At 48.5% G+C, this 57,671-nt stretch carries 27 protein-coding genes and 1 pseudogene; 11 read left to right on the top strand and 17 right to left on the bottom strand.

Features of this window, described 5'->3' with window-relative positions; genetic code table 11:
- The first annotated feature begins 550 nt into the window (after positions 1-550).
- The 7 genes from QUA47_RS07355 to QUA47_RS07325 all read left to right on the top strand — a co-directional run bounded on the left by QUA47_RS07355 (position 551) and on the right by QUA47_RS07325 (position 7,077).
- Entirely contained in the window at positions 551-862 is a 312-nt protein-coding gene (locus tag QUA47_RS07355; protein WP_006635059.1) for a carbon dioxide-concentrating mechanism protein CcmK, read from the top strand.
- 96 nt (positions 863-958) lie between these two features.
- On the top strand, positions 959-1,300 hold the full coding sequence (locus QUA47_RS07350; RefSeq protein ID WP_006635058.1) for a carbon dioxide-concentrating mechanism protein CcmK: 342 nt from the start codon (positions 959-961) through the stop codon (positions 1,298-1,300).
- Between the two features lie 263 nt (positions 1,301-1,563).
- Positions 1,564-1,869 carry a EutN/CcmL family microcompartment protein gene (locus QUA47_RS07345; RefSeq protein WP_006635057.1) on the top strand — a complete coding sequence of 102 codons (306 nt, stop codon included), beginning with the start codon at positions 1,564-1,566 and terminating at the stop codon, positions 1,867-1,869.
- 118 nt (positions 1,870-1,987) lie between these two features.
- Positions 1,988-3,640, top strand: a complete 1,653-nt coding sequence (locus tag QUA47_RS07340) for a ribulose bisphosphate carboxylase small subunit (RefSeq protein ID WP_333430250.1) — start codon at positions 1,988-1,990, stop codon at positions 3,638-3,640.
- A 289-nt stretch (positions 3,641-3,929) separates the two neighbouring features.
- Positions 3,930-4,607, top strand: coding sequence for a carbon dioxide concentrating mechanism protein (locus QUA47_RS07335; RefSeq protein ID WP_333430249.1), 678 nt, complete (start codon positions 3,930-3,932; stop codon positions 4,605-4,607).
- 205 nt (positions 4,608-4,812) lie between these two features.
- A complete protein-coding gene (locus QUA47_RS07330) occupies positions 4,813-5,586 on the top strand; it encodes a BMC domain-containing protein (protein WP_190658091.1) in 774 nt (257 codons plus the stop codon).
- 450 nt (positions 5,587-6,036) lie between these two features.
- The gene (locus tag QUA47_RS07325) at positions 6,037-7,077 is read left to right on the top strand and encodes a tetratricopeptide repeat protein (RefSeq protein WP_333281827.1); all 1,041 of its coding nucleotides are present in this window, start codon (positions 6,037-6,039) and stop codon (positions 7,075-7,077) included.
- 85 nt (positions 7,078-7,162) lie between these two features.
- Here the strand turns inward: QUA47_RS07325 and QUA47_RS07320 are convergent.
- The 12 genes and pseudogenes from QUA47_RS07320 to QUA47_RS07265 all read right to left on the bottom strand — a co-directional run.
- Positions 7,163-7,540 (bottom strand): annotated as a pseudogene (locus tag QUA47_RS07320) (IS701 family transposase); the annotation flags it as partial.
- 193 nt (positions 7,541-7,733) lie between these two features.
- Entirely contained in the window at positions 7,734-8,915 is a 1,182-nt protein-coding gene (locus tag QUA47_RS07315; RefSeq protein WP_333430248.1) for an aldo/keto reductase, read from the bottom strand.
- A gap of 58 nt (positions 8,916-8,973) precedes the next feature.
- Entirely contained in the window at positions 8,974-13,347 is a 4,374-nt protein-coding gene (locus QUA47_RS07310) for an amino acid adenylation domain-containing protein (RefSeq protein ID WP_333430247.1), read from the bottom strand.
- A gap of 68 nt (positions 13,348-13,415) precedes the next feature.
- Complete coding sequence (locus tag QUA47_RS07305) at positions 13,416-19,172, bottom strand: amino acid adenylation domain-containing protein (RefSeq protein WP_333430246.1); 5,757 nt, start codon at positions 19,170-19,172, stop codon at positions 13,416-13,418.
- Entirely contained in the window at positions 19,169-22,408 is a 3,240-nt protein-coding gene (locus QUA47_RS07300) for an amino acid adenylation domain-containing protein (protein ID WP_333430245.1), read from the bottom strand. The genes QUA47_RS07305 and QUA47_RS07300 overlap by 4 nt, the downstream gene beginning before the upstream one ends.
- A gap of 22 nt (positions 22,409-22,430) precedes the next feature.
- Entirely contained in the window at positions 22,431-23,480 is a 1,050-nt protein-coding gene (locus QUA47_RS07295; RefSeq protein ID WP_333430244.1) for a TauD/TfdA family dioxygenase, read from the bottom strand.
- Positions 23,481-23,540: 60 nt separating this feature from the next.
- Complete coding sequence (locus QUA47_RS07290) at positions 23,541-25,088, bottom strand: condensation domain-containing protein (RefSeq protein ID WP_333430243.1); 1,548 nt, start codon at positions 25,086-25,088, stop codon at positions 23,541-23,543.
- The gene (gene panP, locus QUA47_RS07285; RefSeq protein WP_333430242.1) at positions 25,078-26,766 is read right to left on the bottom strand and encodes a pyridoxal-dependent aspartate 1-decarboxylase PanP; all 1,689 of its coding nucleotides are present in this window, start codon (positions 26,764-26,766) and stop codon (positions 25,078-25,080) included. The genes QUA47_RS07290 and panP overlap by 11 nt, the downstream gene beginning before the upstream one ends.
- Positions 26,767-26,863: 97 nt before the next feature.
- A complete protein-coding gene (locus QUA47_RS07280; RefSeq protein WP_333430241.1) occupies positions 26,864-30,139 on the bottom strand; it encodes an amino acid adenylation domain-containing protein in 3,276 nt (1,091 codons plus the stop codon).
- 1 nt (position 30,140) lies between these two features.
- Positions 30,141-34,883 carry an amino acid adenylation domain-containing protein gene (locus tag QUA47_RS07275; protein WP_333430240.1) on the bottom strand — a complete coding sequence of 1,581 codons (4,743 nt, stop codon included), beginning with the start codon at positions 34,881-34,883 and terminating at the stop codon, positions 30,141-30,143.
- A gap of 34 nt (positions 34,884-34,917) precedes the next feature.
- Positions 34,918-43,488, bottom strand: a complete 8,571-nt coding sequence (locus QUA47_RS07270; protein WP_333430239.1) for an amino acid adenylation domain-containing protein — start codon at positions 43,486-43,488, stop codon at positions 34,918-34,920.
- A gap of 494 nt (positions 43,489-43,982) precedes the next feature.
- Positions 43,983-44,234, bottom strand: a complete 252-nt coding sequence (locus tag QUA47_RS07265; protein ID WP_333430238.1) for a hypothetical protein — start codon at positions 44,232-44,234, stop codon at positions 43,983-43,985.
- Positions 44,235-44,284: 50 nt separating this feature from the next.
- On the opposite strand from QUA47_RS07265, the gene QUA47_RS07260 reads away from it, so the two are divergent.
- From QUA47_RS07260 to QUA47_RS30940, 4 genes are all read left to right on the top strand, one after another.
- Positions 44,285-47,116 carry a TonB-dependent receptor domain-containing protein gene (locus QUA47_RS07260; RefSeq protein ID WP_333430237.1) on the top strand — a complete coding sequence of 944 codons (2,832 nt, stop codon included), beginning with the start codon at positions 44,285-44,287 and terminating at the stop codon, positions 47,114-47,116.
- A gap of 300 nt (positions 47,117-47,416) precedes the next feature.
- Positions 47,417-48,562: a PepSY-associated TM helix domain-containing protein gene (locus tag QUA47_RS07255; protein ID WP_333430236.1), complete on the top strand. Its 1,146-nt coding sequence runs from the start codon at positions 47,417-47,419 to the stop codon at positions 48,560-48,562.
- Between the two features lie 90 nt (positions 48,563-48,652).
- A complete protein-coding gene (locus tag QUA47_RS07250) occupies positions 48,653-49,915 on the top strand; it encodes an MFS transporter (protein WP_333430235.1) in 1,263 nt (420 codons plus the stop codon).
- A gap of 89 nt (positions 49,916-50,004) precedes the next feature.
- The gene (locus QUA47_RS30940; RefSeq protein ID WP_445302491.1) at positions 50,005-50,127 is read left to right on the top strand and encodes a MerR family DNA-binding transcriptional regulator; all 123 of its coding nucleotides are present in this window, start codon (positions 50,005-50,007) and stop codon (positions 50,125-50,127) included.
- A gap of 293 nt (positions 50,128-50,420) precedes the next feature.
- Here QUA47_RS30940 and QUA47_RS07245 read toward each other — a convergent pair whose 3' ends face one another.
- From QUA47_RS07245 to QUA47_RS07225, 5 genes are all read right to left on the bottom strand, one after another.
- Positions 50,421-50,654, bottom strand: a complete 234-nt coding sequence (locus tag QUA47_RS07245) for a transposase family protein (protein ID WP_333430278.1) — start codon at positions 50,652-50,654, stop codon at positions 50,421-50,423.
- 830 nt (positions 50,655-51,484) lie between these two features.
- Positions 51,485-52,645 carry a PepSY-associated TM helix domain-containing protein gene (locus QUA47_RS07240; protein ID WP_333430234.1) on the bottom strand — a complete coding sequence of 387 codons (1,161 nt, stop codon included), beginning with the start codon at positions 52,643-52,645 and terminating at the stop codon, positions 51,485-51,487.
- Between the two features lie 7 nt (positions 52,646-52,652).
- Positions 52,653-54,941 (bottom strand): acylase, encoded by a 2,289-nt coding sequence (locus QUA47_RS07235; RefSeq protein ID WP_333430233.1) that lies wholly within the window; start codon positions 54,939-54,941, stop codon positions 52,653-52,655.
- A gap of 2 nt (positions 54,942-54,943) precedes the next feature.
- Positions 54,944-55,840 carry a TauD/TfdA family dioxygenase gene (locus QUA47_RS07230; protein WP_333430232.1) on the bottom strand — a complete coding sequence of 299 codons (897 nt, stop codon included), beginning with the start codon at positions 55,838-55,840 and terminating at the stop codon, positions 54,944-54,946.
- Positions 55,841-56,006: 166 nt separating this feature from the next.
- The coding region (locus QUA47_RS07225) for a TonB-dependent receptor domain-containing protein (protein ID WP_333430231.1) at positions 56,007-57,671 on the bottom strand (1,665 nt) is incomplete at its 5' end.

Below are 57,671 nucleotides of genomic sequence, written 5' to 3'. Positions count from 1 at the left end.
CTAAAACTTTGACTAAACCCGATCGTATAGTTGTGGCAAAATAATTTGCACTCCAGATTAACTATACATTAAAGCATCAAAACTGATAATTCTCTCAAGACAAAATTACTAGCTGAGCAGACGAGGCACTCAAAGAAAAAAATGCCTGCAGATCGGCCAAGACTGCTTTTTTGCCGATTTCCCCGCGATCCCCCTTTGGGAATCCCCAAGTTTCCCGGCAGTGTTCCGCTCCGGCTTCACATACCGAACTCTACTTTATATGAGTATTATTACTTACTTTAATCCTCCTCGCCGTCGGCATCCACCCCTCTCTATATTAAGATTATTAAATAAATATTAAAATATTTTAAGTAACATAAAAAATTTTAATTTTTGTTATTAAACATTATGATGTTAGTTTATATTGTCAAGGTGGACAGCTTCCCCTATTCTTATAGGATAGGAAGCTTTACACTGCATTACTAAAAAATGTGGGCCTCCCCGTCCAAATTTTTAGATTTCTCAAAGATTTGTAACGGTAATTTCGCTCATCCTCAAAGGAGATTCAAAAATGTCAATTGCCGTGGGAATGATTGAGACAAAAGGTTTTCCCGCTGTTGTGGAAGCTGCCGATGCTATGGTCAAAGCTGCCCGCGTTACCCTCGTGGGCTATGAAAAAATCGGCAGCGCCCGCGTCACAGTAATTGTGCGCGGCAACGTGTCGGAAGTCCAAGCCTCAGTCGCCGCAGGAGTGGAATCCGTCAAGCGCGTGAACGGCGGAGAAGTCGTCTCTACCCACATTATCGCTCGCCCCCACGAAAACCTAGAATACGTTCTGCCGATTCGATATACAGAAGCAGTAGAACAGTTCCGAGGCTACTAAGTTCTTAGCGCACAAAAAATTCCTTAAACGAAAATTTGTGCGATTGTCAAAAATTAACAGTTTAGTTCCCCCAATATTCAATCAGGAGTAAAACCAATGGCAATTGCAGTTGGCATGATCGAAACCTTAGGCTTTCCCGCAGTGGTAGAAGCCGCTGACGCGATGGTCAAAGCAGCCCGCGTCACCTTGGTAGGCTACGAAAAAATCGGTAGCGCTCGGGTTACGGTAATTGTAAGAGGAGATGTCTCGGAAGTGCAAGCTTCTGTCGCAGCCGGAGTAGAGTCAGTGAAGCGCGTTAACGGCGGACAAGTGATGTCCACCCACATTATCGCCCGCCCTCACGAAAACTTAGAGTACGTGTTGCCCATTCGCTACACCGAAGCTGTAGAACAGTTCCGCGAAGGCGTGAGCGGCATTCGCCCCCTCAACAGATCTTAAGACAGGCGATCGGCTGTTAGGGGCGTTTGGTAATTAAAAATTAAAAATTAAAAATCGCGCTGTTTTTGATTTAGCATTTTTAATTTTTAATTGAGGTGGGTATGGGATATTGGTTATTAGTCATGAGTCAGGAGTCATTAGTCATTAGTTACTAGACGAAGCTCTAAAAAGCGGACAGCGGACTGAGGAAAGAGCTAATTAAAAAAAGACAAGTGACACTGTAAAAATGACAGTTACCAATTACCTATTACCTATTACCTAAAATGCAAATGGCCAAAGTTCTCGGCACAGTTGTCAGTACCCAAAAAGAGCCGACGCTGAGAGGATCGAAATTTCTACTGCTGCAATTCATCGATGAGGAAGGTTCGCCAGTTCCCGGCTATGAGGTAGCCGCTGACTGTGTGGGTGCTGGTATCGATGAATGGGTTTTAGTAACCCGAGGCAGCGCAGCCCGGATTGCACCCGGAAGCGAAAACCGTCCGATCGATGCTCTGGTAGTAGGCATTATAGATACTGTCAATGTAGAAAATCGCCTCATTTACAGTAAAAAAGACGACCCATACGGCTAGTTGCAACCGTTAGCAGTTAGCAGTTAGTGGAAAAATAACTAACAACTAACAACTAACAACTAACAACTAACAACTAACAACTAACAAAAAGATTTTTCAGTTTAGGAGAACTTAATTTATGGCAGTCCGCAACGTTGCGGCTCCCCCGACGCCTTGGTCGAAAAACTTGGCTGAGCCCAAAATTCACGATACCGCCTTCGTACATTCCTTTTCTAACATTATTGGGGATGTGCATATCGGTTCTAATGTGATGATTGCCCCGGGGACATCTATCCGCGCCGATGAAGGCACTCCTTTTTATATCGGACAAGGAAGCAACATTCAAGACGGAGTAGTGATTCACGGCCTAGAACAAGGCCGAGTCACAGGAGACGACGGCAAGTCCTATTCTGTGTGGGTGGGGAAAAATACTTCCCTCACCCACATGAGTTTAATTCACGGCCCTGCCTACGTGGGCGAGGATAGCTTTATCGGCTTTCGCTCTACGGTGTTCAATGCCAGAGTGGGCAAAGGCTGCATTGTCATGATGCACGTACTAATTAAAGATGTGGAGATTCCCGCCGGTAAGTACGTGCCTTCGGGAGCCATCATCACTAATCAGAAGCAAGCCGATCGCTTGCCTGACGTTCAAGATTCTGACGTTCAATTTGCGACCCATGTCATCGGCATCAATGACGCTCTGAGAACGGGTTATCGCTGCGCTGAGAACATCGCCTGTCTAGCACCAATTCGCAACGAGAAAAGTACAGACCCAAATATGACTCAAACCAAATATTCTACCAATGCCGGCACCCAATTGAGTCCAACTCTTGCCGATAGCATCCGCAATTTACTAGCCCAAGGATACAGCGTGGGAGCTGAACACGCCGACGCGCGCCGCTTCCGTACTGGTTCTTGGCGCACTTGCGGCCCGATTTCCTCAACCCGCGACTCTGAAGTAATCGCGGCTTTGTCAGCTTGCATGGCTGAACACCAAGGAGAATACGTCCGCTTGATCGGGATTGACACCAAAGCCAAGCGCCGCGTACTAGAAGAAATCGTCCAAAGACCGGGAGACAATGGCTCTAACGGTTCTAACGGTGCAAAAACTTACCAATCTAACGGTAAAGTTGCACAAGCCGGACACCACAATGCCGGTTCCGTGTCAAGCGGGAAATTGAGTGCCGAAACAATAGCTCAGGTTCGCAGCTTGCTAGCTCAAGGCTACAAAGTGGGTACGGAACACGCCGACGCGCGCCGCTTCCGCACAGGTTCTTGGCAAAGCGGGGCTTCGCTGCAAGTGAGAAACGAATCTGAGGCGATCGCCGCTTTGGAAGCTGTGATGAACGAGTACCCGGGCGAATACGTGCGCTTGATCGGGATTGACCCGAAAGCTAAGCGACGCATAGTTGAAGAAATTATTCAGCGTCCCGACGGCCCGGTTGGTCAATCGGCTCAGCCGGCCGCAACATCTAAGTCGGCAGCAACATCGGGATACAAAGCAGCTTCGACTGGTGCCGCGAGCAGCGGAAGTTTGACCGGCAAGACGATCGACCAAATCCGCAACCTGCTTTCCCAAGGCTACAAAATTGGCACGGAACACGCCGACGCGCGCCGTTTCCGCACCGGTTCTTGGAGCAGTTGCGCGCCGATCGCATCCAACCGCGAATCCGAAGTGATTTCTGCCCTCGAAAGCTGTCTCAAAGAACACAGCGGCGAGTACGTCCGCTTGCTTGGCATCGACTCCAAGGCGAAGCGCCGGGTACTCGAAGAAATTATCCAACGACCTTAATTTGCCTGGTAATTAGCCTGTTTCTCCCGTTAAGCCCTCGCACAGGGGCCAACGGGAGAAACCCCAGCGGATTGAAGTTGGATTTGAGATAGTTAAAAAGCTCGATTGAGAAATGTTGGTCAAAATTTAGAATCTTCTGAAAGTTTCTATAAAACGTTAAAGCATCAAGCTTCTCAGTATTAGTAAATTATCGTTTCTTAGATTGACATGGTTAAATTTATCAGTCGAGAAAACCCATAATTTAAAGTCCTTTTATCGAAAAAAATAGCTCCTTTCATGGTGAAGTCGAATGTATTTATCGCCACTGCAATTAAGTAGCAACTCTCAGATTTTGATGAGTGGCGATGTAGTTGTGAATGAGGGTGCGGCGATCGCCCCTGGAGCAATCCTGCAAGCAGCTCCGGGCAGCCGGATCTCGATCGCCGCCGGTGCCTGTATCGGTATGGGAGTTATCCTTCACGCCCGTGAAGGTACTCTGGAAATCGCGGCGGGCGCTATTCTAGGTGCAGGAGTTCTGGTGGTAGGTGCGGGAACGATCGGGGAAAATGCCTGTATTGGCGCCGGGACGACCCTAATCAATCCTTGTATCGACAAAATGCAAATTATGGCAGCAGGTTCTCTAATCGGAGATACCAGCCGCCAAGCCGCCGCAGAAGCAACCGCAACAGCGCCAACAGCAGCGCCAACATCACCAGAAACCCCCGAAGCCCCTACGCCACCAGTCGATCGACCGATCGAGCCGATCGAGCCGCCACAACCCGCCCAAACACCGCCTCAAACTGCGCCGGAGACTGCCCCCGAGCCGCCGGAATCCACCGCCGCAGATCCGCCCCAACCAGGGGAGACGCCAACTATTCTGTACGGCCAAGCTCACATCAATCGACTGCTGGGGACGCTGTTTCCACACCGGCAAGCTTTTAATCGATCGGAGGAAAACGGCCAAACTCTATCGGGCGGTTCCGGGTAGCCGTCATTTCGGCAAAAGGCAGCTATGCTGAAGGCAGAAAGATCAAATATAAATAGGTAATCTCATATTATTGGTAGCTCAGCAATTTGTCAGGCCTTGCAGCAGCAATCAGTGTATTGTAGCTCGTGCAGTCTGTCTTCTCATCTGAGAAACTATAAACTATCAACAAATTTTTATTTTGGGAAGTTTCTAAGGGTAATAGAAGATGGACGGACAAACAGATCGTAACAGTCACGAAGAGCGATCGCAGCGCCAGGAATACTTCAAAGACACTGCTTTGGGTTTGGTATCCACCAAGAGTTTTCCGGCAATTGTGGGGACTGCTGACATGATGCTGAAGTCGGCAGGGGTGATTTTAGTAGGATACGAAAAAATTGGTTCCGGTCACTGTACGGCGATCGTCCGGGGCAGAATTTCGGATGTGCGTTTGGCTGTGGAAGCTGGAGCTCAAACTGCCGAACAGTTCGGGCAGTTTGTTTCTAAGTTGGTGATTGCTAGACCTTTGGCTAATTTGGAAGTGGTTTTGCCGATCGGCTTTCGCCTGACTCAACTGTCGGAAAAAGGCAGTTATTCTCGGCTTAGCAATCAGGCGATCGGTTTGCTCGAAACCCGGGGATTTCCGGCAATGGTCGGCGCTTGCGACGCTATGCTCAAATCCGCAGACGTACACTTGGCAGCTTACGAGAAAATAGGCGCCGGTTTGTGCACGGCAATTATTCGCGGTGCAGTTGCAGATGTAGCAGTAGCCGTAGAAGCCGGGATGTACGAAGCTGAGCGAATTGGCGAGTTGAACGCGGTGATGGTAATTCCGAGGCCTTTGGAAGATTTGGAACAAACTTTACCGCTGGCGAGTTGCTGGATCGAGCAGCGTCAACCTGTGATGATGCCCGTGTCGGTTAAGGAAAAGGAACAAGAATTGATCGAACTTCCAGATTTGGAGAAATTGACTGTTTATGTGGAAGAGGAAATCAATCGGTAATTGGTAATTAGGCAACAAAAGTTTGTAGAGACGTACTACCGCAAATACTGATACGAAGTTTGTCAAAAAAATATAGAGTTTACTCGGTAGGACTGCTGGCAACAATTTATACTGAGTAGCGGTCTCAAACTTAATTTGCCGATCGAGCCGATCGCCGCCGCATCAAGAGACACAGAACACCAAGTAAAACTAGACTTTTGAGATCAAGTCGATCGTCGGGTAAACAATCGAACTGACTAAGTAAATCCAGCCGAGGTGCAGATCCTTTCAACAGGATTTAACTACTGTTAAAATAAACCAAAAAGCCTGTTTAGGGTAGATTGCCGGGAATCATTTAAGAGTTACTCTGACCGCAGGTGGCTGCTCTTTCAACAGATTAACGGCTGTCGAACTCAAAACTGACTGCACAGGAATCAACCCCCAGCATCAAGCCATCCTGAAAGTTGACCTATGAACCTCAAACAATTTTACAAGCGCGGTTTGCACAGCGCCAAGAAAGGAAACTATGAAGCGGCACTTGAGGACTTCGATCAGATACTGCAAGTCAATCCCGCCGATGCCAAAGCCTATAACAATCGCGGCTTGGTTTACTATTACATGAAAGACTACCAAAAAGCGATCGCAGACCTCAGCCAAGCCCTAGATATCAATCCTAATTTCTTCGAGGCTTACTTGAATCGAGGCAATGCTTGGCGTCATCTCGGAGAACACGAAAAAGCAATTGATGATCTAAACTGCGCTTTAGCAAATAAGCCTAACAGCCACGCTATCTACAACAACCGGGGACTTGTACTTGCTAATTTAGGAAATTACGAAGAAGCAATAGAAGACTACAATCGAGCTCTATCTCTCAATTCCCACAATTATAAAACCTATTACAACCGGGGGCGCGCTTACTACCTTTTGGGAGAAAAAGAGGCAGCAACGGAAAACTTTAACGAAACGCTGCGGTTGAACCCTAAATATATCAAAGCATACATAAATCGAGGTCTCTGTTACCACCAATTAGGAGACAATACGCAGGCGATCGCCGATTACAACACTGCACTCGGCATCGATCCACAAAATGTTTATGCCTATTATAACAGAGGTTGTGTTCGCTATAAATTAAAACAAATGCAGCTTGCAATTGAAGACTTTGACAAAGCAGTAAAACTCGATCCGAACTATGTTAAAGCTTATCTCAACCGGGGTTTAGCGCTGTATAAACTTGGAGATGTTACCGCAGCAAATAGAGATTTTTACCATGTAATGTGCATTAATGCTGAAGCTTATTTATACTACCAGGCCCAGCGGTGCACGCCTGATATTAATTCATACTTCAAGGAAGCGCCACAGGTAGAACTTAATAATGGTGCCGAATACTACAACACAACCTTAAATACGATGTCAACTTCCTTAAGTTCCGCAGCATTAAACGCGGTCTGGAATCAAGAAGATTTGGAGAACCGAGACTCGATTATCTGTGAAAGTGAATTTATCAATAATTGAATTAGTCAGTAGTCAGGGTTCTTCCGTACTTAATGGGCTAAAATGTTACAATAATATCCAATTATAGCACACTAAGTACGGAAGAACCATAAACATTAACTGAAACTATTCCATTATCTACTTTTCCTACACTTCCCAGATATTGTGTAGCTACATAGTCAGTTTTCCCCCCTTTTTTTTATTTATCTCCTGTTTCATTAATTACTAGGGTAATTTTCTTGCCCTTTAATTATTTGAGAATTTTTATTAATCTTTTGGGCTTCATTTCAATTACCGACCCAGGTGATTTGGTAATAAAATGATGCAACCAATGTGCAGATTTTATTGCTACTACTTTACCTATTGAGGGTAAGGGTTTTCTTTCGAGGGGTGCAATTATTCCTAAATGTAAATAGTTACAACTTTCATAATTTCTTACTTCTTTAAATATGTCTTTATACTGTGCACAAGAGTCCTCTATCACTCTCCTTGTTGATTATGCCTCTCTCGCCAAATGTTTGAGAACTTGTAACCCTACATCCATTGCTCTGCCTCATTTGTAGCGTTTTTATCTTTTCACACTTTTATTTTAATACTCGGAGAGTGACAGAAGAGGGGTAAGGTTGGGTAACGCCATTCAAGATTTTAAGTTCAGCCGTTCTCCGGCCAGGAGAACTTCAATTTCCGTTTAACACTTGAACAATTGAATCAGTAAGTTCCTGAAAGCTTGCTCTCCCAAGCTGCGGGACAGCAGCGAGGGCTAAGTTCTCTTCTATATGTTTTGGCGCTTTCATCCCTACAAGGGCACTCAAGAGGCCAGGGGCGCTCCGGGTATATTGGAGCGCCCGCTGGCAGTCTGTCCGCAAGCGATCGCCAAAGGCAGAAGCAATCTTTTCTGGGATCTGACCGATAACCTGCGCTTCACAGATCGACCTACTGGCGATCGCGGAAATGCCTAAGCGATCTGCAGCTTCCAATACTGAGACTTGTTCTCCTTTGATTGTTTGAGTTGGGGTTAGCACCGCTTCCGGCATCCCCATATTCAAAGGAAGCTGGATAAACCGAAACCGATCTTCTCTGTTCCCAGCTACTTCCCGAGCAATGGACTTCGCGCGCGCCAGATCGATGTGGTTCCTTTCAGTGGGAGGTACGCGGAAAGCATTCCAAGTTGCCAGACCGTAATTGGCAATTTTCCCAGCTAAAACTGCCTTTTCAAATACCTCAAAAACCTCTCGCAACCGATGGTAAAAAGTATCGGGTTCCACTTGAGAAAGTAGCTTTTCTGGATTGTGAAGATAGTAGACATCGATTGTCTCAATGCCGAGGTTGGCGAGGCTCCAATTAAGCTGATCTTGAATGTATTCTGGGTGGATGCAGTAACGCTCCTGGGCCAAATCTGCCATGCTGACAGTAGAGTTGTTTGGCTCGACGTACTGCTGATAAAACCACTCTACATGGTTGGGAGTTGGATGCGGAACAACGCCGCCTTTCGTACAGATAATTAGTTCATCCCTGGAGGCTTCTCCCGATTCCAGGAGACGGCGGATAGCCTTTCCGACACTCCGCTCTCCGTACTGGTAGCGGTAGTTGATTGCTGAGTCAATTACGTTGGTACCCCGCCGAACCGATTCAACTACAGCGGACGCCACAAGAGTGTCAGTATACTCATCTGGTTCGCCAAGGTAAGTGCCAATTCCAATCGAGCTGGCAACAAGCGAACCAGTTTCTCGGAAGTGATCGGCTGCACAATTTTTGTTGTGCCGTTCCCTGTAACGCCGCGTTCCTTCTGCGGTAGCTCTGCCTGCGATCGCATTACTATTTTCTAAGCTAACACTCATTAAGTTTAAGCCCTCCTTCATTGAAAATCCTCCTAAAATAGAGCGAAGTAGAAGCGCGATCGCTCGCGCCTCTACATTTTTAGACCAGATGTTTGGGAGCCTCGATTAACTGGCGATCGACGAGATAAGAAAAATAAGTCCGAAACAAACTCGCATCCGCTTGGGGGCAGATAATGTCCGTTCCAGAAAGTCCCTTCAAGGCATTCTGGCAATCGAATTGCAGCGTCGCAGATTTAGGCATTTCTGCTTCCGAAACTTTTTCCGAGAAAAGACCGACAAGCGGATACAGCGCATTGTCTGGAGAATATCCAGCGCGATTGATTATTTCTGCTTGCCAAGTCTCAGAAGAAACTCGTTTGATTGGATAACCCATTGAGCCAATCCAGCCAAGCAATTCACTCATCTGAAAGGACTGAGTGTTGACTAAATGAAAAGTCTTTCCGAGCAATTCTTTTTGGCTCGAAAGATGAACAATCGCTCGGCTCACATAGTCAACAGGCGCTACATTCATCAGCTTATCGTCATCGGGCGCACATCCAAGTTGCACGCAACCAGCGATTAACCTGTACAGTAAGTCACTGGGATTGCAAGCCCCTGTTTGGCTGTCCCCAGAAATGCGACCTGGCCTGTAAATGCTAACAGGAATCCCGCGATCGCGCGCGACCTCTACTAACTTTTCTGCCACCCACTTCGTCTGAGTGTAAGCGCCTTTTAGACCCTCTCCCGGAGTGAGTTCATCCTCCTCTCGCACCACCTTAATCCCTGATTCTCCCATTGCCGAGAAAACGGAAATCGTAGAAATTAAATGGACTGGTTTTAGCTTACTTTGACTCGCCAATCTCAGAACTTCCTGCGTCCCCAAAACGTTAGCGGGTTTGAGAACCGAGTAGGGATAAGTAAACTTGACAAACGCGCCATTGTGGTAAATGACATCAATTTTACTGGCTAAAACTCGGAACTGCTCCTCGGAAAGCCCCAAAAGCGGTTGAGACAAATCTCCAGCAATTGGGATAATGCGATCGCTGCTGCTTTCATCCCAAATTAAATAGGATTCGAGACTGCTTTGAATCCGCTTTTTAGCTGATTCTGCATCAGCAGAACGGACTAGGCAATAAATTTCTGCTTGAGTTTGTTGCAAGAGATCCCGGAGTAAAAAGGCTCCCAAAAAGCCCGTCGCCCCTGTTAAGAGAATGCAAGCTGGTTCAGTTTTTGGCTCGCTCAATGGAGTTGCAGGGCGAATTGCCGGATCTAAAACAACTTCAGCGTTAATATCGAAACTTGCAGTGCGATCGCCCGCAGAATCCGCCCCATGCTTCACCTCAATATTCTTTGCTAAAGCAGCGATGGTAGGCGCTTCAAAGAAACGGCGCAAGGGCAGTTCCTTTTGGAAAGCATCTCTTACCTTTGCTAGCAACTGAGTAATCAGTAATGAATGTCCCCCCAAATCAAAGAAATTGTCATAAATCCCCACTTTTTCCAGCCCTAGCAGCTCAGCCCAAATCTCAGCAAGCATTTTCTCAATGGGAGTGCTAGGAGCGACAAAAGTATCTGCTAAATCGGCTCTCGCCGCCTCCGGCGCTGGCAGCGCCCGCCGGTCTATTTTTCCATTAGCCGTGAGGGGCAATGCTTTCAGTACGACAAAAGCAGAAGGAACCATGTAGTCGGGCAGTTTTTCTTTTACAAATGACCGCAGCTCGTTAATAGCGATCGCTGATTCCCTCGCGGGTACAACATAGGCTACTAAGCGCTGATTCCCCGGTTCATTTTCCAGTAGCAAAACTACTGCTTCGCGCACAGCGGAATGTTGAGATAGCGCTGCTTCTATTTCCCCCAATTCAATGCGGAACCCTCGCAGTTTAACTTGGCTGTCGATGCGCCCTAAAAACTCAATATTTCCGTCCGGCAAATACCGAGCCAAATCTCCTGTTTTATAAAGGCGATTTGAAGGTATAGCTAAGGAATCAGAAGGAAGAATGCCTTCGGCATTTTTCAAAGGGTTGATGATGAATCTTTCTGCTGTTAATTGGGGTTGGTTTAGATAGCCGCGAGCTAAAGAAGCACCGCCGATGTATAACTCGCCGGACACGCCAATGGCAACTGGCTGCAAGTGCGAATCAAGTAAATAAATCTGCGCGTTATTGATAGGGCGACCGAGAGGAACTGTCTCCGAAATGCAATTTTCTCGCTTTTCAATGGGATAAGCCAGCACGCCTACGGTTGCTTCTGTTGGCCCGTAATGGTTGAAGACTGAACAGTCTGGGGCGTATTTCTGAATAGTTTCGAGCAAATTCCAACTTAAGGCCTCGCCACCAAGGATTAATCGCTTTTTCGGCAAAACCTGCGCCGGATTAGAAGCAGTTAATAAAGCTTTTAGATGGGAGGGAACGATTTTGAGACAGTCAATGGAATGCTGCTGAAAATAAGCAGCGATCGCCTCTGGATCGGTGGTGCGTTCCTGGGAAATGATGTGAAGGCTTCCTCCGGTACATAAAGCTGGAAAAATTACTGTATTTCCTAAGTCTGCTGCTAAGGTAGAAACGGTTGCGAAACTGGCACCTGATGGCAGGTTTAGCCGTTCCTGAATGCTGTAGAGGTAATTGACGAGCGATCGGTGTTCAATTGCCACTCCCTTTGGCGTGCCAGTGGAACCGGAAGTGTAAATGACATAAGCTAAATTTTCACCAGAGAGAGGGGGAGAGGGAGAGGGGGAGACAGAGGGAATTTCTGCGTCTAAGCAAACGATTTTTGCCTGAGTTGTGGGCAAGTTTTCGATTAGCTGTTGTTGCGTTAATAGCACTGCCACTCCGGCATCCTGCAACATCAAGGCGAGGCGCTCTTTTGGCATAGCCGGATCGAGTGGCAAGTACGCGCCGCCTGCTTTGAGGATGCCTAGAATTCCAGCGATCGCCTCTAAAGAGCGATCGACGCAAATGCCGACAATCACCTCTGGTTTTATGCCTAATTGTTGCAAGTAATGGGCGATTTTGTTAGCGCGGGCGTTGAGTTCGCTGTAGGTAATTTGCTGATTTTCACAAACAGCAGCTATACGGTTGGGCGATCGCTCTGCTTGTTCTTCAAATAGCTGGTGAACGCACTTATCGAGCTGGTAATCTGCTTTTGTGCTGTTGAATTCTACTAATAATTGATGTCGGGCGCGAGCGCTCAGCATTTCGAGCTGGCCGATTGCGGTTTGTGGGTTGCTGGCTACACTTTGCACCACCGCGTAAAATTGCTCTGCCAAGCACCGGATACTGTTGTCTGCAAGGAAGATAGGATCGTAGTGAAACTCAGCGGCGAGCGAGTCATTTTGGCGGTGGCAAGAGAGTTTAACTTTGAAGCGATCGCAGCACGCATACTGCTTGTAAATCGAAAAACCTACGCCACTAGCCGAACGCTTTTCGAGCTGTTCCTCATACTCGAAACCAAATGGAAAGCCCGAAGAGTTGCCTAGATATTCGGGGGAGAAATATTCTTGATACTTGTATGCTTCGCGTTCTTCCTGCTGAATTTGCTGCAAGCTTTCCGCGAAGGAAAAGTTTTCTGTTAGTTGGCTCGACAGCGGTAAAAATTTGGCAAACAGCCCAAGCGCTGGCTCTAGTTCTTCATATTTTCGACCGTCGAATGCCACGCCAACAGTGATCTGTGATTGGCCAATCAGCCGCCAGAGCAAAATTTTCCAGCAAGCGAGCAAGAATGTAGAAAGTGAGGTGTTGTACTGGCGGGCGATCGCTTCCACTTTTTCCAGCAAAGCTAACTCTAATTTGACCTCAAAAGCTTGGGGAGTAAATTGAGCTGGCGCGTTAATTAATCTATTTTCAAACGGCAACCTTAAACTCGCTAGCGCTGAATAATTATGCCCAGTCCAGTATTCTTTGCCCTCGACCGCTTCCTCATCTTGGAGCAATTCATTTTGCCATTCTGAAAATTGAATGTATTGCACAACTTCATCGGTAATTTCTTCGCCGTGAAGGCAGGCGGCATAGCACTGGCTGATTTCTTGAACCAGATTTTTTAGTGTGCGACTATCGGCGCACAGTGCGGGCAAACTAACCAGTAAAATATGCCTCTCAGATGAAAGTGTAATTAAAGACAAGTGCCAAACAGGATTGCGATCGAAGTTGAATAAAGCGCTCTTTTCTTGCTGAAAAATATCTTCTAGTTTTGCTTCTTGCTCCTGGGGAGTCGCTTCACTTAAGTTAACCCAGTTCCACGAAACAGAGCTATGTTCGGAGATAACTTGTATAGGAACTTTTAGCCCTGCCTTTCGCTGAAAGCTTGTGCGGATAATTTCGTGACGATCGCTAACTTTTTCTAAAGCTTTCTTTAGGCGATCGGTTTGAAGACTTCCCTCGATCAAAATAGCGGATTGAACGCGATAAGCAGGGCTGTCTTGGTGCAACAGCCACAGATATTTTTGTTGGGGTGAAATCCGAAATCCATTAATTGTTTGCATTGTTCCTATTTATCAAATCGCTACTTTATTCTCGTTCCCCGGTTCTGCCTAGAAGAGATGAGAGGGAATTAAATTCCTGATTCAGAAATCATTTCGCCCATCGCTACAACAATTTTTCGCGAACCGATAAATGGATTGCGACTGTGAGCGGCAAGCATATTATCTAGCATTAAGATGTCTCCTGCTTGCCAGGGAAAACTAACAGCAGCTTCCCTGTACACTGCCTGAATTTCTTCCATTACCGAGTCTTCAATAGGAGTGCCGTCACCGTAATAGACATTGCGGGGGAGGTTCTCTTCTCCAAAAACAGAGAGCAAGGAAGCGCGGGTTGCCGCATCTAAGCAGGAAATGTGGTGCAAGGGAAGTTGGTTAAAAAATACCATCTCTTGAGTTTTTGGGTGCTTGGCAATTGCGGGGCGAATTTTGCGAGTTCTCAAATTATTTCCTGCTGTCCACTCAAATTCCATCCCAGCTTGGCGGCAGTATTCCTCAACCACCGATTTGTCTTCAGTTTGGAAAAAATCTTTCCAGCTTACATCTAGTCCGTCTGTGTAGTTACGAACGTACATAATTTGCTTTTGGGCAAATTTTTCTCTGAGTTTCGGGTCTAGCAACTGGTAAATTTTACGGCAGTCAACAATCGGCGTTTCTCCGCCTTGTTGCGCTGGCTGAACGCAGAAAAACCAGATTTTCATCGGCCAGCGGTGCAGGTGCGAACTCTCGCTGTGAAATAAGATAGCTTTATCTGCTGGGTAAGGAGTTGAACCGTAAACTTTTCCGCTAACTCCTTCGCGTGGCAAATCGCCGTACTCCCCAAATAATTCCGAACAAATTGAGTGAGCAAACTGCTCGAATGCGGAAACCACAGGGCCGATGAATCCTCGAAAAAGAATCCCTCCATGCTGTAGCAATTTTGCCTCTATAAATTCGCGGTTATTTTTCGCCCAGTCTGCGAGATCGACATCGGCTACTGCGGGTTTTGCCACTAAAGGAAAGAGTTCGTCGGGGTGCAGGTACTCGGTTTTTATCAATTCGCCTTGCGGCAAAGCCACTACTTTCGGCTTGACGCTTTTGAACTTACTAAAATTGCTTTTTTCACGCTTTACTTCTTGCATGGCTTGTTTCTGCTTCTGGGCTTCTGTGAGAATTTCTAAAGTGTTCAAACGACTGTCAGGCTGCGCCGCAATGCTGCCGAGGAGGGTTTCAAAGCGATTTGACATTTGAGCGATCGTCTCTCTGTCAAATAGGTCGGAATTATACTTCCAACTGCCGACAATTCCTGTGTCTGTTTCCGACACAAATAGCGCCAAATCAAATTTAGCCGTACCGCTATCAATTGCAACCGGGATTAAAGTTAAACCCGCCATTTCTAAAGCCGGCATAGGCGCATTTTGCATGACGAACAAAACTTGAAAGAGGGGTGTCTGACTCAGGGTGCGATCGGGACGCAGTTCTTCTACCAGTTTGTCGAAGGGCAAATCTTGGTGAGTGTAAGCTTTTAATGTCACCTCGCGCACGCGATCGAGCAGTTGGCGAAATGTAGGATTGCCACGCATATCGGTTCGCAAGACGAGGATATTGACAAAGAAACCAATTAAAGCTTCAGTCTCAACTTGTGTGCGGTTTGCCAGGTCAGTACCGACGACAATATCTTCTTGATTTGTGTAGCGATAAAGCAGCGTTTGAAGTGCTGCCAACAAGGTCATAAATAAGGTGACATTTTGTTGCCGACTAAGTGCGTTTAGCGCTTCTGAAACTTGCCCAGAAAGCTGGAATTCTTGAATCTCAGCTCGATCGCTAGAAACAGCAGAACGCGGTTGTTTTGCTGGCAATTGCAGCGGGGGCAAAATTTGACCCAACTGCTGCTTCCAGTCAGCGAGTTTTGCTTCGAGAACTTCGCCTTGCAGCCAATTTGTTTGCCAAACAGCATAGTCTGCGTACTGTACAGAAAGTTCGGGTAGGGGAGAAGGTTTGCCGCTGCCGAAAGCTTCATAAAGCGCCGCCACTTCCCGCACGAGTACCCCCATCGACCAGCCATCAGCTACGATGTGGTGTACTGTCAGTAACAGCAGGTATTCTGTGTCGTCAAGATGTAACAATGTGACGCGCAGTAACGGCCATTTTGTTAGGTCAAAAGGCTGTCGCGCTTCTTCAGCGGCGAGTCGCATTGCCTCGGCTTCTCGTTCAGCTTGCGATAACTCTCTTAAGTTTACGATCGGCAATGTGAAATTAAAAGATGAAATAATAACCTGAGCGGGTCGTCCTTCCACCGAATTAAAAGTTGTCCGCAATGCTTCGTGTCGCTTGATAATCTCCTGAAAAGTTTGCTCTAGAACCGCTACATTGAGCGCCCCCTTCAAGCGTACGGCTGCTGGGATATTATAGGCAGGATTTCCCGGCTGCAATTGGTCGAGAAACCACAGTCGTTGTTGTGCAAAAGAAAGGGGCAATTCTCCCTGCCTTGACGCCCGCTTGATGGGGGGTGCTTTCAGTTTTTGCTCGGCGCGATATTGCAAGAGGCTTTCGGTGACTGTTGCGACGGTAGGCGATTCAAAAAGAGAGCGCAAGGGTACTTCAACTTGAAAAGCTTGTCGCAGGCGAGAAATCGCCTGAGTAGCCAGCAATGAATGACCTCCCAATTCAAAGAAGTTATCGTGAATTCCAACTCGCTCTAAACCGAGAACTTCCGCCCAAATTTCTGCTATTAATTGCTCGTCGGGAGTTCGAGGCTCGACAAAATTGCTCTCGAATTCTGCTGTGTTTGTGTCAGGTGCTCTTAGCGATCGCCGATCGATTTTTCCGTTAGGCGTTAAAGGCATTGCTTCCAGCAGCACAAACGCTGACGGCATCATGTACTGCGGCAGTTTTTGTTTGACAAAGACGCGCAAGTGATTAATAAATTCTGAATCCGTAGGAGTAGTGTCCCCGTGTCCGGCCCGGAGTTCTGAGTTAGCAACGATATAAGCTACTAAACGCTTGTCGCCCGGATTGTCCTCTCGAACCAGTGCGATCGCTTCTCGCACGGCTGGGTATTGGCTGAGTACCGCTTCAATTTCGCCTAATTCGATGCGAAATCCGCGAACTTTGACCTGGTGGTCGCTGCGCCCCATAAATTCAATGTTTCCATCTGGGAGATAGCGAGCCAAGTCCCCGGTTTTATAGAGGCGTTCTGAAAGAATCAACGATGAAGGATGAAGGATGAATGAAGCATGAATTCCGTCCTTTGCAAAGGGGTTAGGAATAAACTTTTCTGCGGTCAGTTCCGGTCGGTTTAGGTAGCCTCTAGATAAGCCGGCACCGCCGATGTGCAGTTCGCCAAATACGCCAACGGGAACCGGCATTAAATAGCTGTCTAATATGAAAATTTGAGTGTTAGCAATCGGGCGACCGATGGAAACTGATTCATCTTTGCCATCAACCTGATAGAGAGTAGACCAGATAGTGGTTTCTGTAGGGCCGTATAAATTCCACACAGCAGCGCCGCGCAAAAGCAACTGATTGGCGAGCTGTCGCGGTAAAGCTTCTCCCCCGCACAGTATTTTTAATTGATTGTTTCCCTGCCATCCTGCTGCTAAAAGCATTTTCCAACTGGCTGGAGTAGCTTGCATGACTGTCGCGCCAGAATTTGTTAATGTTTCTAAAAGCTTTTCCCCGTTAGATGCCACTTCTCGGCTGGCTACAACAACGCGAGAACCTGTTGTAATAGGCAGGAACAGTTCCAGCGCTGCAATGTCAAAAGATAAGGATGTTACTGCTAGCCAAACATCTCGGTCTGCGATCGCCAGTTGTTGGCGCATAGAACTCAAGAAGTTAACGGCAGAGGCGTGGGAAATTTGCACTCCTTTGGGTTTACCTGTTGAGCCTGAAGTATAGATGACATAGGCTAAATTGGAGGAATTTTGTAAACCCACGACTGGCTCGTCGCAGCTCGATATGCCTTCCCAATCTGCATCCAGAAATACGAGGGAGGCGCTAGTTTTTGGCAGGGTTTCTAATAGCTTTTTCTGAGTGAGTAACACGGAAATTTTTGCGTCTTCCAGCATGAAGGCAAGGCGATCTGGTGGATACGCTGGATCGAGGGGAACATAAGCGCCACCGGCTTTGAGAATGCCGAGAAGCCCTACCATCATTTCTAGGGAGCGCTCGACATAAATTCCCACCAAAACTTCTCGGTTGACACCGATTTTTTGCAAGTTACTTGCGAGGTTATTTGCTTTTTTGTTCAGTTCCCGGTAAGTCAGATATTCATTTTTAAAGACGACAGCGATCGCATCCGGCGTCCGCTCTGCCTGCGCTTCAAATAATTCGTGTACGCACTGATTTTTAGGAATTTCCGATTGAGTATTGTTCCACTCAAACAGCAGTTGCTGCTGTTCAGGTTTCGTCAAAATTGGCAAACTTGAAAGGCGCTGTTCGGGATTAGCAGCTATACTTTCTAGTAAGGTTAGAAAATGTCCGGCTATCCGTCGTGCAGTGCTAGCGTCAAACAAATCTTCGCTATACTCAAGCGTTGCATTAATACCCTCTAATCCTTCCTCCAGGTCAAGCGCTAAATCAAATCTCGCCGTTTTCTGTTCTATTTCCAAACTGCTCAACGTCACTCCTGGCAATTTTATCTGCGGCGTCCGGACATTTCGCAGAGAAAACAATACCTGAAATAGCGGATTATGGCTTAAATCTCGTTCGTGGTGGATGATTTCTACCAGTTTCTCGAAGGGCAAATCCTGGTGGTTATACGCGCCGAGAGCTACTTCTCGCACGCGACCCAGTAACTCTTTAAAAGTCGGGTTGCTCGACAGATTGGTGCGGAAAACTAAGGTGTTAGCAAATAAGCCAATTAATTCCTCGATTTCGCGTCGGTTGCGGTTAGCAATGGGGGAGCCGACTAAAATATCTTCTTGCCCGGTGTAGCGATAGAGCAACGTTTTAAACGCTGCCAGTAGGGTCATAAATAAAGTAGCTTTTTCCCGCTGGCTTAATTGGGCGATTTCCTCTGCGATTGCCTTGGGAATGGTGAATTTATGCACCGCACCTCGGAAGGTTTGTACTGCCGAGCGGGGGCGATCGGTTGGCAAATTTAGTACAGGGAGATTGCCTCCAAGCTGTTTTTTCCAGTAAGCAAGCTGCGTCTCTAAAACTTCTCCCTGCAACCACTGGCGCTGCCAACTTGCAAAGTCTGCGTACTGTACCGACAGTTCGGGAAGGGGAGAAGGTTTGCCAGTGCAAAAGGCTTGATAAAACGTGGCCAGTTCCTGGATGAATATTCCCATTGACCAGGCATCGGAAATGATGTGGTGCGTACTCAATAGCAGCACCCAGTTTGAATCGCTCAAGTGCAGCAATTTGGCACGCAATAAGGGTGCTTGTGACAAATCGAAAGCAAGCTTTGCTTCTGCGGCGATTAACCGTTCAACTTCGCGAGATCGTTCAGTTTCAGGAAGCGATCGCAAATCTATTTCTAAAATTTTCAATTCCAGATTTGAAGCGATCGCCTGAACGGGTTGCCCGTTTATTGTCTTAAAAGCCGTTCGCAAAACTTCATGACGCTTGACAAGTTCGTTGAGACTGCGATCGAGGGCTCTCGCGTCGAGTGTTCCCGTCAAACGCACGCCGGCGAGGATGTGATAGGTAAAGTTGCCTGGAGTTAGTTGCTCAAAAAACCACAACCGCTGTTGAGCAAACGACAGAGGAAAAGTGTTAGACTCTCGACTTTGAGGCAGGATTTTTGCTAGCGAAACGTTTTCTTTTTTATGGTTTAGTCGCTGCAACAGCAACTCGCGCTTTTCAGGAGAAAGAGCCGCGATGCGTTCGATTAAATCACTCATTTGCTGACTCCTTGCTGGGCGAGAATTTCCTGAATTTGTGCTTCTGACAGTTGTTCGAGGTCTGCTAACACCTGAGCGAGCATTTCATTGTCTGTTTGTTCGGCTTGCTTTTGCGCGATCGCTACTGCAAAATCGGCGACAGTGGCCGACTCAAATAAACGGTGCAAAGGCAACTCGACCTGAAATGCTTGGCGCACTCGGGAAATTACTTGAGTTGCTAATAAGGAATGCCCACCTAATTCAAAAAAGTTGTCGTAAATGCCGACTTTTTCAAGTTGGAGAACTTCAGCCCAGATAGCGGCTAAAACTTCCTCGATATTGGTGCGAGGCGCGACAAAGTTTCCTGTCAACTCCAGTCGCATTTCGTCAGGTGCGGGCAGCGCTCGTCGGTCTACTTTTCCGTTAGAAGTTAAAGGCAAACTTTTGAGTATCACAAAAGCAGAAGGCACCATGTACTCCGGCAATTTTGACGTTAAGAAATTGCGAATTTCCTTGTGGGTAGGTGCTTGTTTCTGCTCGGAAACCAAATAAGCCACGAGGCGCTTTTGTGCCATTTCGTCTTCCCGCGCCACAACTACAGCCTGCACGATATCTGGATGTTGCCCCAGCACCGCCTCAATTTCTCCCAATTCAATGCGGAAACCGCGAATTTTTACTTGGCCGTCAATTCGCCCGATAAATTCGATGTTTCCGTCTGCCAAATAGCGAGCCAAGTCGCCGGTTTTGTACAGTCGCGTCTTTGCTTGCGTGTCAAATGGATTGCGAATAAACTTTTCTGCGGTTAATTCAGGGCGGTTAAGATATCCGCGTCCCAAATTATCACCGCCGATGTACAGTTCACCAGGTACGCCTATCGGCACTGGTTGCAAGTAAGAATCCAGGATATAAATCTGAGTGTTGGCAATCGGAAGACCGAGTGGAACTTTGTCAAAATCGCACCCAATTTTATCAAATTCCACTTGATAAGTCAGGACGCCTACAGTTGTTTCTGTTGGCCCGTAATGATTGAATACTGAGCAACGGGGAGCAAGATTGCGAAGTGTTTTAATTAAGCTCCAGTTGGCAGATTCACCTCCTAAAATAAGCCGTTTTCCAGGCAAAATTGACTTTGGTTGAGAGGAATTTAAAAGGGCGGCTAGGTGAGAGGGAACTATTTTGAGGCAGTCGATGGGATTGCGGCAGAAATATTCACCCAGTGCCTCTGGATCGGTGGCGCGTTCTTGGGAGATAATATGCAGGCAACCGCCGAAACGAAGGGCGGGGAAAATCACTGTGTTTCCTAAGTCGGCGGCGAAGGTTGAAACAGTGGCGAAACTGGCACCTGATGGCAGGTTTAATTTTTCCTGAATAGCGTACAGGTAATTGAGCAGTTGCCGATGTTCGATCGCTACTCCCTTGGGCGTGCCAGTGGAACCGGAAGTATAGATGACGTAAGCTAAATTGTCAGAAGAGGCGCGAGGCGTGTAAGAGGCAGAAGTAGTGGGAATGTCTGTATCGATGCAAACAATATTTGCCTGAGTTTTCGGCAAGCTTTCAGCGAGTCGCTGTTGCGTTATCAGCACCTGCACTCTGGCATCTTCTAGCATGAGTGCCTTGCGATCTGCTGGGGTTGCCGGGTCTATTGGTAAATAGGCACCACCGGCTTTGAGTACGCCCAGCATTCCTACGATTGTTTCTAAAGAGCGATCGACGCAAATTCCAACAATTGTTTCGGGCAAAACTCCCAAGTTTTGCAGGTGATGGGCGAGTTGATTGGCGCGATCGTTGAGTTCTCGGTAGGTGATTTGTTCACTTTCAAAGACAACGGCAATGCTGTCTGGATTGCGTTCTGCTTGTTCTTCAAAAAGCTGGTGAACGCATTTATTTTTCGGATAATCTTTTTGAGTTTGGTTAAAGTCAAGGAGAAGTTGCAGGCGATCGCGATCGCTCAGTATGTCTACCTGACTGATAGCGACTTCTGGATTTTTGACTACGCTTTCTAAAAGCGCCTGAAAGTGTTCTGACAAACGCTTTATATCTGCCGCAGTAAATAAAGCGGAATCGTAGTGAAATTCAGCGCTTATGGAATTGCACAGGCGAAGGCAGGAGAGCTTGAGTTTGAATGGCTCTAGGCAGGCATCTTGCCGAACAAGGGAAAATGAAACGCCTGAATTACCATAGTTCTTAGGCTCTGCTTGGAACTCAAAGCAAACGGGCCAAAAGCTGCTGCTTTTTTCGTTTCCTAGGATTTGTTCCCAGCTAAAATATTCTTGCCAGTTGTACATCTCGTTGAGATTAACCTCAACTTGCTGCCTCGCTTGTGAGAAATTTAACTCGTCTTGCACTGGGCACTGTAGGGGTAAGTATTTGCCCAGCAGCCCCAGAGAGTGTTCTAATTCTTCATATTTTCTGCCGTCAATCGCTACGCCGATTATCGGGTTGGGTTCTCTAGTAAGCCGCCCAATGAGAATTTGCCAGCAAGTCAGCAGAAATGTAGAAATATCGCTCTGGTGTTTTTGCGCGATCGCTTCCAAGCTGTTTAACAAATCACCCCGAATTTCCACCCTTTCTACTAGCGGCTTAAATTCCGTTTCGGAATTCTTCTTTTCCCAAGGAAGCGTTAATAAATCCCAAGATTCAATGTTCAGCTTTCGCCAGTATTCTTGGCCGATTGCCGTTTCTTCTGATTCGAGTAACTCATTTTGCCACTCAGCAATATCGGCATATTGCATTGACTCATCAGAGAACTCTTCCCCGCACGCGCAGGCTGAGTAGGAAAGACTGAGTTCTCGGGTGAAATTTTTCAGGGTGGCACTATCTGCAATTAAGGCAGAGAAGTTCGCCAGCAATAGGTGCTTGTTTTGCGCCAGAGTGGCTAAAGAGATGTGCCAAAGTGGGCCGCGCTCAAAATCAAAAGGAAGCAGGTTTAGTTGCTGAAAAAGCGCTGCGATTTTAGCTTCTTGTTCTTCTGGAGACAAACCGCTCAGATTGTATTCCGAGATAGGAACTTCACCACTGCTGGCGATCGCTTGCAGGGGTAGTGTCATCCCAGAAAAGCAGTGAAAGCTAGTCCGCAGGATTTCGTGCCGATTCACGACATTTTGCAGCGCACTTTTAAGCATCTCTTTGTCGAGATTTCCGGTAATTAAAATTGCACCTCGAACGCGATAAGTCTGTTGGCTTTTATTTTGCTGTAACCCCCACAAATGCCGTTGCTGTGGAGAGATTATAAACCCTTCGATTGTTTCGTTTTGCATTTCTAAAGTTCCTTTAATAAGCCTAAATATCTGGACAGGTAAACGCTTCTGCCATACCGACAACAACCCGACGCGAACCCGAAAATGGCGTGCGTCCGTGCGCGGCTAGCATATTATCTAACAGCAAGACATCTCCTTCTTCCCAAGGGAAAACAATCGTTTCTTGCTGGTAGCAGCGACGAATTTCGTCTAATATAAAATCTTCAATGGGCGAGCCATCGCCGTAATAAGCATTGCGGGGTAAATCTTCCTGTTTAAAAGAAGTTAAAAGCTCTTTGCGAACGGCGGGTTCGAGATTGGAAATGTGGAAGAGGTGAGCTTGATTAAACCACACCATTTCCTGAGTTTTTGGGTGCTGGGCGACGGCTTGACATATTTGCCGAGTTCTCAAGCGATCGCCACTTTTCCATTCTAACTCAATTCCCGCTTTTTTGCAATACTCTTCTACCTCTATTTTGCTATCAGTATTGAAGACATTTTGCCAGGGCAAATCTACGCCACCGCCGTAATTTCGCACATACATAACCTTTTTTTCAGCAAACTTTTCTCTAATCTTTGAATCCAGGCTTTCAAACACTTTGCGGCTGTTAGCAATCGGAGTTTCTCCTCCCTCTTCTGCTTTCTTGACGCAGAAAAAAGCGATTTTCAGCGGCCAATTGCGAGAATAAGCCATTTCATTGTGCAGGGGGATGAATTGCTCGGCAGGATACTCGGTGGAAGTGTAGATATTTCCGCTCACCAAGCTACGCGGAGTCGAGCGAAAAGAATATTCCAACAAGTCGCCAGCAATAGTTTGAATAAACTGCTCGAAACCATTCACCCCGCCGACTTCAAAGCCTCGAAAAAGTATTCCTCCGTGCTTCCATAACTGCGTTTCAATTGATGAGCGATTGTTTTGTGCCCAACCTGCGAGATTTAATTTTTCTACTGTTGGCTGAAGAACTAGAGGTAGAAGGTTGTCGGGCTGGAGGTAGGCGGTTTTGACTAATTCCTCTGAGGACAGGGTGACGGCTTTGCGCCTAACTGATCCTAACTTTTGGGAATTGAGATTCTTTGTTTCTGTATTTGTCATAACTTTTGCTTTGGTGAAATTCTTGCGATTTTTCCCGAAAAAACCTGAGAGATTGAGCCATCATTTTAAACTTTTCATAACTTTGCGTTTAGCCATTTTTAATTTTTGAATTCCCGAAAGATGAATTTGTTTTTCCTGCTCGATTTGGTGCTGCCTTTCTGCTTCGGCAAGAATTTCTGCCAAGTCGTCGATTTTGATATCTGGCTGGATGACTACCTGGTTGAGGAGGATTTGAAAACCTCTCACCATTCGGGCAACAGTCGCAGCCTCAAATAAGTCCGTTTTGTACTCAAATAAGCCTTGGATTCCTTCTGAAATCTCCCAGAGAGTGAGGCTTAAGTCGTGTCTCGACATACCGACATCGGATTCCAGAATGCTCAAGGTCAAACCAGCTAACTCCAGGGGTGGCATGGGTGCATTCTGGAGAACAAACCACACTTGAAACAGCGGGTTATAGCTGAGATTTCGCTCCGGCTGCAATTCCTCCACGAGCTTTTCAAAAGGGACATCGGGGTGAGCGTAAGCTGCTAAAGATACCTCGCGTGTTCGACCGAGTAGTTCGCGGAAAGTTGGATTACCTGCCGTGTCAATTCGCAGCACTAAAGTATTGACAAAAAATCCAATCAGTTCCTCTAATTCAATGCGGTTGCGATTGGCAATTGGAGAGCCAATAGCGAGGTGATCCTGCTTTATTTGGCAGGATAGCAAGGATTGAAATGCTGCCAACAACGTCATAAATAGGGTGACATCTTGTTGCTGGGCGAGCGTTTTCAGCCTTTCAGTTAAAGAAGCAGAAATCACAAAAGATTGCTGCGATCCTCGGAAAGTTTGCACGGGAGAGCGCTGCTTATCTGTTGACAGCACAGCTAAACCGCCTCCCAATTGCTGTTTCCAATAAGCGAGCTGTTTTTCTAATTTCTCTCCCTGGAAATGCTGCCGCTGCCAACTGGCGAAGTCGGCATACTGCACGGAAAGTTCAGGCAGCGGGGAGGGTTTGTCCGTCGAAAAAGCTTCATAAAGTGCGGCCACTTCTCGCACCAATACCCCCATAGACCAACCATCAGAAATAATGTGGTGTATCGTCAGCAGCAACACATATTCTGCCGAACCAAGTTGCAGCAGAGTGCTCCGCAGTAAGGGATCTCGCGTTAAGTTAAAGGGGCGTTGGGCTTCTTCCAGAGTACGCTGCTCAATTTCAGCTTGCTGCTCAGTTTCTGGTAAATGTTGCAAGTTTACCACCGACAAAGCGAAATCCAAGGAAGGAGAAATCAGTTGAACAGGTTCCCCGTCTACTTCTGCAAAAGCAGTCCGTAAAACTTCGTGACGCCGGACAATTTCATTGAGTGTTTGTTGCAGTGCCGACAAATTCAATTGCCCTTGCAAACGCACAGCAGCAGGAAGGTTGTAGGCAGGGTTTTCGGGAGACAATCGATCGAGAAACCACAGCCGTTGCTGGGCAAAAGAAAGGGGAGCAGAATTTTGCTGCGATCGCCTGGGAATGCGCTTAGATTGCTCAGCCTGTACTGCCTCTTTGCCCAATGCTTTGAGGAGGAGCGCTCGCTTCTGGGGCGAGAGGTTTTTGAGTCGTTCTGAACGATTAGTAGACATGATGATTCACCTCCTCGCAGTGGTCGCTGTTTGTGATAGTTAAGGAAAGCTTTGCTGCTATTTTTAGCTGGTCGTTTAAAACAATGTTGATATCTGCTTCAGTGGTGAGGGGGTTGGCAAGGACGACTCGAAAAGCAACAATGGGAATGGTTTTGCCATAACAGGTGTTTTGCAGGGTTGTTCGCGATACGAAGGTGTGACCGGCTCGCCGCTGGGCCTCCTGAAGGCGCTCGTTAAATTGATTGATGAAGTGGTTGTCTGCTTCGGCTAGTTGTTTTTTGGCTGCTTTTTCCCTGAATGTTTCTGGAATGTAGCGGTATAAAAGAATATTAATTTCTGGTTCTAGCAGCAATTCAAAGGCTGGATTTTCCCGAATTAAATTGGCCAAGTGCTGCGTTTTATCGATGCCTCCATCTATCAAAAACTCATAGCCTTGATGGCCGATGATATTCAACGCGGCTTGCAAGTACAAACTCGCACCTGGTCGAGAGCCTTCGAGAGAGCGCTTGCCTAGATCGATGGAGTCTTTTCGCACCGTGTAGGGTGCGTGTTTTTCAATAACTTTGGCGGTTTGGGGATTGCGGAATAAAACCAGACCGATTCCCATTGGCAAATACATTTGTTTGTGTCCATCTATGGTGACGGAATCTGCTAGTTCAATGCCTGCGAATTTGTGCCGGTGACGTTCGGAAAAAAGCACGGGGCCGCCCCAAGCGGCATCGACGTGAAAGTGAGCGTTTGCTTCTTGGGCGATCGCGGCTATTTCTGGCAGCGGATCGATACTTCCCGAATCGGTGCTGCCTCCAATACCGATAATTGCCAGAATGTGCAGATTGCGATCGCGACATTCGGCCACAGTTTGGCGCAGCGCTGCCAAATCCATGCGGTGATTGGAATCGGTGGGGATTTTTAGGAGATTGCGATCGCCAATGCCTAATAAACCGGCAGCCTTTTCAAAAGAATAGTGCATCAAATTGGAGCCGATTATCACCATTCCCTTGTAGCCGTAAAACTCTAAAGCTGCGTACAAGCCTTCTTTTTCAATGCCACTAAAGTTATTTTTTGGCCCTAAAGAAGCGTTGCGAGCGCACCACAAAGCTGTGATATTAGCTAGGGTGCCGCCCGTTGTCATGATACCGAGCGTGCTGTCACTTTTTTGAATGTGCTGGTTATAAAAATCCTCAGAAAAATCGTAAATTAATCGGTGGATCATTGCCAAAGTCTGGCGCTCGCAGGGGCTTAAAACTTTGGCAGTTTCCATCTTGACTAAATTTTGATTCATCGCGGTTAACAGCTTCGCGATCGGGCGCACAAAATAGGGAAGTGCGCTCGTCATGTGACCGATATATCGGGGGGAAGATGTGTGAATGGAATGGGCAACGAGGGTTTGGGTCAAATCATCGATATAATTCCCAACATCTGTAGGAAGGGCGGGAATTTTGTTTTCCCTAAACTCCTGAATAATTAACTCTAAGTCAATATCTGTACTAGCGGTTTTTGCGTACAAAAAGTCTTGAACTAGGGCAGAAATTCGCTCCTCCATTGCTTCTTCTGCCAAAAAGGACTTTTCTGAAGCACTGAATAGCTCCATTAACTTTTCTTCAAGTGGGGTAACAGAAGCTTTTAATGACTGCATTACATCTTGAGAATCTTTGGCTTTTACTGTTAGTTTATTCATCCCGCATCAATCCTGTTAAATGGGCTTTTTTGTCTCCTATTCCCACCGAAGCCTTAAGGAGAAAAGGGCTGTTTGTGCTTTTTTGCCAACCCGATATTTACTCAGTCAGCATCACAGTTTGTGCTGACTGTCCCTCACTATTTTCTAAGAGATCGAGCAATTCATCTATCTGGTTAGAATCGGCGTTTGCCAGAATTTCTTCCTCGATTAGTTCAGCTAAATTCTCAATGGTGGGAGCGGCAAAAAAATCGCACATCGCTAACTCTACCCCAAAGCACGATCGCACTCGCGATATTAACTGTGTTGCCATCAGAGAGTGACCGCCGAGGTCAAAAAAGTTTTGGTTAGTTCCTACTTTTTCTAGCCCTAAAAGAGCCGCCCAAATCTCAGCAATTTCTTTCTCTGTGGGCGTTTGTGGCTCAGTGAATGCTGTTTCATCAGAAACGTAATCGCACCTTTGAGATAAGGCGAGGCGGTCAATTTTTCCGTTGGGCGTTAGTGGCAGCGCATCTAATAGCACAAAAGCTGAAGGCACCATGTAATCGGGCAGTTTGTGCTTCAAGAATGAACGCAGTTCGGAAATAAGTTCTGGGTGCTGATTTATGAACCCTGAGTTAGAAACTAGGTAAGCGACTAGGCCTTGACTGCCCGGTGCTTTTTCCTGAAGCAAAACAGCAGCGGTGGACACAGAAGAATGTTGAGAAAGTGCTGCCTCTATTTCTCCTAGTTCGATGCGGAAACCGCGAATTTTTACTTGGCAATCGCCACGACCCAGAAATTCTATATTACCATCCGGCAGGTAACAACCGAGATCGCCTGTTTTGAACAAAACTTTTTGATGAGAATTACCGAGAAAATCTAATTTTTCTTGCCCAAACGGGTTAGAAATGAATTTTTCCGAGGTTAAGTCGGGGCGGTTTAAGTAGCCCTGTGCCAATCCATCGCCGCCGACGTAAATCTCGCCGGGAATTCCTATCGAAACGGGTTGCAAAGTGCGATCGAGCAGATAAATTTGCGTGTTGGCGATCGGGCGACCGATTGGAACTTTCTCGACACAGTGAGTGGCATCGTACCACGTCACGTCCGCAGCTACTTCAGAAGAGCCATAAAGATTGATTAATACCCGCTGGGGCATCTGCTCTCGAAATTGCTGGCAAAGTTCCATCGGCAGAGTTTCTCCGCTGCAAATCCAATATTTTAATTGAGGCAAACGCCTGTCTAAATCAGGGAAGGAATCTAAGACAGCGCGCAACAAAGAAGGAACCAGCACCAGTCTGGTTACATTTTGCTTTGATAAGGTTTCAAGGAATTGGTTAATATCTTTGACGGCTCGATCGGGAATTATCACAGTGGGCAACCCATGCAGCAAAGGAGCAAAGATTTCCCAAACCGAATCGACAAAATTTAAGGACGTTTTTTGACAGCAAATATCCTCTTCGATAAAAGGGTAGGGGTTCCAAAAACAGCGATTGACTGTGCCTCGGTGGGTGCCGAGTACGCCTTTGGGAGTGCCTGTCGAGCCGGAAGTGTAGAGGACGTAAGCGAGGCGATCGGCTTCCACTTTAACAGCGGGGTTGCGATCGCTCTGGCGGGAAATTTCCTGCCATTCGGCGTCGATACAGACGACTTTTGCGCTGTGTTCGGGGAGGGTTTCTAGGAGGTTTTTTTGAGTCAAAAGCACCGGAACTTTTGCGTCGGCCAGCATGAAGGATCGGCGTTCTTGGGGATAAGCAGGATCGACAGGAACGTAAGCGGCACCGACTTTTAAAATGCCCAAAATGGCTACCAGCATTTCCAGCGATCGCTCTAAGCAAATTCCCACCAAAACTTCGGGTTTTACACCTAGAGATTGCAGGTAATGCGCGATTTGGTTGGCTTTGGCATTCAATTCGCGGTAAGTCAATTGTTCATTTTCGCAAATTGCAGCCACTGCATCTGGGGTTCGCTCTGTTTGCGCTGCAAATAATTCGTGAATTGAGGAATTTTTGGGGTAATCCGCTTGGGTGTCGTTCCACTGGACAAGTAATTGCTGGCGTTCGGCGGCGCTCAATAAAGGCAATTCTGACAGTTTCCGCTCAGGATTTGCAGTCATTCCCTCTAGTAAAGTTTGCAGGTGTCCGAGCATCCGCGCGATCGCACTGTCCTCAAAGCGGTTGCTATTGTAACCAATTTTGAGCGCCAACTCCTCACCCGGCACCACCGTCAGCGTTAGAGCATAGTTCGTCTTTTCAAAAGAAAGAACGCTTTCTATTTCCAGGTTTTGAACCCGCTTCTGCAAAGAAGCCTCTAAGGGATAGTTCTCAAAAACTACCAGCGTGTCAAACAAAGGCAGCCTGCGCGGCACTTCGCTCCACCGCTGCACCTCTACCAAGGGGCTGTATTCGTACTGCCGCGCCTCTATTTGTCTGTCCTGCAACTGCTTGAGCCAAGACAGCAGCGAGTCTTTTGGGCGAATCTTGACGCGCGCGGGCAGGGTGTTGACGAACAGCCCCACCATCGATTCTACTCCCGCCAAGTCTGGTGGACGACCGGAGACAACCGTTCCAAAAATGATGTCTTCCTCGCCGCTGTAGCGGCTCAGAAGCAGCCCCCAGGCTCCTTGCACTAGAGTGTTCAGCGTCAATTGCTGCTGCCGAGCTAACGATCGCAGCGCTGCTGTTGTCGCTACAGGCAGCAGGATTTGCTGTTCCCGATCGCTTTCTTCTCCCGCTGCGGACCCAAAATCCCGCTCAATTGGCAGCGGCGTGGGTGCGGTAAAGCCTTCGAGGCGCTGCCGCCAAAACGACTCAGCCTCAGACAAATTCTGCTGCTGTATCCAAACAATGTAGTCGCGATAGGGGCGCGGGCGCGGCAAGGATAATTGCTCGCCGTTAAGGAAGGCTTGGTAAAAATCAAAGACTTCTGTGAGGATCGTGGGGTTAGACCAGCCATCTAGCAGCAGGTGGTGGTGGCTCCAGATGAAATAATAAGTATCTTTTGCCAGTTTGATGAGAGTCATCCGCATCAACGGCGGTTGCCGCATATCGAAACCCCGATCGCGATCGCTTTTGAGAAAGGTTTCTAGCTGCTGTTGCTGTGCTGCGGGCGCGAGATCTTGCCAGTCGCACTCCTCCCAAGGCAGTTGGACTTGCCGGGACACGACTTGAACGGGTTCTTTGAGGCCTTCCCAGACGAAGGAAGTACGCAAGATGGGATGTCGATCCGTCACCTGCTGCCACGCCTGCTTGAATGCCTGCGGGTTCGCCAGTTTGCGAAGCGTGCAAGTTAATTGCTCGAAATAAACTCCGGAGTTGGGAGAGTAGAGCGTGTGAAAGAGCATCCCCTGCTGCATGGGCGAGAGGGGGTAAAAATCTTCAACGTTGCTTTTGCCCATTTCAAACTTTTCCAATTGCTGAAAGAATGTCTTCTAGGTCGTTTTGCGTCCACTGGCTCCACTTGAATTCTGCAAAGTCAGAGGGAGTGCAGCCGACTGCTTCGGGTTCCTGGGAAGCCTGGGCGATCGCTCGCAGGGCTTCGGCAAATTTTTGCGCTAAATTCTCCACCGTAGAACGGCGGTGGATTTCCTCGCTGTAAGTCCAATCCATTCGCAACTGCCCGCCCGCAACAAATCCGTTAATTTCTATCAAATAGCTGCGGTTTCCTTCGGGGCTAAAAGGCTGCCCGACGGATTCCCCAGACAGGGCAAATAAAGATGATTCAGGGAGAACTTGGTCGAACTGTCCGAAGTAATTGAAACTCACCTCGGCTGCAGGGAGCGAGCGCAATTTCTGGGAAATTTCGCCGCCAGCGAGATATCGCAGCAACCCGTAACCCATACCGCGATTCGGGATGGCGCGCAACTGTTCTTTGACAGCCTTTAAGCCATCTGCGGGAGTGGAAGCCTCGCCGATCGACAGCAGTACCGGAAACACGGAGGTAAACCAACCCACAGTCCGCGAAACGTCTGCATCTGGGAAGATATCTTCCCGCCCGTGCCCGTCTAAATCAACCAGCAGCGATGGCTCTCGGGTCCACTGGGCAAACGCCCACGCCAGTGCTGCCAGCAGTACGTCGTTAATTTGGGTTCGGTAGACTTTGGGAACTTCGTGCAGCAAGACGTTAGTGTCTTCAGCAGCGATCGCCACCGACACGATGCGCGACTGCGCTACCGCATTGCTTCCCCCAGCGAAATCTACTGGCAGGGGAGAGATCGGCTTTTGCAGGTGTGCCAGCCAGTAATCGAATTCTTGGTGCAACGCTTCTGACTGAGCGTATTCAACCAGCCGCTGTGCCCACTGTTTGAAAGATGTCGTCTTCGGAGGCAGCGAGATTGCAAGACCCCTGCTCAACTGCTCGCAGGCATTATGCAAGTCTTCCAGCAAAATTCGCCACGATACGCCATCGACAGCTAAGTGGTGGATAACTATTAGCAGGCGCGAAGGTTGCTGCGCCCCCAGATCGAACAGAACAGCGCGCGCTAGCGGCCCTTCTGACAGGTTTAAGCTTGCCTGTACTTCATTGGTCTTAGACTCACTAGCACACTTTGGCTCACTTGTCAATAAATTAGATAAATCTAATTTTTCAAACGGCACGGATCCCCCCGGTTCGGCATTGAACTGCTGCCAGCCAGATGCCCCGGGCGCAAAGCGCAGGCGCAGGGCGTCGTGGTGCGTCAGAAGTTGCGCGAACGCTCGCTCCAGCAGCACTGCTTCGAGGGGTTGCCGCACTTCTAACATCACGGCTTGATTCCAGTGATGGCCAAAGGCAAAATTTTCTTCAAAGAACCACTGCTGCACGGGAGTCAGCGGCACCGCGCCCGTCACCGGTTTTTGCTCGGCTCGCACAGCCTCGACAGTGCCAGCAGCGGCTGCCAGAAACGCGATCGTCTGGTGCTGGAATAGCAGTTTGGGAGTCAGTTGAATCCCCGCTCGATTGGCTTTGGCGACAATCTGAATGCTGAGAATCGAATCTCCGCCCAACTCGAAAAAGTTGTCGTGTATGCCCACTCGCTCGATTCCGAGAACCTCCATCCAAATACTGGCTAGCTGCTGCTCGATGCTGCTGCAAGGAGCCGCGAAAGTCTCTTCCAATTCGGATCGCGTCAAGTCTGGCGCTGGGAGCGCAGCCCGATCGAGCTTGCCGTTAGGCGTTAAAGGCAGTTTCTCCAGCAAAACGAAGGCAGACGGCACCATATACTCTGGCAAGCGTTCTTGCAGGAACTGGCGCAGCTCGCTAGAAGACAGTGAAGAATTTTGCTCTCGGGCATCGGGGACGACGTAAGCAACCAGACGCTTGCGAGCGTTCGTCTCGGACCACACCAAAACCGCACTTTCCCGCACGGCCGGATGCTGGGAGAGTGCCGCCTCAATCTCTGCCAGCTCAATGCGGAACCCGCGAATTTTCACCTGATTGTCGGCGCGACCAATTAGCTCGATATTGCCGTCTGCCAAGTAGCGAGCTAAATCCCCAGTTTTGTAAAGGCGATTTGAAGGCAGGAAAGAAGAAATTTCTTCGCAGAAGGGGTTGGCAATGAATTTCTCAGCGGTTAATTCGGGGCGGTTGAGATAGCCCCGCGCCAAGCCTGCACCGCCGACGTGCAGTTCTCCGGGAACGCCGATCGGCACGGGCCCCAAGGCAGCGTCTAAGATGTAAAGCTGGGTGTTGGGAAAGGGCCGTCCGATGGGCACTAACTGCTCGCCCGCTAAATTTCCCGTCGCGCTTTCAAAATAGCAACTGTCGATGGTGGCTTCAGTGATGCCAAACGAGTTAATCAAGCGAGTTTCAGGGCCGCAAAATTGCCGGAATTTTTCATATTCCGAGGCATACCAACTGTCTGAGCCGCAGACGACGATTTTCATAAAGTCGAGCCGCTGTCCGCTCTCTTCTAGGTACTGGATCAGGTTCCTCAAGACGGCGGGAACGAATTCGGCAAAGTCGATCTTTTGCTGCCGCATCAGTTCGTAGAGTTCCTGCGGCGCGAGCAGCAAATCGCGATCGCACAGCACCAGTTTGCCGCCAGAACACAGCGATCGCATCAAGTCGCCACTAAAAACGTCGAAGGAGAAGCTGGCCATCTGGAGGTGAGATGTTACCCCAGAGCGAAGCTCATAAGCGGTTTCCCAGCCTAAATAGGCATTTACCAGACTGCTGCGATTGACTGCCACCCCTTTAGAGCGTCCAGTAGAACCCGAGGTGTAGGTAACGTAAGCGAGGTTTTCAGGCGTGGCTGTGTTAGAGGGGTTTTCTTCGCTCTCCAGGGCAACTTGCTCCCAGTCTGCGTCCAAACAAACGACTTTGCAGGAGTGCGGGGGGAGCTTGTTTAACAGGTGTTGTTGCGTCAGCAGCAGTGGTGCCCCGGCGTCTTCGAGCATATAAGCCAAGCGCTTCGGCGGGTAAGCGGGGTCTAGGGGCAGGTAGGCTGCGCCTGCTTTGAGGACGCCCAGAAAAGCCGCGATCGCCTCTAGGGAGCGATCGGCGCAAACGCCCACCAGCACCTCTGGAGTTGCCCCCAGTTTTTGCAAGTAATGCGCGATTTGGTTTGCCTTGGCGTTGAGCTGTCGGTAGGTTAGCTGCTGGTTGTCAAAGACTGCCGCCGGGGCGTCGGGGGTTTGCTCCACCTGTTTTTCAAACAGATCCTGCGGGCACTGGTTGGGCAAATAACCCGTTTTGGTGTTATTCCACTCCAGCAATTGCTGCTTTTCGGCAGCAGTCAGCAGGGGCAAGCTGGAGAGGTGCTGCTCTGGATTAGCGGCGATACCTTCCAACAAGGTTTGCAGGTGTCCGAGCATCCGGGTAATGGTGGCGCGATCGAACAAATCCGTGCTGTATTGCACTGAGGCTTGCAGCCTTTCCCCCACTTCTTCTAAATCCAAGCTCAAATCACACTGCGTCGTATTCGTTTCGACCTCGAGCATACTTAAAGTCAATCCGGACAGCTCCAAGGGCGGCATGGGGTTGTTCCGCAACTGGAACATAACCTGAAATACCGGGTTATAACTCAGACTGCGCTCGGGTTGCAGTTCCTCAACCAGTTTCTCAAATGGCAAGTCTTGGTGCGCGTAGGCTCCCAAAGTCACCTCGCGCAAGCGTTGAAGCAATTCTCGAAAAGTAGGATCGCCGGAAACGTCAGTCCGCAACACCAACGTATTGACGAATACGCCAATGAGCCCTTCAATTTCCGCGCGGTTGCGGTTGGCGATCGGGGAGCCGACTAGCAAGTCTGTCCGCCCTGTATAGCGGTAAAGCAGCGCTTTAAATGCCGCCAGCAGCGTCATAAACAGGGTAACGTCCTCCCGCTGGCTGAGGTTTTTGAGGGCGGCTGTCAGCTCCTGAGACAGCAATAGCGACTGGGTTGCGCCTTCGGAGGTCTGAATAGGAGGTCGGGGTCGATCGGCTGGCAGTTCCAGCAAGGGAGGCGCTCCCTCCAACTGTTGCTTCCAGTACGCAAGCTGAGTTTGCAGCACTTCGCCGCAGAGCCAGTTGCGCTGCCAGATCGCAAAGTCGGCATACTGTACGGGAAGCTCTGGAAGCTGCGGTTGGTTTCCGGCGGATAAGGCTTCGTAAATTGCCGCCAGTTCCCGCGCCAGCACTCCTATGGACCAGCCATCTGAAACGATGTGGTGCATCGTCAGCAGCAGGACGTATTCTTCTTCGCTAAGCTGTAGCAAAGATGTTCGCAGCAAGGGGCCTCGCTCCAAGTCAAAGGGCTGTTGCGCTTCCTTTGCAGATAGCTGGTTTACGGCTGCCTCTCGATCGCTCTGGGGCAGTTCTCGCAGGTCTATTACTGGCAGTTGCAGGCGAGTTCCAGGAGGAGCAATGACTTGAATTGGTTGTCCCTGAACCTCAGTAAAAGTCGATCGCAAAGCTTCGTGCCGGTTGACGATTTCGTTGAAAGTTTGCTCCAACACGGCGACATTTAATTTGCCTTTGAGCCGGATAGCGCCTGGGAGATTGTAGAAAGATTTTCCCGCCTCGAACTGGTCGAAAAACCACAGCCGTTGCTGGGCGAAAGACAAGGGGATCGAGTCGCCTTCTTTCCTTCTAGGAATTCTGCGATCGCTTGAGGATTCTACCCCCTTTTCTCGTAGCATCACTTCCAGCAATGCGCGTTTTTTTGCAGATAGTTTCAAATAGCTCATTTGACCCTGATTAATTTTGACTAGACTGCTGGACTTAATAAGTAGAGGGAGAGGCGATCGCCAATTCCCGATCGGGGAGAGAAGTTTTCTCGGCTAGCATTCGCTCTACTTCTTCATCGGAAAGTTCCGCAAGACTCAGCAGCAATTGAGCGGTATTTTCAACGTTCTCTCGCTGCGCGGGATTTTCCACCAGGGCAGCGGCTTGCTCGGATGCGGTAGGCGACTCGAAGAAGGAGCGCAGGGGGATATCTACCCCGAAGGTGTCGCGCACGGCTGAGATGATTTGCGTTGCTAGTAGGGAGTGCCCTCCTAAATCGATAAAAAAGTTGTCGTGAATGCCGATTTTTTCCACTCCGAGTATTTCAGCCCAGATGCCTGCGAGAACTTTTTCAACCGGGGTGTTAGGCGCGACAAAGGTTTTCGGAAGGAAGGCGGCATCCGGTGCGGGAAGAGCTTTGCGGTCTACTTTTCCATTGGCAGATAGCGGCAGCGCCTCCAGCATGACAAATGCAGACGGCAGCATATATTCGGGCAGCTTTTGGCTCAGAAATTGGCGCAATTCGCAAGTTTCTGGCGCTGCATTTTGTTGGGGAACCACATAGGCTATTAACCGTTTCTGACTGCGATCTTCCCCGAATGCCGTTACTACACACGATCGCACTGCCGGGTGCTGGTTCAAAGCCGCTTCAATTTCTCCCGCCTCGATGCGGTATCCCCGAATTTTGATGCGGAAGTCTTCTCGCCCTAAAAATTCGATGTTGCCGTCAGGGAGGAAGCGCCCTAAATCTCCGGTTCGGTACAAGCGTTCGCCGGTGACGGGGTGAGTGAGGAAGCTGGCGCGAGTTTTTTCTTCATTCCGCCAGTATCCTTTTGTCAGTCCCACTCCGGCACAGCACATCTCGCCGGCAACCCAGACGGGACAGTCTTCTAGCCTTTGATTCAAAATGTAATAGCGTGTATTGGCGATCGGCGATCCGTAGGGAATGCTGTTCCAAGAAGAATCAACAGTTTCTACCGGATACCAAATATTCCAAAGGGTAGTTTCGGTTGGCCCGCCGACGCTGACAACGCGACATTCTTTGACGATCGCCCTTAACCTCTGGGGCAGCGTTATCGGTATCCAGTCTCCGCCGAGAAACGCCCAGCGCAAGCACTCCGGCAACACTTCAGAACGTCCGCCAGCGTAATCGAGCAGCATTTCCATCATCGGCGGAACCGAGTTCCAAATGGTGACGCGCTCTTTTACCATCAATTGAGCCCAGTGAGCGGGGTCTAGCCGTTGTGCGGCATCGGGAATGACGATCGCTCCTCCGGCTGCTAGGATGCCGAAGATATCGTAAACCGACATATCGTGGTGCAGTGCGGTGACTGCGATCGCGCGATCGCACTCGGTCACATTAAACACTTGGTTGGTCTGCGCGATCGCATTGACTGCACCTCGGTGCGCGATCGCCACGCCTTTCGGCAAGCCAGTTGAGCCGGAAGTATAAATCACATACGCTAAATCTTCCGGTTCCTGCACTGACTCCAAAGCTTCGCTGCTTTCGGCTGCCAATTCGTCGGTATCGAGACAAATTCGCCGCACATTTTCCGGCCATTCCAATCGCTGATTTAACTGAGATTGCGTCAAAACAATCTCAACTTCACCATTTTCCAGCAAATACCACAGCCGCTCTTTTGGTAGCGCCGCATCTACGGGCAAATAAGCTGCCCCGGATGCGAGAATGCCCAGCACAGCGACGATTTGCTCCCATCCTTTTTCCATGACGACGGCAACCAACTGGTTAGGGCGAGCTCCCAGCTTCCGCAATCGGTGAGCGACTTGATTCGATCGCAGATATAGTTCCTCGTAGGTGAGGGTGCGATCGCGCGCGATCGCGGCTGCTTGCTGCGATCGCTTGGCTACTTGCTGAGCAAACAACTCGTGCAGCAGTGCGTCGGGAATGGGTGCTTCGATGCCGTTAGCGACGGGTTGCTGCTGCAACTGCGCCTCTTCTTGCCAAGCTGACTCCGAGCTTGCGAGGCGCTGCAACAGGTGGCAGTAGGCGTCAAACATATCGTCGATTAGCCCTTGGGGGAAGAGTTCTTCCACCGCATCCCAGTTCAAGAATAGAGTGCCGCCAGCTTCGCTGTACTGATTGTCTATCCAAACTTGGGGAGTTTGACCGACGACGTAAACAACCTCTCCGATTTCTGCGATCGCGCCCAGTATGGAAGAATCGCTTTGTCCGGCGTTATTCTGCGGATTAGTCGTGAATACCACGGGCATCGGTGCCGCCGATGTCATCCGGTGCAGTTGCGTCAATTCTCGCAAAACGCGCACGCCGCTGACGTACTGGTACTCTAAATCGTGCCAAAGCTGCTGAGTCAGGCGTTTCGCCCGAACTTCAAAACTTTCTCGGCGCGAGTTGTCTACCTCCAGCAAAGTAAACGAGGCAAACTCGCCGATAATGTCGTTGACTTGCGGGTGCAGTACAAGGCGATTGAAGCGCGGCACGTTGAGGGTAAACCGAGGGCTTTTGCTCCACAGGCCCAGAACTTCGGCATAAGCAGCCAGCAAAACGCCTGTGGGAGAAAGCGCCGATCGCGCGGCTCTGGCTTTAAGTTTTTTCCAGGTTTCCGGCTCTAACTGAGCGCTCCAGCGCTTGAAGCGAGGCTGTGTCAGGGAACTCGGATGCTTGGCTAAGGGGAGTTCGGGCGCTGGTGGCAGAGTGGCGAGGCGATTTTTCCAATACTCTAAAGATTGCTGGAAAAATGAGGAATCTTGGAGCGCGATCGCCGCTAAAACGTAGTCGCGGAATGACAGTTGCAAAGGCGCGATCGCTGCGTTGGGATTGCGGTAAAACGTCACCAAATCTCGGAAGAGAATTTGATAGCTCCAACCGTCAATGCACAAGGCGTCAATGCTGACGTGCAAGCGGATGCGGCGATCGCTAAGAAGCGAGGCGCGAATCTCGAAAAGTGGCCAGCGATCGAGCGGCAACACTTGGTGAGACAGGGATTCGCGAATTGCTTCGAGTTGGGAATTCACCGCCTCTGGGCTTTGTCCGCGCAAATCTAATACTGGAATTGCATAAGCTGGCACTGTTTCTAAAATTTGCTGTTGCCCGTCTGGATGGACGATCGCGCGCAGCATATCGTGGCGTTCCACCACTCGCTGCCACGCGAGGCTAAACCGCTCTAAATCTATATCGTCGCCTTCAATTTCTACATAGCCGTGAATGGCGACATTCCCCATTTCAAAAAAGGTATTTCTCCCGATCCAGTACGCCTGCTGCATTTCATTGAGCGGAAAAGGTTCGCAGCGATTTTGAGGATCGGGGACGATTGCAGGCAGTTGCACAAGGGCGCGGGGTTCGATCGCCTGCTGCGCTTTAGCGATGGCGATCGCTTCTGCCAAACTTTCCACCGTCGGAGACTGAAACAAACTGCGTAGCGGCAACTCTACCTGAAACGCTTCTCGAACTTTAGCAATGAGTTGCGTTGCCAGCAGGGAATGTCCTCCCAACTCGAAGAAATTGTCGTCAATTCCTATTTGTTTGACGCCGAGAACCTTACTCCAAATTTCAGCGAGTAACTGTTCTTCCGGAGTGCGCGGTGCAAAAGCTGCGTTTAATGGGAAGTTTTCTGTATCGGGCGCTCTAAGTGCTTTGCGGTCTACTTTTCCATTCGGCGTCAGCGGCAGCGCCTCTAGCAGCACAAAAGCCGAAGGCAGCATATATTCCGGCAGCTTCTCCTTCAGGAAAGAGCGCAATTCACTTGTGGCGATCGCGCCCTCTTGGCTGAACGCTGCATAAGCCACTAAACATTTATTTCCTAGTTCATCTTCTCGAACCACAACCACAGCTTCTCGAACGTTCGGATGCTGGCTTAATGCCGCCTCAATCTCGCCGATTTCGATGCGGAAGCCCCGCACCTTTATTTGATTGTCCCAGCGACCCAGAAATTCAATATTGCCGTCTGGTAAATAGCAAGCGCGATCGCCCGTTTTGTAAAGCCGCGCATCTGGCTCGCCGCTAAATGGATTAGAAATAAAGGCTCGTGCAGTTAATTCAGGTCGGTTAAAATACCCCCGCGCTAACCCGTCGCCAGCAATATACAATTCTCCAGGTACGCCAATCGGCACTGGCTGCAATTGCGAATCCAGAATATAAACTTGCGTGTTACTAATAGGGCGCCCGATGGCAACCGACTTGACAATTTGACTGGCATCGGTTATCGAATAGCAGCAGGTGAATGTTGTATTTTCCGTGGGGCCATAGCCATTAATAAGCCTGCACCCTTTGGCTTCTCTCAACAGTTTCAAGACGTGGGAAACTGATAAAATATCGCCCCCTGCTAGCAGTTGTTGCACCTGCTTTAAATCCTCTAGCTGTTCGTCTACCATCTGGTGAAATAATCCAGCAGTCAGCCACAGCGTTGTTATTTGGTTTTGCCGAATTGCCCGTCCCAATTCTTGCAAAGAGGGGGTATGGGCAGGCATGACAACTAATCGCGCCCCGTTCAAAAGGCTGCCCCAAATCTCAAAAGTTGCAGCATCAAAGGAAATGGGAGCGAGTTGCAGGAAGACTTCTTCCGCGCTCAAATTGGCATAATTACTTCCTTTGACTAACCGCACGACTGCGCGCTGCGTGACGCTTGCACCTTTGGGCTTTCCAGTCGATCCGGAGGTGTACATTATATAAGCCAGATTGCTAGAAGTCACTAACGGCGCTGGGTTTTCTTCACCGTGCTGCGCGATAATTTCCCAATCTGAATCTAAGCAAATAAGATGCGCCTGATGTGCGGGAAGAGACTCGGCTAAATGTGCTTGAGTCAGCAGCACGGGCACTTGAGTTTCTTCTAACATGAAGCTCAAACGCTCTTTGGGATAAGTCGGATCGATCGGTACATAAGCGCCGCCCGCTTTGAGAATGCCGAGCAAACCGACAATCGCGTCTAGCGATCGCTCCGTACAAATTCCCACCAAAACTTCTGGTTTTACACCGAGTTGTTGCAGGTAGTGCGCGACTTTATTCGCTCGTTTATTCAGTTCGCCGTAGGTGAGCTGTTGGTTTTCAAACACCACCGCAACGGCATCCGGCGTTTGCTCTACCTGCGCTTCAAATAACTGGTGAATGGTGAAATTTTTCGGATAATCGACTTGCGTATTATTCCACTCGATTAGGAGTTGATGCCGTTCGCGATCGCTCAACAATGGCAACTCTGAAATGCGCGTGTCGGCATTGGCGATAATTCCTTCCAGCAAAATTTGAAAATGCCCGTGCATCCGCGCGATCGTGCTGGGTTGGAACAGGTTCGTGCTGTACTCCCACGTCGCCGTCAACCCCCGCTCGGTTTCTTCCAGAAATAGCGTCAAGTCAAAGTTAGCGGTTTCGGTGTCAATTTCATTAAAATTTAAAGTCAGCCCTGGCAATTCTAAAGTCTGCGTCAAGCCGTTTTGCAAGGCAAACGCCACTTGAAACAGTGGCGAGTAGCTCAAATCTCGCTCTGGCTGCAACTCCTCGACCAGCTTCTCAATCGGTACATCTTGATGGGCGTAAGCGCCTAATGCCACTTCTCGCACGCTCCTTAGCAACTCTCGAAAAGTCGGATTTCCATTTAAGTCAGACCGCAGCACTAAAGTATTGACAAAAAATCCAATTAATGCTTCTATTTCGCTGCGATTGCGGTTGGCGATGGGAGAGCCAACTAAAATATCTGTCTGCCCCGTGTAGCGATAAAGCAGCGTCTTGAAGGCTGCCAGCAACGTCATAAATAGGGTGGCTTTTTCTTGCTGACCCAATTGGGCCAGGGCCAAGCTCAAATCTTTGGGCAACTCCCAAGTTTGTCTCGCACCCTGGAACGTTTGAACGGCGGGGCGAGGAAAGTCTGTGGGTAAATTTAGAATCGGCAAGCTGCCGCTTAACTGCTGCTTCCAGTAACCCAGTTGCGTCTCTAATATTTCTCCTTGCAACTGCTGGCGCTGCCATGCGGCAAAGTCGGCGTATTGAATTGGCAGCGGGGAAAGCAAGGGTAAACGATCGCTAGAAAAAGCTTGATAAAATTCTGCCAATTCCCGGAGAAATACGCCCAGGGACCAACCATCAAAAACGATATGATGCACGGTTAGAAGTAAGACGTGCTCTGTTTCGTCGAGGCGCAGCAGTTTGGCGCGCAGCAGAGAGCTTTGCCCCAAGTCAAAGGGATCTCGCGCTTCTTGGGCCGACAGCCTGTGCACCTCGGCCTCGCGATCGTCTGGGGAGCGATCGCTCAAATCTATCAGCGGCAGCGTCCAATCGCCCGCAGCAACGACAACTTGTATCGGTTGCCCTTCCACAGCGACAAACGCAGTTGTCAAAACCTCGTGCCGATCGATAATTTTCTCAATACTTTGCCTGAGTGCTTCTGCATTAAGTTGTCCTGTGATCCGAACTGCACCGCAGAGGTTATAAAAGGGGTTTCCTGGTTCCAATTGGTCAAAGAACCATAAGCGCTCTTGAGCAAAAGACAGGGGGAGGTTTTGTAGGCGAGAAACTGGCTGAATAGACGCAATTTTCGGGGCTTCTGCCAATTTTTCTAAAATTTTTGCAGCCAGTTGAGCAAGGCTTAATTCCAGGAATAAGTCTTCTATTGATAAAGCTATTTTTAGATCGGTTTCGATCTGATTTTTTAATTCAAATACCGCCAATGAATCCAAACCCAAGTTACTAAAACCCTGTGCCGATTGGATTTGAGAAATGCTGACTTTCAGCACCCTCGCTACCTGCTGTCGCAAATAGGTTTCTAACTGTGCCTGCTGTTCGGCTAACTCGGCTGTCAGCAGATTTTCTCGCGTGAGGCGATTCTCTATTTCAACAAAATCAGATATCTCTAAAACGCTACTGGCGACCACTTCCAAATTGTCAGCTAGAAAGTCAGCATAGGCGGCGCGACGTTGAATTTTACCACTGGTCGTTTTCGGAATGCTTCCCGGCTTAATCAGCACTACTCCATAAACTTGCACTTCATATTCTTGAGCAATGCTGGAGCGGATGGCGCTGATAATTTCCTCGGCATTCTCCGGCGCTTTGCGAGATTGTAATTCTTGCACGATAACGAGCTGTTCTTCGCCTGCAACTTCCACCGAGAATGCCGCGATCGCCCCTTGCCGCAAACTGGGATGGCTGCGCTCTGCAGTTCTTTCTATATCTTGGGGGTAAAGATTGCGACCTCGGATGATAATCAAATCTTTGAGTCGGCCTGTAATAAACAGTTCTCCGTCGCGTAAAAAGCCTAAATCTCCTGTTCGCAAAAATGGCCCTTCGCTGGTATCTGAAACATATGCTTGAAAGGTTTTTTCTGTCTCTTCTGGGCGATTCCAATAGCCTCGCGCAACTGTTTCGCCAGCTACCCAAATTTCTCCGACTTCCTGCGGCTGGCATTGCGTCAGAGATTCGGGATTGACGATCGCAACTTTAGTGCCAAATTCAGGGAAACCGCAGCCGACTAAAGTTCTCGCGCCCCGATCGCCTTCGACAACTTCTACAATGTGATTATTTTCCAGCGCCCCAGCGTCAACAGGTAAGAAAGTCGGTGTTGCGCCGCTGCGAACCGTGGCAATTTTTAGCGTGGTTTCTGCCATTCCGTAAGCAGGACAAAAGGCATCCGCGTGAAAACCGCAGGGCTCAAAAGCTTTGGTAAATCTCTCTAGGGTTTCTTTGTGGATGGGTTCTGCGCCGTTATAGGCCACGCGCCAACTACTCAAGTCGAGCATTTTTTGGCCATCGCCCAAGATTTTGCTTATTTTGCTAGCACACAAGTCGTAAGCAAAATTTGGCCCGCCGCTGTGGGTAGCTTTGTAGCGCGAAATCGCTTCCAACCAGTACATCGGGTTCTGAATAAACGCCGCTGGTGGCATGAAGTAAGAGGGAATTCCCAGATACAAAGGTTTGAGCAATCCGTCAATTAACCCCATGTCGTGAAAGGGGGGAAGCCACGTTACGGCAACGCTTTCGGAATCGTGGTCAAAGCCTCGGTGAATGTATTCGATGTTGTACAAAACGTTGGCGTGGCTCACCATTACGCCTTTGGGGGTGGAGGTTGAGCCGGAAGTGTACTGAAGATAAGCCACTTCGTCGGGATGGATGGGTGGCTGCTGCCACTTTTCGCCGTCATCGGAAAGCATCTCTGCACTCAGCCAGTGCAGCCCTTTGAGTTCCGGCGCTTGATCGCATAGCTGCTCTAAATTTTCCAAGTGTCGCGCGGGAGCGATCGCAACTTTTGCTCCTGCGTCTTTGGCGATCGCACTAATTTTCGCTAAATTCCGTTTCAGCTTCGGCGGATAGAGGGGAACTGCGATCACTTTGGCGTACAAACATCCAAAAAAGGCGGCGAGATAGTCCAATCCGGGTGGGAAAAGCAGTAAGGCTCGTTCGCCAGTGAGTCCCAATGTCTGAAGTCGCACGGCGTGCGATCGGGCGATCGCGTCTAACTCTCGATAAGTCAAACTGGCGGTTTCAGTTTTTCCGTCTAACAGAAAAGTATATTTCTGCTCTGGTTGGTGTAATGCTCTGTTTTTTAGAAGTTCTACTAAATTGGTACAACTTTCGGTGAGTTGGTTTCCCTTAATGCTTGCGTCACTCATCGATTCTTTTTACCTATAAATCTTGTTTGCAGTACGCCAACCAGTTCCGCCAAATTCTTTCCACATAGACTTTCTGTGAACAGTTGTCGGGCGTTACGAGTCTCCCATTAGCGCGTTTTAGTCTTAATTCGGGTATTAGCGCTTGTTTTGAGGTTTTGTTGTCGATCGCGCTGTTCGGCAATGGCTCCGGGGCGATTTCAGTCCGAGCCAGCTTCGATATCAGCTTCAGGGGCTTTACGGCTATCGACTTTAAGCATAGTAGGCTAGATGATATTTATTGTCAAGAGTCGTTTAGCAAATTTGTTGACTCCTATGGTTTCTTATATGACAATCTTTTCTAACTCTTGCCATAGCATTTTAGGTGATCGTTTGTCTAGCCCTGACAATAAACCATAATAGGCAAGTGGTACCTAGAGAGAGGGGTGATACCCCCTATTTTAAAATGCAATTAGTTTTCATTAGTTAACTCTTGACAGATGCAAGTCCTGTGTTATCTAATTAAGGCACTTTCTCATTAAGCGTCCAGCGACTACTTCCTTTAACCGAGGAAAATGCCCACCGTGGGCGATCGTCCAGAGCGCCACCGGACAGAGGCGTTCGCCCTCACGCGCTTCCTGCCAGACAAAGGCTGCTAGCGACGGGAGAATCGGATCGAACTGCGCCCGACAACTGGGCCGGATCTTCCGCAGGTCAGTTTCACTCCTGCCCACAAGAGCAGCAACGCTGCCACAAATCATGTTGTGCAAACAACGCAAACCACATATCCGAAGTTCTATCAATTGTTGATTCAAGACTAATGAACAGATCGCAGAAATTTTTAAGTAGCCTTGGGCTGGCAGGAGTCGTGTCGGCGTTAGTCGCTCAGTCGGCGTGCGCTTCCAACATCGCGCAGGTGACGGGCGTTCGCCTCAACCCCACGCCAGAAGGTATTGAAATCATCCTAGACACTGAAGATGGAAGACCCCTGCAAGTCTTCACCACCACCTTTGGCGAAACTTTACAAGTTGATGCCATCACCGCTCAACTGCGACTACCGGGGGGAAATGAGTTTCGTCAAGACAAACCGACTGCGGGAATTGCTTCTGTCACCGTTACTCCTTTAGATAACAACAGCATCCGAATCAGAGTCATTGGCGAGAGGGGCCAACCAGTGGCACGGGTGATTCCTAACGCTGCGGGTCTGATTCTCAGCTTACAACCCACCTCGCAGATGACTGCTCGCCCGCCTGCACCGGCTCCTACAACACAGCGACCGGGGACACCCGGAGAACCCTTGCCACCGACAGGGCAGCAGGTAGAGATACCCGCAGAACCTTTGCCACCTACAGCGCAGCCACCAGGAACGCCCGGAGAACCCTTACCGCCTACAGCGCAGCCGCCAGGAACGCCCGGAGAACCCTTACCGCCTACAGCGCAGCCGCCAGGAACACCCGGAGAACCCTTGCCGCCGACAGCGCAGCCACCAGGAACGCCCGGAGAGCCCTTACCGCCTACAGCACAGCCACCAGGAACACCGACACAGCCACCGGGAACGCCACAAGTGGGGAGAGACCCGATTGAAATTGTCGTCACTGCAACACGAACCTCAGAAAGAGTGACAAACGTGCCGCGCTCTATAACGGTGATAGACTCAGAAGAACTTCAGCGGGACACAGGGGCATCGAGAAATATCGGGGAAGCTCTGGCAAATCAGGTTCCCGGTTTCGCGCCGCCGACTCAAACTACGAGCACTTATGGTCAAACTTTGCGGGGTCGCAACGTTTCCGTTCTGATTGACGGCGTGCCGCAAACGACCAATCTTCAATCTTTTGTCAGGGATTTTAGAAACATCGATCCCAGTGCGATCGAACGCATTGAAGTAGTGCGGGGGTCTACCGCAATCTACGGCGCTCAGGCTACAGGTGGCGTGGTTAATATTATTACTCGTCGGCCAACGGAGGAAAGGCTAACTGCTGTAACTGAAGTGGGCGTCAGTAGCGCTTTAACAAACACAAGAGATGCTTTAGGTTTTAACGCTCAGCAGACAATTTCTGGCCGAAGTGGCAATTTCGATATGACGGGCACTGTGTCGCTCGCCAGAAGTGGAGCTTTTTACGATGCCAAAGGCGATCGCATTCCCTTTTTTGAACTCGGCGGAGATAGCAGCACCCTCTTCAACGTGATGGGCAAAGTCGGGGTAGATTTGGACACCGAACAGCGGCTGCAACTAACTGTCAATCACTATCGGGAAACTCAAGATCCCAATGTAATTCCAGACTTGAGTGTTGACGACCAGGAAGGACGGCAAAAAGCCCGCGCCATCCGAACCGGAAATTTGGATATCGCCGGGGAAACACCGGGAAATAGGAATACACAGCTCAACTTAAGTTACACCAACCAAAACCTTTTTGGCAGTAGCCTTCAAAGTCAAATTTACTATCGAACGCATTCCAATGTAGGTGTTCCTTCAGATTACCGCACGTCCGATTTCTTTGGGCCGTTTGTCGGCGTTACTCGTTCGCGCACCAACACCGAACAAATAGGAGGAAGGCTTGCGATCAACACTCCTTTATCGCGTGCCGAAAATCTTCGATTAACTTGGGGATCTGACTATGTTACTGAAGATAGCAGACAGCGTTTCGACCTGTACGACCCGGAGAGATTTGACGCAAGTGGCGGCCGGGTTTACCGGAAAATCTCCGAGCGTCCTTTCGTCCCTCCTTACACTTTCAACAGCCTTGGCCTTTTCGGTCAATTGGAATGGAATATTGACGATATAGTCATTCTAAGTGGTGGGATACGTCACGAACGCCTCGGGTTAAACGTCAATGATTATACCACTTTTAATGAGCGCCAGATCGAAGGAGGCGATCGCAAATTTAACGCCACCCTATTTAATACAGGGGCTGTCTATAAAATTACTGACAACTTCAACATATTTGGCAACTTTTCTCAAGGTTTCTCAGTTCCAGATTTCGGCCGCATCCTCCGCCAACCCCCCGACGATTTTGTCGGAATTGAATCTTCGTTAGAAGTAACTCAACCGCAAAAAGTCAACAGCTACGAAATTGGCATTCGAGGAGGGTGGCAATCCGTGCAAATGTCGCTTGCCGCTTTTTACAATACCTCCGATCTAGGAGTCCGTTTTACACCAGTTGGCAACACAGGCCGCCTGGAACTACAGCGCTCCCCAGAACGCATTTATGGCTTAGAAGGAACTGTGGATTGGCAACCTGGACAAGCATGGTCGCTCGGCGGGACTGCTACTTATATTCAAGGCGAATATGAGGACGAAAACAGTTACCTCGCCCTCGATAGCAGCCGAATTCCACCGCTCAAGCTAACAGCTTATGTTCAAAACGAAACTTTGCCGGGATGGAACAATCGGTTACAGTTATTATATTCTGGAAATCGCGATCGGGCATTCAAAGACGGATCGGATGGTGGACGGATTAGCAGCTATCTCACACTGGATTACATCAGCGCGGTTAAAATTGGCTCTGGGCTGCTAGAAGTCAAAGTCGAGAATTTATTGAATAATCAATATTTTCCCGTGATCTCGCAATACTCCGCTGGATTTGAATCGGACAGCTCTAATTATGCAGGGAGAGGTTTGACTCTCAGTGTTAATTACCGCCTTAACTGGTAATTACAGCAGATTGCAGGTTTATGAGGTAGATTCAATATCCCCGTAGGGACACTCCAAGAACCCATTGGTGTCAATTTAAGCTGTTAGTCCGCTAGTCCTCGCGCCCACCCGCTAGTCCGCCAGGGGTTGACACCCCTGTCTAATAGCTAAAGTCCTCTTGCATACGACTAATGAGTTGAAAAGTGTTTTTCTCAGTCCTCATAGCGAGGACTTTAGCTTTGAGACAGGGAATTCATTCCCTGTCGGACTATCGGTTTTACCTTAATGAGAACAGTTAACGGCTTTGAGAAAAATTTCGAGATGAAGTTCCGCAAACTCGCATTCAAACTGCACTTGTATTTGGGGTTGGTGGTAGGAATATTTCTAGCAGTAATTGCTTTGACAGGCAGCTTGCTGATTTTCGGGCCTGAAATCGAGCAGTTCTTCAATCCCCAACTCCTGCAAGTAATTCCTCAAGCCGAACGGATACCGCTGGAAAATGTCCTGCAGATTGTCGAAAAAGCTTATCCCCAAAATCAAGCTCTTAGTATCTTGCTGCCACGATCAGCGAAGGATGTTTGCCAAGTTTCCATGCTTTCAAAGAGTGAGGAAATAGTTAGCGTTTATGTCAATCCTTACAGTGGAAAAATTACGGGTGGGCGTCTTTGGAAAGAAACTTTTACAGGTTTTATTTTTACGTTACACGCGGAATTAGCGGGAGGAGAATTCGGTCATCTTGTGGTCGGTATTTGCGGTCTAGTAATGCTAGGACTAACTTTCACGGGCTTGGTTCTGTGGACGGGTTGGCGCAATTTGGCTCGCGGATTTTCTATTAATTGGAAAGCTCACTGGCAGCGGACTGTATTTGATTTACATAACGTTTCTGGCATTGTATCGGTCGCTTTTCTCATACTCATCTCCGCTACAGGGACAGCGATAATTTTTTACGCGCCGGTTCAATCGACGCTTTATTGGATAACGAATGAAAAGCCACAGCCCGCCTTGACTTCTCATCCCCACTCTAGCAGTTCGAGGCAAAACCTTGACGAAATCTTACACCAAGTTAATACCGTTTGGCCGGAAGCTAAAACCACTTTTATTTCTCTGCCTTTGAAGCCTGAAGCAACTTTTAAAGTACGGAAAAAAATTCCCAATGAGCCTCACCCAAACGGGGTTAGCACCATTTATCTCGACCAATATAGTGGCAAAATATTGCAGGCTGACAGTGTAAATTCAGCTTCTGTAGCCAATCGAATTCTCAACTCGCTTTATCCGCTACATATTGGCAGCTATGGCGGAATTTACTTGCGACTTGTACACGCGATCGCAGGATTAGCAGCGATTGTACTGTTTGTTACGGGCGTACTAATGTGGCGGCAGCGGCATTTGGCGAAATTTTACCGCAAGGAGGCGAGACAGCAATATGAAGAATTATCTCCACTGAGCCAGCAATGGCCTTGGTTTTAATGAGAGCGGTGTGCGGTTGGATGCGGGTGTCATTCTCCTGCCTAAAAACCCCGATTCTCTGAATTTTAAATCCTATCAATCGCTTCTTTAATGCAAAAATTTATTCAACTCTGGCTGGGACAAACTGCTTCGAGGATTGGCAGCGCTATGTCCGCGTTTGCGCTGACTATTTGGATTTGGGAGTCCACCAGTCAAGTGACGGCTTTGGCTTTGTTGATGTTTTTTACTCAATTGCCGCGTATCTTGCTCGCTCCGGTTGCTGGCATTCTCGTCGATCGCTGGAATCGAAAATTTTTGATGGGGATCGGTGATGCGGTTTCAGCTCTGTTAACGCTCACTATCCTATTACTTTATATCAGCCAAAACCTGCAAATATGGCATATATATGTAGCGGCTGCGATTAACGGAGTTTTTGACCAAATTCAGCAGTTAGCTTACTCAGCAGCCATCGCCACAATGATGCCAGAAAAGCATTATAGCCGCGCTAGCAGTTTAAGTTTTCTGGCAAGTTACGGTGCGAGTATTATTGCTCCGACGCTGGCGGGGATTCTCTATTCTGCGATCGGGTTGAGCGGGATTTTTACGATCGACCTAGCAACTTTTACAATCGCGATCGCCACGCTAGTATGTGTCAAAATACCCCAGCCCGCGATCGTCTCCAATCCCCAGCCGACTCGCCCCCACCTATTGCAAGAACTCAGCTTCGGATTCCGCTACATCGTCCAGCGTCCCAGCCTGCTTGCCTTGCTGGTGTCCTTTTCGTTATTCTGGTTCGCTCACGACATCGGCGCGGCCCTCTACTCACCGATGATACTGGCACGCACCGGCAATAATGCCAGAATCCTCGGTACTATCCTTTCAGCCGCCGGCGCCGGCGGCGTTTTAGGAGCATCGATCGTCAGTATTTGGGGCGGCCCCAAACGCCGAATCCGGGGCTTTCTGCTCGGCATGGCAGGCGCGGGCTTGAGTAAAATAGTCTTTGCTTTCGGTCAGGCGCTTTCCATCTGGATTCCCGCTCAATTTTGTTCGTCTTTCAATTTCCCCATCCTCGGCAGTTCCAACGAGGCAATCTGGCTGGCGAAAGTCGCACCAGAGGTACAGGGCCGCGTTTTTGCTACCAGAGCAGTGATCGTGCAATTGGCGTCAGCGATCGGTTTATTGATCGCAGGTCCACTTGCCGATCGCGTCTTTGAACCCGCCATGCAACCGGGAGGTTTTTTAGCAGCTATTTTTGGCGGAATTCTGGGGACAGGTGCCGGTGCTGGCATGGCTTTGTTATACGCTATCTCCGCGCTGGGCTTATTGCTCGTAGCAGTCGGTGGGTATGCTTGCGGGCTGCTGCGCGATGGCTAAAGGGGAAACGGGAAAGGGTTAAATAACTGAGAGTCAAAATCTGGACAATACCCTATTAACCTAGACAAAAGTTGTGATCTAATCAAGTTATGTCGAGTTTAAGTCCCCAAGAAGCAGCCGAGCTATTAGGTGTAACGGTCAAAACCTTACATCGAGGGGATGCTGACGGCAAAATTAAATCAACTCGTACAGTTGGTGGTCATCGTCGCTAGGATATTGCTGACTTAATTGGCAATAAAACACGCAGTGAATTGACAGTAGTTTAGGCCAGAGTATCCAGTCACGATCAAAAAGACGATCTTAAAAGACAAGTTCTAGTTTTAGAAAGCTATTAGACCTCTCCCATAATTCCAATCCCTTCCCCCGCTTGGTTTCTGGCGGACGGTTCCGGAGGGGATCGTCCGCCAGAAATCAACGCTTCAATAAGGATTTCAACGGTTTGTCAATAATAACTACCCAATTTTATGACCTAAATTTTACTATTTTTTTCAGCTTGTAGGGACTTTTATTGATACATAACTATCGCACCTATTCGCCACCGTATTAATCCACATACCACCCAAATTACTGGCTCGTAATTTTTTGGTTTTAAGCGAAATCTCTCTGCTGCTACTCTAAAGATTTTTCGTAATCTAATTAGATGCTCTACAAAGATTCTTTTTTGATCCTTTGACTTATTTTCTCTTATTTGATCTGGAGTAAGAACTCCCTCGCGAGGTTTTTTATGGGGGGTATTAATTAATGGTCGAGTGCATAAGCTTTATCCCCTTGAAATTTTTGTGATGGGTCGGCAGGACGCTCGCTGTTTTATCCAATTTTTTATATCTACCATTGCTCCGGCTTCTCCAACTACTATATCAACGATTTCTTTACCAGATGGCATGACTCTTACCTGGTTGTTTTTAGTGGGTCTTTTTTGCTGGTTCGAGTGAGTTTTTTTTCTGTTCCCGATCATCTTTCGGTCTTTCTATAGGCTGGTCGTAGCTATCTACTATTAACTCAAATTCTGTCAAAATTTCCAGTATCCATGCCAAATCAGAATCATTTTTTTTTACTTGTTCTAACAAGGAAGCAGGCAATAACTATCTCATTTTTTTAGCTAAGGTGGAAAAATATAATTAGCGGTTGATTCGCCTCGGCCAAATTGTACCCCAAGAATTTGAAAGGTTGGTAGGTGATGCAGATACACGGTTGGTCAAAATAATTGGGTCTGATATCGTTAGTTTAGGGGGGAGCCGGCTGCCAGGTTTAATGATTCCGATTTTCTGACTTTCTTCATGTCTTTTGTGGCGAGTATACAGATTTACAGATTTTCTGCATTGGTAATTAGTTCGATTATTTGGTCGTAATCTCTACCCAACAGTCTTTGAGTCTCGGATGGATGTTTCTCCATATATTCTCGGCTCTGACTCATGTTTTGTGAGGTAAAATTCCCTTATAATTTAAGAGCGAGCGGTTAACCATTTCTTTTTGGGAGATGTCTAATGGAATTGTTGCCTTCTGCGATAGCATTGTTGTCTGCACCAACAGAAACTTATACTGTTTCACTTTAATTCCGATCGATTATTTTCAAAACCAAGGCCATTCTGCCAGCGGAGAAAATTTTTGAGATTCAGCTACTGTGGCGGTAATTTGTCGGCTTGCTTCCCGCCGCTGAGCTAATCTCCACTGTCGCCTGCGCCAGAGTACCAGACCAGTGATTGATAGCAATGTCGGCGTCAACCCGATGAAAACGTAGAGGATGCGTGTTGTCAACCCGCCGAAAGCACCGATATGTATCGGGAACAACAAATTTATAATCTGGGATGCCACAGGGGCTGTAAAACCATTTTCTACCCGCAAAACTTCTCCACTGTACCGATCGAGATAGACGTTGCTGCTACCGTTGGGGTGGATCTCTCCGACCAGTTTTTTACGTACTACGAATGTCCCCTGCGGTTTGCTGGGAAAGGTAATGTAAATAGTTTTTCCGGGTAACGCCAAGTCCGCTTTTTCTAAAATAATATCTGCTGTAACTGGTGGCAAATTTGCCACCATAGTTGATGTTAATTCGGGGTTTTTTGGCGTGCCGACGATCGAGTAAATCACGCCCTTAAACTGGGTGTGAAAAATCATGGCTGTGCCGGTGGAGGCGATCGCAATCAGAAAGACACAAGATAAAATCCCCCCGACTTTGTGAAGATCGTAGTTGATTAGCTGAGGCACAGAACGCCACCGGATCGAAAAGCCGGCTACCAGCTTTTTCCAACCAGGCCACAAAATGATTCCAGTTACACTCAGCAGCAGCAACAGCAGTCCGCAGATACCAACAACTGTTTCGCCAAATTTGCCTCCCAGAAGGCTGACATGGAAGTTATAAATGAAACTCATAACAGTCCGGCCCCACTGCTGAAAACCCAGAACTTCTCCCGTGTAAGGGTTGAGATAGACGTAGGCAAAGTCGCCGCTGTTTAACAGCATTCTCGCTGTATAGACACTATCTAACGCGCGAGGTAGCTCAAGGAAATTAAGCTGCCAATCGGGATAAGCCGAGCGGATTGTATCGATCGCAAACTGTACAGATACCCGATCGCCCTGCGGGATAACTTGGAACATCTGGGGATTGAGGAAAACCTCGATCTCTTTCCAGAAAACCAATGAACTGCCAGTTAAGCTGACGATCGCTAGCAGGATTCCCACGATCACACCTACATAGCGGTGTAAAACTAATGCGATCGGGCGCAATTTCATAAGTACCTCACGGTGCATAATTGATACTTTGAACGGCTCGATCCGGTCCAGAAAACACCTCGCGTTTTGCTAAGTGAGATTCAATTTCTGTGTGCGATCGCCAAACCGGTCGCAAACCTTGACTCGCCAATAGCTGCAACTGATCGCCATCTTGCGGTGAACCAACCATCGTCGAGTTGCCGTAGCTGGTGAGTACCATTGCCCTTACTGGATTGGAAAACTCGACCGCCGCCACGTAACTATCGCCTTCAACAGCTCGAAACCGGGCGTTTTGGGTGGGAGCAAAACTGAGTACCCGAAAAATACCCAAGTTGCTAGGCCCTCCACTTGCTGGCAAATCCACAGCGCCGTCGCGCAACCGGAAAACATCTCCCCAGGGTACGTCCAGCGCTCCATAAGCAGCTTCTACCTTGCTGGCAGCAGCAGCAAGCGCCGTCACAGCAGCAACCGGATCTGCCAAACCGTCGGGCGTAGTTAGCGGAGAGTCTTCATTCCAAGGAATAGCAAACGAGATAGGGGAACCCATCTCTTGAACCCAAGCAGCAAAGAGTACCGCGCCGCGACTATCCGCGTCCGCCTTGCGATCCCAGACAGCCAGCACGTCAGCGGCACGGCGGGCTAATTTATTTTCCTGCTGCTGGGTAGCGACGATCAGATCGTCAAGCAAGCGATCTGCTAATTCCATTCGCGTTGAGTGCTTGTACTCAATCATTTCTTCAAAAGAGATGTTTTCATCTTCAATCAGCATCTTCGCAGAGTGCTGAGCTCGAAGATACATCGGGCCGCGAGACGACATATAGGGTGGGTAATCATCGGGATCTATCGCCTGCGGAAATGTTGTTGTCCAAGGTGGATCGTTCGCATTTTGCAACCAGCCACTAGGGGGATCGATCGAGCGCGGCAAATCTTGATAGGGATGAATTTTCGTCCACAGCGTACTCGATGTGTCGCCTGGGAGCGCGCCCTGCCAGTATTTAAAGTCTCCGCCTGCCCGCATCGGAACTTGACCGTTGAACAGGTGCATAATGTGTCCGTCTCTATCGGCGTACAGCACCGTGAACATGGGAATCTGCAAGGGCGCGAGCGCCGCCTCAAATTGAGTTAAATTGTGCGATCGTGCCATATTCCACCACTGCTCAAGTGCTAAGGGTCGATCGAGGCCAACAACGCGCAACGCCACAGCCTTACCCTCTTTCTGGCCAACAACCGGCCCGTAAATAGAACGTCGCACCGTCAAGGGTTCCGAGCGCCGAGAACCGCCATCCTGCTTGACTTCAACGATTTGTTGTTCTGTTTCAAAGGCTTGGATTTTACCGTCTAAGCGGTAGCCACCATCTGCCAGTGTCAGTTCGTAGGCATCCCAGCCATCATGCCGATTCACAGTGTGAGTCCAGCCGAGAGAATCATTGAAAGCAATTGTCAGCACGGGGATGCCAACCAGCGATGCCCCATAAGCGTTGATGCCTGGTGCTGTTAGCTGTGATTCAAACCAAAGAAATAAGTCCGACCAGGGGAGGTGTGGATTAGCCAGCAGCATCGCATTGCCAGTGGCTGAATGGGAAGGTGCGATCGCCCAGCCATTTGATCCGAGAATACTATCATTAATATCGTTTTCGGTTGCACCGGAATTATCTAGAGGACATGGCAGTGCCGTGTCCCTACCCGGATTAATTGTAGGAACACGGCACTGCTGTGTCCTGGCTGTGGGTAATATTAATTCCGATGTTACCGGATTTGATATAACGTCCTTGACTTCCTCAGGATTAACCACAAACGTGAAGTTCAGCACCCGCTGAGTGTGAGCAAGCAAGTCTACCCCATCAATTGGCAGCACGGCTTTAACTTCATTGTCGATCGCATCCCCATGTTCTGCGGCATAACTATTAATTCCAGCAGCAAAAGCATCGAGATAGCTGCGAAAAGTTGGATTTTGTGCATCGTACCAAGAGCGAGCGCGAATAGGAATTCCCATAGTTCGTACCCACTGATCTGATTCTAAATATTTTTCTCCCCAGTATTCTGCTGCTCTTCCTCTCGCCTGTCCGTAGAGGCGCAAAATCAGGTTGCCGTGACTTTGCATCTGTGCCCAACCAAAGGCGCGGAAAAGGCTTTTGGTATCTTTGGCATAAACATGAGGAATTCCATAAGTGTCCCAGAGGATTTCAGTACGAGTCGGAGCGGTGGCAAAACTATATTGACTTGTAAAAAAGACAAGGATCAAGCTAAGAATAAACGGTACAAGTAGGAACGACCTACTTTTAATAAAAAAAGCTGATTTTGAAACAGTGAAAGACATTTTTACCTACCCATCTTTAAAAAAAATGAAACTAAAAAATTCAGCATACTGTTGGCAAATACAATCTTACGCCGACTGTCGGAAAAAGTCTGTCTGCCGTGCAAAAATCTTGAATTGTCAATCATCACTAAATCACCCGATTGCCACGATATTGCAACCGTCAGTCTATCCATAACTTCCTTTATTTCATCAATGGCTGCATCGGGAATCGGGGAATCATCTTCAAAAATTACTTTTCTAGTTCTTTGTTCGTTGATAATACCGTTACCAAAGGAGTCGTCATTACCATACTTTGTTTTAACGACAGCAGAACAAACATAACCTAGAGTCACAGACTGCTCATCAGTGATTGTGTATTTGACACCTTCAAAACTGTTCAGCGCTTTTTTGACATCAGTTAGCGTAGCATTTTCTCCTAAAAAACGCTTCCAGTTAGCAACAGGTATATTGTGAATAAACTTGTTTTTTTTAGTCAAAAATAACTGCTTTACTTCTTCACTTAATTCTGACCAGACTTGTACGCCGTCCCCAAATAAAGTTTCGCCACCATCGGCGGCCGACACATCACAAAAAAACCAAACGGCATCGGGTCGTAAAGGAGTAGTAGCGGCTTCAGCATGAGGATCGATATATCCCATTCCTTCGTTTACAAGATGGATGGCTCCCTCGCTCGAATCTGCCCCTATTTTGACATCATCGCGAACGAATTTAGAGCTAAATTGTTCGGCAATTTTTTTAAACTGTTTCTGATGGACGGCAAATCCTCGAAAAAGAATTAGACCGCATGATTTAAACAGCTCCCTAATTTCTGCTACTGAGAGGTGAAAAATATCTGAGCAACTGTCGCCAGTCTCAACGATCTTTCCTGTACTGGTTCCCAGTGAAGCGATTTTTATCATGCGCTTTGTCCTAGAAATTTACCGTCAATTTGTAGTGAGACTTGAAGGCTTCAAAACCCTTTATGGCTTACTACAAACATTTTTTTGAGAAGGGTTTAACGAAATTTGATATAGCAGTTGGTAATTGGATAGGTACTGGTTTTAATTACCAACTACCAATTACTAATTACCAATTGAGCGTGTAGCGGACGCTAAGGCTTCTGCCTCTAGCTGCAAACCTCTCGGAATTATCAAAACCGCCGGCACGTTGAAACTGAACTGGGAAATATTGGGTGTCCAACAAGTTCTCAATGCCAATATTTAACGTACCCGGCCCGATCGCGATGCTGCCGATATAGTCCACCACCAAATAGTTATCGATGTCCGCAGGGTCAACTCCTTCATCAAAAGCCCGATCGCGATTCCCGATATAAACCAGTTGCAGTCGGTTGCGCCATCCAGGCGTAGTTTGGTGTTGAATATAAGTCGTCAGCTTCAGCGGTGAGATAATGCTGCTATTGAGAGGCAAATAGTCTCCATCTTGATTGACATCATTTTCACCTTCCTGCCAAGTTGCAGTGCCGCCGAGTTGCCATCCCCCTCCCGGCCGCCAGTCGAGAGTTCCTTCAACCCCATAGATTCGTTGCGGAGCTCGGTTAATTCCTATGGGAAAACCGCGACTGTCTAATACAAAACTTTCACCCAATTCGGAGGTATTGTAAAAACCCGAAATAGACGCATTTACTTGTTCCCAGTTGCCGCGCACCCCAATTTCGTAGTTGTCAACCCTTACCGCTTCTAATTGTTGAAAATCGCCCCCAATCGAAAATCCTGCTGGCGGACGGCGCAGGAGATTTCCAAAATCTGGTATGCTAAAACCTTGAGCAAAGTTACCAAACACATTAAATGTGTCTGTGATTTTATAGACAGCACCGGCATTAAACACGGTGTTATTAAAGTTCAACTCTCCACCTTCAATATTTGCATTGCCTGGGAAGGTAGTGTAGTCGTCAACACTGAAACCGACCCGCTGGTGGCGCAATCCGCCAGTAACTAAAAAGTTATCGCTAATATCCCATTGCAACTGAGCAAACAAACCTAGCTGGCTGAGGTCATAACGCGGTATTTCAACGCGCTCGTTAATTTTACGGTAAACTCGACCGCCGCTTTCGTCGAAAGCCACAGGATCGAAAATATCCTGCACCACTGTGTTGTACTCGCTGTTATAATCAACTCCCCACAATAATTTAGCTACTGTAAATACAGGAGTCTCAATCTGCAAGCGACCGCCCCAATTTTGATTTTCTACTTGTCCAAACGTAATATTTTCAAAAAAAGCCTCTCGAAAATCCCCTGGGAAAAAATTTAGAGTATTGTACCGATAGTAAGCTTGAGCCTGAAGGCTGCTGCCAAAAATCCGATCGTTGGTGTAGGTGAAGTTAAGGAGAGTATTTTGATCTCTTGGGGGGGTAGAGTCAATAAATTCCAGTTCTCCTACTCTCAAAGCGCGGGCTTTTTCTGTTCCGGCCGGGCGGGTATTGACGCTCAAATCGTTGATGTACTCGTTATCGACTTGGGTAGAACGGTAGTGATTGAATGTTAGTTGTAAGCGCTGTTGAGAATCTAGGTTTACTCCTGCCTTAGCTAATACATTGAAGGTAACGCTTTGATCTAAGGGGCGATCGTTAAAAATGCGATCGCCTTCAGCATCATAAAAAGTGCCGGTGCTTTCTCGTGAAAAGGAAAGGGCGTAGTTATAAGCGCCCTCTGTACCCGATAGGGAATGCGCGATGTAGTTGCCAAAACTGCCGCTTTCTAGGAAGCGTCGGTTGCCGGCTGCTGCTGTCAGACC

This window comes from Microcoleus sp. MON2_D5 (assembly GCF_036701905.1).
In the GTDB taxonomy this organism is placed as follows: Bacteria; Cyanobacteriota; Cyanobacteriia; order Cyanobacteriales; family Microcoleaceae; genus Microcoleus.
The sequence above is the reverse complement of the archived record's forward strand: the minus strand, read 5'-3'. Positions and strand labels throughout refer to the sequence as shown.

Bases quoted from the DNA above. Each gene is read 5' to 3' on its own strand.
- QUA47_RS07355 (WP_006635059.1), top strand. From the start codon at position 551: ATGTCAATTGCCGTGGGAATGATTGAGACAAAAGGTTTTCCCGCTGTT.
- QUA47_RS07350 (WP_006635058.1), top strand. From the start codon at position 959: ATGGCAATTGCAGTTGGCATGATCGAAACCTTAGGCTTTCCCGCAGTG.
- QUA47_RS07345 (WP_006635057.1), top strand. From the start codon at position 1,564: ATGCAAATGGCCAAAGTTCTCGGCACAGTTGTCAGTACCCAAAAAGAG.
- QUA47_RS07340 (WP_333430250.1), top strand. From the start codon at position 1,988: ATGGCAGTCCGCAACGTTGCGGCTCCCCCGACGCCTTGGTCGAAAAAC.
- QUA47_RS07335 (WP_333430249.1), top strand. From the start codon at position 3,930: ATGTATTTATCGCCACTGCAATTAAGTAGCAACTCTCAGATTTTGATG.
- QUA47_RS07330 (WP_190658091.1), top strand. From the start codon at position 4,813: ATGGACGGACAAACAGATCGTAACAGTCACGAAGAGCGATCGCAGCGC.
- QUA47_RS07325 (WP_333281827.1), top strand. From the start codon at position 6,037: ATGAACCTCAAACAATTTTACAAGCGCGGTTTGCACAGCGCCAAGAAA.
- QUA47_RS07315 (WP_333430248.1), bottom strand. From the start codon at position 8,915: ATGAAGGAGGGCTTAAACTTAATGAGTGTTAGCTTAGAAAATAGTAAT.
- QUA47_RS07310 (WP_333430247.1), bottom strand. From the start codon at position 13,347: ATGCAAACAATTAATGGATTTCGGATTTCACCCCAACAAAAATATCTG.
- QUA47_RS07305 (WP_333430246.1), bottom strand. From the start codon at position 19,172: ATGAGTGATTTAATCGAACGCATCGCGGCTCTTTCTCCTGAAAAGCGC.
- QUA47_RS07300 (WP_333430245.1), bottom strand. From the start codon at position 22,408: ATGCAAAACGAAACAATCGAAGGGTTTATAATCTCTCCACAGCAACGG.
- QUA47_RS07295 (WP_333430244.1), bottom strand. From the start codon at position 23,480: ATGACAAATACAGAAACAAAGAATCTCAATTCCCAAAAGTTAGGATCA.
- QUA47_RS07290 (WP_333430243.1), bottom strand. From the start codon at position 25,088: ATGTCTACTAATCGTTCAGAACGACTCAAAAACCTCTCGCCCCAGAAG.
- panP (WP_333430242.1), bottom strand. From the start codon at position 26,766: ATGAATAAACTAACAGTAAAAGCCAAAGATTCTCAAGATGTAATGCAG.
- QUA47_RS07280 (WP_333430241.1), bottom strand. From the start codon at position 30,139: ATGGGCAAAAGCAACGTTGAAGATTTTTACCCCCTCTCGCCCATGCAG.
- QUA47_RS07275 (WP_333430240.1), bottom strand. From the start codon at position 34,883: ATGAGCTATTTGAAACTATCTGCAAAAAAACGCGCATTGCTGGAAGTG.
- QUA47_RS07270 (WP_333430239.1), bottom strand. From the start codon at position 43,488: ATGAGTGACGCAAGCATTAAGGGAAACCAACTCACCGAAAGTTGTACC.
- QUA47_RS07260 (WP_333430237.1), top strand. From the start codon at position 44,285: ATGAACAGATCGCAGAAATTTTTAAGTAGCCTTGGGCTGGCAGGAGTC.
- QUA47_RS07255 (WP_333430236.1), top strand. From the start codon at position 47,417: ATGAAGTTCCGCAAACTCGCATTCAAACTGCACTTGTATTTGGGGTTG.
- QUA47_RS07250 (WP_333430235.1), top strand. From the start codon at position 48,653: ATGCAAAAATTTATTCAACTCTGGCTGGGACAAACTGCTTCGAGGATT.
- QUA47_RS30940 (WP_445302491.1), top strand. From the start codon at position 50,005: ATGTCGAGTTTAAGTCCCCAAGAAGCAGCCGAGCTATTAGGTGTAACG.
- QUA47_RS07240 (WP_333430234.1), bottom strand. From the start codon at position 52,645: ATGAAATTGCGCCCGATCGCATTAGTTTTACACCGCTATGTAGGTGTG.
- QUA47_RS07235 (WP_333430233.1), bottom strand. From the start codon at position 54,941: ATGTCTTTCACTGTTTCAAAATCAGCTTTTTTTATTAAAAGTAGGTCG.
- QUA47_RS07230 (WP_333430232.1), bottom strand. From the start codon at position 55,840: ATGATAAAAATCGCTTCACTGGGAACCAGTACAGGAAAGATCGTTGAG.